At 70.9% G+C, this 53972-nt stretch carries 58 protein-coding genes and 6 pseudogenes (1 of these 64 running past the window's edge); 33 read left to right on the top strand and 31 right to left on the bottom strand.

The features are described from left to right. Window positions 1–101 precede the first annotated feature (101 nt). The 3 genes from ABZ128_RS27470 to ABZ128_RS27480 all read right to left on the bottom strand — a co-directional run bounded on the left by ABZ128_RS27470 (window position 102) and on the right by ABZ128_RS27480 (window position 2850). Entirely contained in the window at window positions 102–899 is a 798-nt protein-coding gene (locus tag ABZ128_RS27470; RefSeq protein WP_356851584.1) for an aquaporin, read from the bottom strand. A 247-nt stretch (window positions 900–1146) separates the two neighbouring features. Continuing rightward, the gene (locus ABZ128_RS27475; protein WP_356851585.1) at window positions 1147–1569 is read right to left on the bottom strand and encodes a CBS domain-containing protein; all 423 of its coding nucleotides are present in this window, start codon (window positions 1567–1569) and stop codon (window positions 1147–1149) included. A gap of 66 nt (window positions 1570–1635) precedes the next feature. After that, window positions 1636–2850 (bottom strand): MFS transporter, encoded by a 1215-nt coding sequence (locus ABZ128_RS27480; protein ID WP_356851587.1) that lies wholly within the window; start codon window positions 2848–2850, stop codon window positions 1636–1638. A gap of 367 nt (window positions 2851–3217) precedes the next feature. Here ABZ128_RS27480 and ABZ128_RS27485 point away from each other — a divergent pair, with 367 nt between their 5' ends. From ABZ128_RS27485 to ABZ128_RS27525, 9 genes are all read left to right on the top strand, one after another. Continuing rightward, on the top strand, window positions 3218–3988 hold the full coding sequence (locus ABZ128_RS27485; protein WP_356851588.1) for a CAP domain-containing protein: 771 nt from the start codon (window positions 3218–3220) through the stop codon (window positions 3986–3988). 154 nt (window positions 3989–4142) lie between these two features. Then, window positions 4143–4700 (top strand): hypothetical protein, encoded by a 558-nt coding sequence (locus ABZ128_RS27490; protein WP_356851590.1) that lies wholly within the window; start codon window positions 4143–4145, stop codon window positions 4698–4700. A 488-nt stretch (window positions 4701–5188) separates the two neighbouring features. Then, entirely contained in the window at window positions 5189–5962 is a 774-nt protein-coding gene (locus tag ABZ128_RS27495; protein ID WP_356851592.1) for a thioredoxin family protein, read from the top strand. After that, window positions 5959–6618 carry a TlpA disulfide reductase family protein gene (locus tag ABZ128_RS27500; RefSeq protein WP_356851594.1) on the top strand — a complete coding sequence of 220 codons (660 nt, stop codon included), beginning with the start codon at window positions 5959–5961 and terminating at the stop codon, window positions 6616–6618. The genes ABZ128_RS27495 and ABZ128_RS27500 overlap by 4 nt, the downstream gene beginning before the upstream one ends. Further along, a complete protein-coding gene (locus ABZ128_RS27505; protein ID WP_356851595.1) occupies window positions 6615–7397 on the top strand; it encodes a cytochrome c biogenesis protein CcdA in 783 nt (260 codons plus the stop codon). Before ABZ128_RS27500 ends, ABZ128_RS27505 begins: the two co-directional genes overlap by 4 nt. Before the next feature lie 94 nt (window positions 7398–7491). Further along, window positions 7492–8058 (top strand): hypothetical protein, encoded by a 567-nt coding sequence (locus ABZ128_RS27510; RefSeq protein ID WP_356851596.1) that lies wholly within the window; start codon window positions 7492–7494, stop codon window positions 8056–8058. 76 nt (window positions 8059–8134) lie between these two features. Further along, window positions 8135–8854: a response regulator transcription factor gene (locus ABZ128_RS27515; protein WP_356851598.1), complete on the top strand. Its 720-nt coding sequence runs from the start codon at window positions 8135–8137 to the stop codon at window positions 8852–8854. Next, window positions 8851–10287: a HAMP domain-containing sensor histidine kinase gene (locus ABZ128_RS27520; RefSeq protein WP_356851599.1), complete on the top strand. Its 1437-nt coding sequence runs from the start codon at window positions 8851–8853 to the stop codon at window positions 10285–10287. The genes ABZ128_RS27515 and ABZ128_RS27520 overlap by 4 nt, the downstream gene beginning before the upstream one ends. A gap of 237 nt (window positions 10288–10524) precedes the next feature. Then, entirely contained in the window at window positions 10525–11958 is a 1434-nt protein-coding gene (locus ABZ128_RS27525) for an MFS transporter (protein ID WP_356851601.1), read from the top strand. A 318-nt stretch (window positions 11959–12276) separates the two neighbouring features. Here ABZ128_RS27525 and ABZ128_RS27530 read toward each other — a convergent pair whose 3' ends face one another. Further along, complete coding sequence (locus tag ABZ128_RS27530) at window positions 12277–12576, bottom strand: hypothetical protein (RefSeq protein ID WP_356851602.1); 300 nt, start codon at window positions 12574–12576, stop codon at window positions 12277–12279. A 327-nt stretch (window positions 12577–12903) separates the two neighbouring features. On the opposite strand from ABZ128_RS27530, the gene ABZ128_RS27535 reads away from it, so the two are divergent. After that, a complete protein-coding gene (locus tag ABZ128_RS27535; protein ID WP_356851690.1) occupies window positions 12904–13443 on the top strand; it encodes a DUF6328 family protein in 540 nt (179 codons plus the stop codon). A gap of 199 nt (window positions 13444–13642) precedes the next feature. After that, window positions 13643–15052, top strand: coding sequence for an alpha/beta fold hydrolase (locus ABZ128_RS27540; RefSeq protein WP_356851603.1), 1410 nt, complete (start codon window positions 13643–13645; stop codon window positions 15050–15052). Between the two features lie 21 nt (window positions 15053–15073). Here ABZ128_RS27540 and ABZ128_RS27545 read toward each other — a convergent pair whose 3' ends face one another. Together ABZ128_RS27545 and ABZ128_RS27550 are read right to left on the bottom strand one after the other, a co-directional pair. Then, entirely contained in the window at window positions 15074–15841 is a 768-nt protein-coding gene (locus ABZ128_RS27545) for an NPP1 family protein (RefSeq protein WP_356851604.1), read from the bottom strand. A 247-nt stretch (window positions 15842–16088) separates the two neighbouring features. Continuing rightward, window positions 16089–16661: a TetR family transcriptional regulator gene (locus ABZ128_RS27550; RefSeq protein WP_356851606.1), complete on the bottom strand. Its 573-nt coding sequence runs from the start codon at window positions 16659–16661 to the stop codon at window positions 16089–16091. A gap of 141 nt (window positions 16662–16802) precedes the next feature. Here ABZ128_RS27550 and ABZ128_RS27555 point away from each other — a divergent pair, with 141 nt between their 5' ends. The 3 genes from ABZ128_RS27555 (at window position 16803) to ABZ128_RS27565 (ending at window position 21674) form a co-directional block, all read left to right on the top strand. Then, window positions 16803–17594 (top strand): SDR family NAD(P)-dependent oxidoreductase, encoded by a 792-nt coding sequence (locus tag ABZ128_RS27555; protein ID WP_356851607.1) that lies wholly within the window; start codon window positions 16803–16805, stop codon window positions 17592–17594. A gap of 176 nt (window positions 17595–17770) precedes the next feature. Beyond that, a complete protein-coding gene (locus tag ABZ128_RS27560) occupies window positions 17771–20221 on the top strand; it encodes a CehA/McbA family metallohydrolase (protein ID WP_356851609.1) in 2451 nt (816 codons plus the stop codon). A gap of 166 nt (window positions 20222–20387) precedes the next feature. Beyond that, a complete protein-coding gene (locus ABZ128_RS27565; RefSeq protein ID WP_356851610.1) occupies window positions 20388–21674 on the top strand; it encodes a DUF4241 domain-containing protein in 1287 nt (428 codons plus the stop codon). 44 nt (window positions 21675–21718) lie between these two features. On the opposite strand, the gene ABZ128_RS27570 is transcribed toward ABZ128_RS27565, so the two are convergent. Continuing rightward, entirely contained in the window at window positions 21719–22042 is a 324-nt protein-coding gene (locus tag ABZ128_RS27570; RefSeq protein ID WP_356851612.1) for a hypothetical protein, read from the bottom strand. A gap of 295 nt (window positions 22043–22337) precedes the next feature. Here ABZ128_RS27570 and ABZ128_RS27575 point away from each other — a divergent pair, with 295 nt between their 5' ends. Next, complete coding sequence (locus ABZ128_RS27575) at window positions 22338–22775, top strand: hypothetical protein (RefSeq protein WP_356851613.1); 438 nt, start codon at window positions 22338–22340, stop codon at window positions 22773–22775. Window positions 22776–22932: 157 nt separating this feature from the next. After that, window positions 22933–23907: a GNAT family N-acetyltransferase gene (locus tag ABZ128_RS27580; protein ID WP_356851614.1), complete on the top strand. Its 975-nt coding sequence runs from the start codon at window positions 22933–22935 to the stop codon at window positions 23905–23907. Window positions 23908–23918: 11 nt separating this feature from the next. Here the strand turns inward: ABZ128_RS27580 and ABZ128_RS27585 are convergent, their stop codons facing one another. After that, window positions 23919–24716: an alpha/beta hydrolase gene (locus ABZ128_RS27585; RefSeq protein WP_356851616.1), complete on the bottom strand. Its 798-nt coding sequence runs from the start codon at window positions 24714–24716 to the stop codon at window positions 23919–23921. A 293-nt stretch (window positions 24717–25009) separates the two neighbouring features. Between ABZ128_RS27585 and ABZ128_RS27590 the strand changes: the two genes are divergently transcribed. After that, a complete protein-coding gene (locus tag ABZ128_RS27590; RefSeq protein ID WP_356851618.1) occupies window positions 25010–25444 on the top strand; it encodes a hypothetical protein in 435 nt (144 codons plus the stop codon). 43 nt (window positions 25445–25487) lie between these two features. Here the strand turns inward: ABZ128_RS27590 and ABZ128_RS27595 are convergent, their stop codons facing one another. The 3 genes from ABZ128_RS27595 to ABZ128_RS27605 form a co-directional block, all read right to left on the bottom strand. Next, window positions 25488–26141, bottom strand: a complete 654-nt coding sequence (locus ABZ128_RS27595; RefSeq protein WP_356851619.1) for a CE1759 family FMN reductase — start codon at window positions 26139–26141, stop codon at window positions 25488–25490. Then, complete coding sequence (locus ABZ128_RS27600) at window positions 26138–27238, bottom strand: LLM class flavin-dependent oxidoreductase (protein WP_356851620.1); 1101 nt, start codon at window positions 27236–27238, stop codon at window positions 26138–26140. The genes ABZ128_RS27595 and ABZ128_RS27600 overlap by 4 nt, the downstream gene beginning before the upstream one ends. Before the next feature lie 205 nt (window positions 27239–27443). Continuing rightward, the gene (locus ABZ128_RS27605) at window positions 27444–27830 is read right to left on the bottom strand and encodes a hypothetical protein (RefSeq protein ID WP_356851621.1); all 387 of its coding nucleotides are present in this window, start codon (window positions 27828–27830) and stop codon (window positions 27444–27446) included. A gap of 336 nt (window positions 27831–28166) precedes the next feature. Here ABZ128_RS27605 and ABZ128_RS27610 point away from each other — a divergent pair, with 336 nt between their 5' ends. Continuing rightward, entirely contained in the window at window positions 28167–28358 is a 192-nt protein-coding gene (locus ABZ128_RS27610) for a hypothetical protein (RefSeq protein WP_356851623.1), read from the top strand. A gap of 73 nt (window positions 28359–28431) precedes the next feature. Here the strand turns inward: ABZ128_RS27610 and ABZ128_RS27615 are convergent, their stop codons facing one another. After that, the gene (locus tag ABZ128_RS27615) at window positions 28432–29484 is read right to left on the bottom strand and encodes a serine hydrolase domain-containing protein (protein ID WP_356851624.1); all 1053 of its coding nucleotides are present in this window, start codon (window positions 29482–29484) and stop codon (window positions 28432–28434) included. 427 nt (window positions 29485–29911) lie between these two features. Between ABZ128_RS27615 and ABZ128_RS27620 the strand changes: the two genes are divergently transcribed. Beyond that, a complete protein-coding gene (locus tag ABZ128_RS27620) occupies window positions 29912–30961 on the top strand; it encodes a glucose 1-dehydrogenase (RefSeq protein ID WP_356851625.1) in 1050 nt (349 codons plus the stop codon). Between the two features lie 117 nt (window positions 30962–31078). Then, window positions 31079–31480, top strand: a complete 402-nt coding sequence (locus ABZ128_RS27625) for a cofilin family protein (RefSeq protein ID WP_356851627.1) — start codon at window positions 31079–31081, stop codon at window positions 31478–31480. Between the two features lie 132 nt (window positions 31481–31612). On the opposite strand, the gene ABZ128_RS27630 is transcribed toward ABZ128_RS27625, so the two are convergent. The 3 genes from ABZ128_RS27630 to ABZ128_RS27640 all read right to left on the bottom strand — a co-directional run bounded on the left by ABZ128_RS27630 (window position 31613) and on the right by ABZ128_RS27640 (window position 33616). After that, window positions 31613–32062, bottom strand: a complete 450-nt coding sequence (locus tag ABZ128_RS27630) for an SRPBCC family protein (RefSeq protein ID WP_356851629.1) — start codon at window positions 32060–32062, stop codon at window positions 31613–31615. A 249-nt stretch (window positions 32063–32311) separates the two neighbouring features. Beyond that, window positions 32312–33262, bottom strand: a complete 951-nt coding sequence (locus tag ABZ128_RS27635; RefSeq protein ID WP_356851631.1) for a MerR family transcriptional regulator — start codon at window positions 33260–33262, stop codon at window positions 32312–32314. Window positions 33263–33379: 117 nt separating this feature from the next. Next, on the bottom strand, window positions 33380–33616 hold the full coding sequence (locus ABZ128_RS27640) for a DUF6479 family protein (RefSeq protein WP_356851633.1): 237 nt from the start codon (window positions 33614–33616) through the stop codon (window positions 33380–33382). Window positions 33617–33691: 75 nt separating this feature from the next. Here ABZ128_RS27640 and ABZ128_RS27645 point away from each other — a divergent pair, with 75 nt between their 5' ends. Continuing rightward, window positions 33692–34042, top strand: coding sequence for a VOC family protein (locus ABZ128_RS27645; RefSeq protein WP_356851691.1), 351 nt, complete (start codon window positions 33692–33694; stop codon window positions 34040–34042). Here the strand turns inward: ABZ128_RS27645 and ABZ128_RS27650 are convergent. After that, window positions 34020–34868 carry a MurR/RpiR family transcriptional regulator gene (locus ABZ128_RS27650; protein WP_356851634.1) on the bottom strand — a complete coding sequence of 283 codons (849 nt, stop codon included), beginning with the start codon at window positions 34866–34868 and terminating at the stop codon, window positions 34020–34022. The genes ABZ128_RS27645 and ABZ128_RS27650 overlap by 23 nt on opposite strands. 923 nt (window positions 34869–35791) lie before the next feature. Here ABZ128_RS27650 and ABZ128_RS27655 point away from each other — a divergent pair. After that, window positions 35792–35929, top strand: coding sequence for a hypothetical protein (locus ABZ128_RS27655; protein ID WP_356851636.1), 138 nt, complete (start codon window positions 35792–35794; stop codon window positions 35927–35929). A 300-nt stretch (window positions 35930–36229) separates the two neighbouring features. On the opposite strand, the gene ABZ128_RS27660 is transcribed toward ABZ128_RS27655, so the two are convergent. The 4 genes and pseudogenes from ABZ128_RS27660 to ABZ128_RS27675 form a co-directional block, all read right to left on the bottom strand. Then, window positions 36230–37552: a hypothetical protein gene (locus ABZ128_RS27660; protein WP_356851637.1), complete on the bottom strand. Its 1323-nt coding sequence runs from the start codon at window positions 37550–37552 to the stop codon at window positions 36230–36232. A 256-nt stretch (window positions 37553–37808) separates the two neighbouring features. Further along, on the bottom strand, window positions 37809–37931 hold the full coding sequence (locus ABZ128_RS27665; protein WP_356851639.1) for a hypothetical protein: 123 nt from the start codon (window positions 37929–37931) through the stop codon (window positions 37809–37811). A gap of 184 nt (window positions 37932–38115) precedes the next feature. Then, complete coding sequence (locus ABZ128_RS27670; protein ID WP_356851640.1) at window positions 38116–38538, bottom strand: hypothetical protein; 423 nt, start codon at window positions 38536–38538, stop codon at window positions 38116–38118. A gap of 461 nt (window positions 38539–38999) precedes the next feature. Beyond that, a pseudogene (locus ABZ128_RS27675) lies at window positions 39000–39142 on the bottom strand (IS481 family transposase); the annotation flags it as partial. Between the two features lie 98 nt (window positions 39143–39240). On the opposite strand from ABZ128_RS27675, the pseudogene ABZ128_RS27680 reads away from it, so the two are divergent. Together ABZ128_RS27680 and ABZ128_RS27685 are read left to right on the top strand one after the other, a co-directional pair. After that, window positions 39241–39414 (top strand): annotated as a pseudogene (locus ABZ128_RS27680) (6-phospho-beta-glucosidase); the annotation flags it as partial. Between the two features lie 133 nt (window positions 39415–39547). Next, window positions 39548–40537, top strand: a complete 990-nt coding sequence (locus tag ABZ128_RS27685; RefSeq protein ID WP_356851642.1) for a helix-turn-helix domain-containing protein — start codon at window positions 39548–39550, stop codon at window positions 40535–40537. 75 nt (window positions 40538–40612) lie between these two features. Here ABZ128_RS27685 and ABZ128_RS27690 read toward each other — a convergent pair whose 3' ends face one another. The 8 genes and pseudogenes from ABZ128_RS27690 to ABZ128_RS27725 form a co-directional block, all read right to left on the bottom strand. After that, complete coding sequence (locus ABZ128_RS27690) at window positions 40613–41191, bottom strand: CHAP domain-containing protein (RefSeq protein ID WP_356851644.1); 579 nt, start codon at window positions 41189–41191, stop codon at window positions 40613–40615. Window positions 41192–41770: 579 nt separating this feature from the next. Further along, window positions 41771–42040 (bottom strand): hypothetical protein, encoded by a 270-nt coding sequence (locus ABZ128_RS27695; RefSeq protein WP_356851646.1) that lies wholly within the window; start codon window positions 42038–42040, stop codon window positions 41771–41773. Window positions 42041–42063: 23 nt separating this feature from the next. Further along, on the bottom strand, window positions 42064–42297 hold the full coding sequence (locus tag ABZ128_RS27700) for a hypothetical protein (RefSeq protein WP_356851647.1): 234 nt from the start codon (window positions 42295–42297) through the stop codon (window positions 42064–42066). 834 nt (window positions 42298–43131) lie between these two features. Continuing rightward, entirely contained in the window at window positions 43132–43386 is a 255-nt protein-coding gene (locus ABZ128_RS27705; protein WP_356851649.1) for a hypothetical protein, read from the bottom strand. Next, window positions 43383–43688: a DUF6247 family protein gene (locus tag ABZ128_RS27710; RefSeq protein WP_356851650.1), complete on the bottom strand. Its 306-nt coding sequence runs from the start codon at window positions 43686–43688 to the stop codon at window positions 43383–43385. Before ABZ128_RS27710 ends, ABZ128_RS27705 begins: the two co-directional genes overlap by 4 nt. Before the next feature lie 280 nt (window positions 43689–43968). Further along, window positions 43969–44649, bottom strand: a complete 681-nt coding sequence (locus ABZ128_RS27715; protein ID WP_356851652.1) for a DUF2716 domain-containing protein — start codon at window positions 44647–44649, stop codon at window positions 43969–43971. After that, window positions 44619–45230, bottom strand: a complete 612-nt coding sequence (locus ABZ128_RS27720; RefSeq protein ID WP_356851654.1) for an RICIN domain-containing protein — start codon at window positions 45228–45230, stop codon at window positions 44619–44621. Before ABZ128_RS27720 ends, ABZ128_RS27715 begins: the two co-directional genes overlap by 31 nt. A 218-nt stretch (window positions 45231–45448) precedes the next feature. Beyond that, a pseudogene (locus ABZ128_RS27725) lies at window positions 45449–45550 on the bottom strand (transposase); the annotation flags it as partial. Window positions 45551–45565: 15 nt separating this feature from the next. On the opposite strand from ABZ128_RS27725, the pseudogene ABZ128_RS27730 reads away from it, so the two are divergent. Further along, window positions 45566–45827, top strand: a pseudogene (locus tag ABZ128_RS27730) (helix-turn-helix domain-containing protein); the annotation flags it as partial. Window positions 45828–45910: 83 nt separating this feature from the next. Continuing rightward, window positions 45911–46123 (top strand): annotated as a pseudogene (locus tag ABZ128_RS27735) (integrase core domain-containing protein); the annotation flags it as partial. A 114-nt stretch (window positions 46124–46237) separates the two neighbouring features. Here ABZ128_RS27735 and ABZ128_RS27740 read toward each other — a convergent pair. Next, a complete protein-coding gene (locus ABZ128_RS27740) occupies window positions 46238–46762 on the bottom strand; it encodes a peptidylprolyl isomerase (RefSeq protein ID WP_356851692.1) in 525 nt (174 codons plus the stop codon). Between the two features lie 330 nt (window positions 46763–47092). Between ABZ128_RS27740 and ABZ128_RS27745 the strand changes: the two are divergent. The 7 genes and pseudogenes from ABZ128_RS27745 to ABZ128_RS27775 all read left to right on the top strand — a co-directional run. Then, window positions 47093–47384, top strand: a pseudogene (locus tag ABZ128_RS27745) (helicase associated domain-containing protein); the annotation flags it as partial. A gap of 181 nt (window positions 47385–47565) precedes the next feature. Then, window positions 47566–48768, top strand: coding sequence for an FAD-dependent oxidoreductase (locus ABZ128_RS27750; protein WP_356851655.1), 1203 nt, complete (start codon window positions 47566–47568; stop codon window positions 48766–48768). Window positions 48769–48885: 117 nt separating this feature from the next. Then, window positions 48886–49632 (top strand): hypothetical protein, encoded by a 747-nt coding sequence (locus ABZ128_RS27755; RefSeq protein ID WP_356851657.1) that lies wholly within the window; start codon window positions 48886–48888, stop codon window positions 49630–49632. Window positions 49633–49642: 10 nt separating this feature from the next. Continuing rightward, complete coding sequence (locus ABZ128_RS27760) at window positions 49643–50599, top strand: sigma-70 family RNA polymerase sigma factor (RefSeq protein ID WP_356851658.1); 957 nt, start codon at window positions 49643–49645, stop codon at window positions 50597–50599. A 164-nt stretch (window positions 50600–50763) separates the two neighbouring features. Next, on the top strand, window positions 50764–51048 hold the full coding sequence (locus tag ABZ128_RS27765; protein WP_356851660.1) for a hypothetical protein: 285 nt from the start codon (window positions 50764–50766) through the stop codon (window positions 51046–51048). Window positions 51049–51680: 632 nt separating this feature from the next. Continuing rightward, entirely contained in the window at window positions 51681–52079 is a 399-nt protein-coding gene (locus ABZ128_RS27770) for a hypothetical protein (RefSeq protein ID WP_356851662.1), read from the top strand. Between the two features lie 131 nt (window positions 52080–52210). Further along, window positions 52211–52609 (top strand): hypothetical protein, encoded by a 399-nt coding sequence (locus ABZ128_RS27775; RefSeq protein ID WP_356851664.1) that lies wholly within the window; start codon window positions 52211–52213, stop codon window positions 52607–52609. 423 nt (window positions 52610–53032) lie between these two features. Here the strand turns inward: ABZ128_RS27775 and ABZ128_RS27780 are convergent, their stop codons facing one another. Together ABZ128_RS27780 and ABZ128_RS27785 are read right to left on the bottom strand one after the other, a co-directional pair. Next, window positions 53033–53176, bottom strand: a complete 144-nt coding sequence (locus ABZ128_RS27780) for a hypothetical protein (protein WP_356851665.1) — start codon at window positions 53174–53176, stop codon at window positions 53033–53035. A gap of 359 nt (window positions 53177–53535) precedes the next feature. Then, a protein-coding gene (locus tag ABZ128_RS27785; RefSeq protein ID WP_356851667.1) for a DUF4240 domain-containing protein crosses the window boundary here: on the bottom strand, window positions 53536–53972 show its 3' portion. The gene runs 130 nt beyond the window's last position; the window shows 437 of its 567 coding nt (coding positions 131–567); the start codon falls outside the window, past its right edge — the gene reads right to left on this strand; its stop codon occupies window positions 53536–53538.

Below are 53972 nucleotides of genomic sequence, written 5' to 3' on the forward strand. Positions count from 1 at the left end.
TATGCAGCCATTCGCTACACGAAATGGGGTGTGTGCGCGGCCACAATCAACGCGAACCGAAGGAAACCGGCGCCTCGAACGCCGCTTTCCGCACCACCCCGTCAGCCAGGGCGAGCGAACCGGCGGCTCCGCAGGAGCAGGTGGTGGACGGCGGCTCCCAGGACGGCGCCGGCTACGGGGGCCGCGACGTAGATCCACAGGTTGGCGGTGGTCCCGGACAGCAGTGCGGGGCCGAACTGGCGGGCAGGATTGGCCGCGCCGCCGCTGAGCGGGCCCAGGACGGCCACGATCGCACCGATGAGCACCGCCAGCGCCCAGGGAAACCACCGCTCATGGGCGGGGCGTACGAGGAAGAAGCCGATCAGCAGGGTGATCACGACCAGGGAGCCGCCCTCGGTGGCGAAGACGGCCCAGCCGCTCCATGACGGCCCCGCAGCCACCGCGCCGTAGTCGACGCGCGCGACCGCCGGGCCCCAGGCCAGGCGGGCGAGGGCCGTCCCGGCGATCGACCCGCTGAGCTGGGAAGCCGCGTACACGGCCAGGCCTCGACCGGGAAAGGCCTTCAGCAGCCACAGCGCGAGCGTGACGGCGGGATTCATGTGCGCACCCGATCGCCGCCCCCAGGGGGAGCAGATCAGCCCGCCCACCAGCGCTCCGGCCAGCACGCCCACCAGGAGGAGGGCCAGGCGAACGTTGCCGATGGCGAGCGGGGAGGCCGGGTGGAGTAACCAGCGGATGGCCGTGACGATGGTGAACATCAGGATCGTGGTCAGGGCGAATTCGTGGAGGGGACTGCTGCGGCCTTCCGGCCCGGCAGCTTCCCCTGCCAGGGCCCCCGGTTCCCCCCGGGGAGCGGGTTCTTCCCCGGCGGGGGCCCTGCCCATCTCGCCTCCGCTCATGGTGCCTCCTGTCGCTCTGTCGCTGGGACCTCTTCGGCTCGGGGAGAGCGCGACGGAGAGCGTGTCGAGGCAGCGTGCGGGATCTGCGGGCCGAGACGGGCGCGTACACGCCGAAGGCATCACCCGAACACCGGTGAATCCGGCAGGAGGGGTGTGTGGTCGTTCCGTCGGCCGCGCCGCCGGGAAGCGCGCGAGGAACGGCGGAAGGAACGGCGGAACCGACGGCCTCGCCCTCCCCCGGCGACCCTCAGGTGTCGGGCTCTGCGGCAGCGATGGCTGCGAGAGCCGACCCCGGATCGCGTTCCACTTCGAGGTCGCCCAGGGTGACGACGCCGACGAGTTCGCCGTCCTCGGTCTGTACGGGCAGGCGCCGTAGCGCGTGTCGACGCATGAGGGCGACGGCTTGGTCGACGTCGTCACCGGGCTTGATGGTGATCGGTTCCGTGCTGCAGATCGACTGCACTGTCGTATCGGCAGGATCCCGGTTCTCGGCCATGGCGCGAATGACGAGGTCCCGGTCGGTCAGGATGCCGCACAACCGACCCCCGTCGACGACCAGGACGTCCCCGATGTCGGCGTCCCGCATCACCCGCGCGGCCTCGACCAGTGAGGTCAGCTTCTCGACGGTCACCGGCTTGCCGGTCATCACCTCGTGGACTCGTCGGGCCATGGCTCCTCCCGCTGCTGTGGAGCGGCTGCTGGGCTGCGCCTACCCTTCCCGGCCGGCTGTACGCCATCAGCTCCCGGGCGTCCGTCGGAGGTGGGCGGGGCGGCGGAGCAGATAGACGGCCGCGGTCGAGACCAGGACGGTCATGCAGGCGAGGAACACCATTCCCGCGCCCTCCAGGCCGAGGGGGCCCGCGAGGACGCCCACGCCGATCACCGGTACCGAGATGCCCGCGTAGGCCACCACGAACAGCATCGAGATGACCGCCGCGCGCCGGTCGGCCGGAGATGCTCCGGCCACCGCGGAGAGCGCCCCGCGGAACGCGAGTCCCTGACCGCTGCCGCCCACCAGTGCACTGAGGACCACCAGCGGCAGCAGGTTCCAGTACAGGGCGCCCGCGAGCAGCAGCAGCCCGGCGAGGAGCGAGGCGCAGCCCAGCGGTAGGGACCGGGCTACGCCGATACGCCCCACGGCCAGTTGTCCGGCGGTCGACGCGAAGAAGGCGAGCGCAACGATCAGTCCGCTCACGGCCCGGTTGTGCACCCCCAGGGACTGCACGAGGAAGGCCGGGCTGACCGACGTAAACACGCCGAAGAGGGCGAATCCCACGAAGGAGGCGGTTGCCGCGGGCACGAACACCTGCCGGACCGATGCGGGCAGAGCGGGCCGCTGCGGCCGTACCGTCCTGAGCGCCTGCCGCTCGCGCACGGTCTCGGGCAGGCGCAGCAGGACGGCGGTTGAGCCGGCCACCAGGACGAGGTGGGTGGCGAACGGCAGGTGCAGCGGCCAGGGCGCGTACTGCGCGAGCACGCCGGCGAGCAGCGGACCGCAGCCGAGCCCGCCCATGTTGGCGGCCGTCGCCACGAAGGTGGCGCGGGAGGTGGCGCGGGAGGTGCCGCCCGGCGGCGCCAGTTCGATGACGTACGCGGTGGCGGCCCCGGTGAACAGGCCCGCGGACAGGCCCGAGAGTAGTCGGCCCGCGTACAGCCAGCCCAGTCCGGTGGCGCACAGGAAGCAGACCGCGCTCGCCGCCGCGAGTGCGAGGCCCGTGAGCAGCACGGGCCGCCTTCCCACGATGTCGGAGGCGTTGCCCGCCAGGAGCAGGACCGCCATGACCCCGAAGGCGTACACGGCGTACACGACCGTCACCTGGAGTTCGGAGAATCCGAACTTCTCCTGGAACAGGCCGTAGAGGGGGGTGGGCAGGGTGGTGCCTGCCATGCACACGGCGAACACCACCCCGCTGAGGAAGCACTGTCGCCAACGTCCGCGATCACCGTCCATGCCGCCGACCGTAGCCGTAACCGTGCCCGGCATCGGGGACGCGCGGCGTTGGCCGGCCTACTGCCACGGCTGCGGCCGGCGCGCTGCTGACCGGCCGCGTCGCGGTACTGCGGCACGCAGGTCCCGAGCCGACCGAACCCGGGCATTGCGGACACCCGAGCGGAGCGGGCCGAGCGGTGTCTGAGGTGGTCCTGCGGGCTTCCTTAAGGGAGTCTGAAGAACTCCTCCAGGGCGTCGAATTCGCTGGTCAGCGACCTAAGCTCGGAGCAACTCCCCTGCATTCCCCGTCTTGTGAGGTGTTTCCGGCATGAGCCGCAGCCGAACTCCCGTTGTCCCCTCCCGCATCGAGGCACGGCGGAGGAAGACGGTGCGTACGCGCATCGTGCTGTCGGTCACCGCCGCAGCCGCGGCGGTGGCGGTCGGGGTCGCGGTGGCCGACTCCGACGGTGACGGCCACCGGGACGCGCGGGCCGACGGCGCCGCGGGTGCCCTGTCCAAGTCGGCAGGGGCGGGTACCGACGGCCCGGCGGGTACGGCGACCCCTGCGCCGGCCTCCCCCGACGCCTCGGCCACCGCGAGCCCGAGCCCCTCCGTGACCGCCGGTACGGGTCCGGCCGGATCCCCCACCCCTGCGGAACCCTCGGCGGCCGGGAGCAGCACTCCCGCGAAGCCGGAGCCGCAGACGCCCGACCAGCCCACGCGCAAGCCCACCGGGAAGGGGGGCGGCGGGTCCGGGGGCCCGGGCACCGCCGACAGCAGCACCGAAGCGGCGGTCCTGGCCCTCGTCAACAAGGAGCGGGCCTCGGCCGGGTGCGGCCCGCTGGCTTCGGACTCCGCGCTGACCGCGGCCGCGCGGGCATACAGCGACACCATGGCCCGCAGCGGCGTCATGTCCCACACCGGTCCCGACGGTTCCACCATGACCACCCGCGTCGAGGCCGCCGGGTACGGCTGGTCCCGTCTGGGCGAGAACATAGCCCGCGGCCAGGCCGACGCCGAAGCGGTCATGCAGTCCTGGATGAACAGCCCCGGACACCGGGCCAACATTCTCAACTGCGCCTTCAAGGAGATCGGCATCGGCGTCCACAAGGGTGACGGCGGCCCGTGGTGGACGCAGGACTTCGGCACCCCGAGGTAGGCGGCCCTGGCATGCGCACCTGAACCCCGAGCGCACGGGCTGCCACCCGCTGCCGCGCGGCTCCACGTCCTCCGACCCGTACGCGGGTGCGGAGGACGTCGGCGTTCACCGGCCCGGATGACGGGTCGCCCTGGGCGTCGGCCACTATGGGGCGGTGCCTCGGATTCCGCGTTACCTGCTCATATGGCTGTCGTGCACGGCCGCCAGCGTGACCGCCGTGCTCGCCACGGTCCAGTTCGTGGTCGGCACGACCCGGCACACTCCCCCGGTCGCCCGGTCCGCCCCGATGGTCATCGAGACGCCGCCGGCGTGGCAGGCGAGCGAGAGCCCCTCACCGAGCGCGCCGTCCCCGTCCGTGTCCGCGAGCACCTCTCCCACGGCGGCGCAGCCGTCGGCCACCGCCGCCCCCACCCCCGCCAAGGCGGCGTCCGGCAGCCCCCGGACTGCCGCGCCGAAGACCGCCGTGGACTGCGAGGAGGGCGGAGCGGGCCTGCACACCGTTCCCTCGCAGGGCGGCAAGGCCACGGTCCGGTACGGGAGTCGGGGCGTGTGCCTGATCTCCGCGATCCCGAACCGCGGCTTCAGTGCCACCACCGCGCAGACCGCGGACGACACCCTCACGGTCACCTTCACCAGCGACGGCCACCGCTCGGTCATCACGGCGACCGTCGATCCGGCGGCGAAGGCCAGCGTCCGCGAGACGTCGCTGTGAGGTCCCGGGGCTGCTCTGAGCTCCGGAGGCCGCTCCGAGGCCCGAGTTCGCCCTGAGTTGCCCTGAGTTCGCCCTGAGTTCGCCCTGAGATCCTGAGGCCGCTCCGAGGTCCACGGTCGTCCCGAGGACCGGCCGTCCCGGGACCGGCCGCGCCCGCTCGGCGTCCCGCAGCCGTCGTGCCCGCTCGGCGTTCCGGGCGATCCGTGCCCGTCCCGCCCGATGGTCCTTTCCGCCCCCTTCACCTCCCTCTGTTCCCTCGTGGACCGTCTTCCGGCGAAGCGGAAGGTGAGCTGTTCCTTAGGGCAACCTCAAGATCACGCCGAGACGGTTCCGGAGGCCCCGGGCGGTCCTATGCTCGCGTCAGCCGAACGGCCTTCGGCGCCAGGGTGTGACAACCCCTGGCGAACCGCCGCGCCGCCGGTTTCACCGTGCCGGGAGGCGTCTTCGCCGTTCCCGCAGTCCGCACAGAGCCCAGGAGTGCATCCGCCATGAGTTCTCGCATGCTCCGACCCGTCCGCGCCGACCACCGTACGGCGCCGTCCCGCTTCACTGCGCCCGCGGGGATGCGGCTGCCGCTGGTCGCCGCGGCGGTGGTCGCGGCAGGGCTGACCGCCGCCTGCGGGCCCGCCACCCAGTCGGTCGGAGCCGCCGTGCCGTCCACCGCAGAACGGTCCGCGCAGGCCCTGCCCTCCGCTGCGTCGTCCGTCGCCGCATCAGCCGAGGCGTCACCGTCCGCCTCCGCCTCTGCCTCCGCCTCCGCGTCCGCGTCCGCCCAGGCCGGTTCCCCGACGGCCAAGGCCGGCTCCGCCGCCGCCACGCGGACGCCCGCGAAGCCGACCCGTACGTCGTCCGCAGCCGACCCGGCCGCCGTACCCGGTCCCGGCTACGACAGTTCGGCCGACGCGCAGAAGCAGGTCGACGCGGCGCTGCGCGCGGCCAAGAGCGACGGCCGGATGGTGCTGCTCGACTTCGGGGCGAACTGGTGCGGCAATTGCAAGGCCGCCGACAAGGTGTTCGCCCAGCCGCAGACCGCTTCCGCCCTCGGGGCCTCGTACCACCTGGTCAAGATCGACATCGGCGGCAACAGCTCCGCGAACTCCGCGCTGCTGCGCAAGTACAGCCCCTCGGGCGGCACCTACACGATGCCCGTGCTGGTCGTCGTCTCCCCGTCCGGCACGATACGCACCGACACCCATGTCACGGGCAATCCGTCCCTGACCTCGGACGGCATCAACGCCTTCCTGCGCCAGTGGGCATCGTGAGACCACCGGCACCCCGGCGCCCGGCCCGCGCGTGGGCGTCCGCGATCGCCCTGGCCGCTGCCGGGGCCGTGGCGGTGGCCGGCTGCCTCTACGCCGCCGGCGTGGGCGCGGGTACGGATTCCGACGCCGGCGCCGGAACTCCGGAAGGCCATACGGCGGCGGCCCGGACGGCCGCGGTACGGGCCGCAGGCGAGGCCGAGGTCCTGGACGCCGCCGCCCGGCCCGACGCACCCGAGCTGGCCGGTGACGACCTGGACGGGCAGCCGGTGAGCCTGGCCGCGCTGCGGGGCCAGGTCGTCGTGATCAACGTGTGGGGCTCCTGGTGCGGCCCCTGCCGGGCGGAGGCCGACGAGCTTGCGCGGCTCAGCGCGGAGACCCGGCCCGCGGGAGTGCGGTTCCTCGGGATCAACACCCGGGACCGCGACCGCGCGGCCGCCCGGTCCTTCGTCCGCTCCCACGCTCTGGACTTCCCCAGCATCCACGACCCCGACGGGCGACTGCTGCTGCGCTTCCCGGCCGCCCTGCTCAACCCGCAGGCAATCCCCTCGACGCTCGTGATCGACCGGCGCGGACGCGTCGCCGCCGCCATCGGAGGCGCCGTCACCGGTGACCAGTTGCGGCCGCTGCTCACGCGCGTGGCCGAGGAGACGCCATGACGACGGCCGCGCACTGGGCGGTCGCCGCCGCGGACGCCCCGTCCCTGGTGTCCGGGACGCTCCTCGTCGCGGCCCCCGTGGCCTTCGCCGCCGGTCTCGTCTCCTTCCTCTCGCCGTGCGTACTGCCGCTCGTGCCCGGCTACCTCAGCTATGTGACCAGCCTGTCGGTCGCCGACCTGACCGATGCGCGCGGCGGGCACAGGGGCCGCATGGCGGCCGGTGCGCTGCTGTTCGTCCTGGGCTTCACGGCGGTGCTGGTCTCCGGAGGCGCCCTGTTCGGTTTCTTCGGCCGTACCCTGATGGCCCACCAGGAGACGGTCACCCGTGTGCTCGGCGCCGTCACCGTGCTCATGGGGCTGTCCTTCATGGGGTTCCTGCCGGGCTTCGCGCAGCGGGAGTTCCGCAGTCATCGGCGGCCCGCACTCGGGCTGGCCGGGGCGCCGTTGCTGGGGGCGGTGTTCGCGGTCGGCTGGACCCCGTGCATCGGGCCGACCCTGGCGGCCGTCCAGGCGCTCGCCTGGAGCGAGGCGAGTGCGACGCGAGGGGCCCTGCTGATGGCCTCCTACTGCTTCGGGCTGGGCATGCCATTCGTCCTGGCCGCGCTGGCCTTCCGCCGGGCCCTGGGCACCTTCGGCCTGGTCAAGCGCCACTACCCGTGGGTTCTGCGGACCGGCGGTGGTCTGCTCGTACTCGTCGGAGTGCTGCTGGCCGCCGGTGTGTGGAACGACCTGGTGTACCGGCTGCAGTTGTGGAGCGCCGACTTCACCACGGCCCTCTAGGGACGGGACCGCCGTACTCCCCGAAGCTCACCAAACGCCCCCATATCGCGTATCCCGTATCGCCAATCCCCTGATCCACGACGCAGAGGCACCCATGAACCCTTTCCCGTACCCGAGGCGGGCCCGGACGGCCCGCACCGTCGCCGCGCTCGTCTGCGTGGCCGCCCTCGCGGCATGCGGCCCGCCGACCGCGGAGAGCCCGGCGGCCCCCGCCCGCACGGCGCGGTTCACCGAGAACGGGGTCACCGTGACGCTCTCCGTGTCCGACTGGCACGCCTCGTCGGGCACCCTCACCGCCGTCTTCACCCCCGAACGCGCGGGCTTCCACCTCTACAGCACCGAGCTGCCGCCCACCGGTGTCGAGGGCGTGGGCAGACCTACCTCCGTGGCCGTCTCCGGGGCCCTGAAGGCGCAGGGCAGGCTGGCGGCCGCCGCGCCGGTACGGTCCCTCGCCGTACCCGGTGTCGACGCCCCGGTCCCGGTCTACCCGGACGGCCCGGTCACGACGACGCTGCCGGTCCGCGCCGACGGCAACGGCGAGGCCACGGTGCTGCTCGGCTATGCCAGCTGCAGCGCCCAGGACGGTTGCACCATCCCCGTCTCCGACCGTCCCGTACGCCTGCGCGTCACCGGCCACGGTCCGACCTTTGACGCCTCCTGAGCGGAGGACGCGGCGGCGGGCCGGTCCCGGGTCCGCCGCCTGCCGGCTCCGCCGGCCGAGCCCCTAAGGTGTCCCCATGCCGAGCGTCCTGGTCGTGGAAGACGACCCCAGCATCCGCCAGTCACTGATCGAGGTCCTGGCCGAGCACGGGTATGCCGTCCGCAGCACGGGCGACGGGTTCGGCGCCCTGCGCGAGATCACCCAGACACCCGTCGACGCCGTGGTGCTCGACCTCGGCCTGCCCGATCTGGACGGAGGGGACGCACTCCGCATGATCCGGGGCATATCCTCCGTCCCCGTGCTGGTGGCCACCGCCCGGGACGACGAGGCCGAGATCATCAACGTCCTCAACGCGGGCGCCGACGACTACCTGGTCAAACCCTTCTCCGGGGGACAGCTCATCGCACGCCTCTCCGCCGTACTGCGGCGGACCGGCCGGCTTCCCGCCGCCGGCCCGGCGGGCGCTCCCCCGGCCCCCGCCGCCGATCCGCTCCGCCCCACGCTGGTGGGCGAGCTGGCGGTGGACCCGGGCGCCCGCACGGCCCACCTGGCCGGGCGGGAGCTGCGCCTGACCCGCCGGGAGTTCGACCTGCTGGCCTTCCTCGCCCACCACAGCGGCCACGTCGTCTCCAAACGGCAGCTGTTGAGCGAGGTCTGGCGCGAGCCCTACGTGGACGACCAGACCGTCGACGTGCACCTGTCGTCCTTGCGGCGCAAGCTGGGCGAACGCGCGGCGGCCCCGCGCTACCTGTTCACCGTCCGCGGCGTCGGCATCAAGCTGGTGGCACCGCGTTGAGACGCTCACTGGCCGGAGTGGCGCTCGCCGTGACCTCCATGGTCGCCCTCTCCTTCCTCATACCGCTGGCCGCCCTGGTGATGTCGCTCGTCAAGGAGCAGGCCGTCACCGCGGCCGAACAGCGCGCCGCCGCCCTGGCGCCGGTCCTGACCCTGACCACGGACCCGTCCGCGTTGCGTGAGTCGACCGCCAGCCTGGACGCGGCCGATCGTCTGGTCGTCCATCTGCCGGACTCGCGCCCCCTCGGCAACTCCAAGGCCCCCAAAGCCCTGCTCGAACGGGCCGAGCGCAAGCGGGAGTCCATCTCCCAGGAGATCCCGGCCGGGTGGATATGCCTGCAGCCGGTGGTGCTGCCCGGCGACCGGGTGGCCGTCGTCGAGAACTTCGTCCCCGAGGAGGAACTGACGCACGGCGTCAAGGAGTCCTGGGCGGTGATGCTGTTCCTCGCCGTGGGGCTGATCGGCGGTTCCGTGCTGGTCGCCGACCGCCTCGGCGCGAAGGTCGTCCGGTCCTCGAAGCGTCTCGCGCAGGCCTCCCGCACCCTGGGCCAGGGCGACCTGGACACCCGGGTGGAGCCGATGGGCCCCGCGGAACTGCGCGACGCGGGCCTCGCCTTCAACGCGATGGCACAGCGGATGACCGAGCTGCTCGCCGTGGAACGCGAACTCGTCGCCGACCTGTCCCACCGGCTGCGCACCCCTCTGACCGCCCTGCACCTGGCCTCGGAACGCATGGTCGGCACCCCCGAGTCGGCCAGGGTCGAGGCGGCGGTCGGTGAGCTGGAGGCGGAACTCCAGGCCATCATCGCCGCGGCGCGCACGCCGCTCGCCGTGGGTCCGATGGGCCAGGGCCTGTTGGGCGGGAGCGTACTGGGCGGGGATCCGTCCGCGGCTTCGCCCGCCGTCGTCGCGGCGGCGGCCGGCCCCCGCTGCGAGGCGGCCGACGTGGTCCGTCGCCGCACCACCTTCTGGTCGGTCCTGGCGGAGCAGCAGAACCGGTCCTGTTCTCTCGGCCTGACCCAGGAGCGTACGACGGTCGCGCTGTCCGAGGACGACATCGCCGCCGTGGTGGACGCCCTCATCGGGAACGTCTTCCGCCACACGGCGCCGGGGACGCCGTTCGCCGTCCACCTCGTACGCACGGCCCAGGCCGTGGAGCTCGTGGTGGAGGACGGCGGCCCGGGCATCCCCGACCCGGACCGGGCGCTGGCCCGCGGGAGCAGCAGCGGTTCCACCGGGCTGGGGCTCGACATCGCCCAACGGGCTGCGACCGCCACGGGCGGTTCGATGCGGGTCTCCCACAGCCCGCTGGGAGGAGCGCACATCGCCGTGATGTTCGGGCTGGCCCCGACGGCCCCTTCCGGACGCCGGTCACGCATGTCGCGGCGGCGGCCGGCCTGGCCGCGGGGACGACGGGGCCTGCGCCGGAACTGAACCACGGCCGTAAGGGTCAGCGGACCCCTGGGGACCACCGATCGACGGCCCGGGCCTTCGGTCGGGGCGCCGGGCCCCCCGGCGGCGCGGCCGGTGGCCTTCCTGGCGGGCCGGTGGCCTTCCTGGCGACGCGGCCACCGGGCTGCGCACCGTGGCGGGCCGCTCCACAATCGGATGAGGGGCATGCGTGGAGCCTTTCCGCGGTGTCCGACGGCGTCAGCTGAGAGGAACGCCCTCATGCCCGCTGAATCTACGGCGGCGGCGCGGAAGGGAGCCTTCGTCGCGGTCGCCGTCGCGCTGTTCTGCATTCAGCTCGACTTCTTCGCCCTCAACCTCGCCGTTCCCGGCATCGCGGCGGAGTTCGGCGCCACTGTTTCGGCCGCGCAGTGGACCCTGTCCGCGTACATGCTGGCCCTCGGTTGCTTCTTCATCATCGGCGGTCGCGTGGGGGACGTTTTCGGGCGGCGAGGCACCCTGCTGGCCGGGAGCACCCTGTTCACGGCAGGATCCCTGGGCTGCGCGCTGGCTTCCGGCCTCGGGGTGCTGGTGGTGGCCCGGATCGCGCAGGGCGTGGGAGCGGCGTTCGTCTTCCCGGTGTCCGTGTCAGTGATCACCAACGCCTTTCCCGAACAGATGCGCGCAAGGGCCCTGGGCGCCGTATTCGGCGTCGCCAACATCGGGACCGCGCTCGGGCCCTTCGTCGGCGGAGGGTTCACCGACGGGCCCGGCTGGCGCTGGATCTTCTGGCTGATGGCGCCGCTGAGCCTGGTTTCGTTGCTCGCAGCTCTCGCGTACGTCCCCGACTCGCGCGACATGTCGGCGCCGCGCGAGCTCGACCTCCTCGGCTGCACCCTCATCGTCTGTTCGCTGGCCGGCCTCACGGTGGCCGTGGAGCGCGCGGACGCCTGGGGCTGGGCGGGCGCTCCCACCCTGGTCTGCTTCGCGGTGGCCGTGGTGACCGGAGGGATGTTCCTGGTACGGGAGCGGCTGGCCCGGCACCCGCTGATCGACCTGCGGCTGTTCCGTAACGTCCCGTATGTCCTGGTGACCGGGATGGGATCGCTCTCGAACATGTGCTACAGCGTCACCGTCTTCCTCGCCACCCTCTACCTCCAGGGCGTACGGGGGCTCTCACCACTCCAGGCGGGCACGGCCTTCCTGGCGCCGGCCCTGCTGGTGGCACTCAGCGGGCCGCTCGGGGCACGGCTGGGCCGACGCATGCCACCGACCGCGGTGATGGCGCTGGCCGGGGCGGTGGCCGGCACGGGGATGTACGCGCTGACGCAGGTCACCGCCTGGTGGCTGTACGTGCCGGTGTTCGCGTGGTGCGGCCTGGGCCTGGGGTTGGGCTGGACGTTCTCCAGCGTGGCGACCCAGCAGGTCGTCGCTCCGGCCAGGGCGGGCGAAGCATCGGGGGTACTCCTGACGTTCCTGGTCACGCTGGGCGCGATCGCCCTGGCCGGCACGGCGGCGGCGATCTCGGCGATGACGCCGCAGAGGCCGCCCGAGGAGGCTTACGACGCGATCCTGCGATGCGGCGGGGTGGCGGTCCTCGCCACGGCGGTGGTCGTCATGGCCGTACGCCACCGGCTCGCGGCAGCCGGCACGACCCCGCCCCTGTCGATCCGGGCCCGCGGTGTTGCCGGGCGGGGACGGGGCCGGCGGCCTTGACGGCGAGCCCGGTGCGCCCGGCCCCTGCGGGAGCGACCGCGGGCGCATCGTCCCGAGCCGCATGACACCTGTCATACGGCATCCATGACCCGCGACGCTGCCTCCGTCAGGCCTCTTCCGAGCAGACTGGTGGTCAACTCACCGACCGCGGGGGCACGATGAACACCAGTCGGCGTGCGCCGTGTGAACCCGGGTGGTGTGGCGCTCCGGTCGGCCCGAGCCGATATGGGCACCCGTGAGCGCGCGGCGCAGCCGGACCAGCTCCTTTGAGGTCCGGCTGGATCCGCAGCTGCTCGCCGACGTGCGTGACGGTACGACTCAGCAGTGAAGCTGAGTCTCGCAGTTCTTCAGCACGTTGTACTTGCGCCGGAACTCATCGGACATGGCCCGATACACCCGTGCATCGGCGACACGACCGGCCTTCTGTGCGCGGTCCGCCAGGTTCTTGTAGATCACGTAGTTCTGCCACAGCTCGGCGAGCGACTCCTGATGGTCAGACGCCGTGACCGCCGTCCCGGCAGCCGGAGCTTGGGGCGCTGCGCTCGCCGGTACGGCTCCGAGGAGAACACCTCCCGCCACGAGCACGGGCACAGCGAGCTTCGGTACGAGCCTGAACATGTGATCTCCCCATTCGTCTTGCATCTGTGGGCCGCTGGTACCGCACCGTATCCCCAGGCCGGCAGCGGAGACGGCTTCGCCCTGCACTGCGTGCATTGGGCCGCGGTTTCAGATTGCACAGGGACGTGAGAAGGCGTGACGGGTCGGTGCCGACGCGTCGTGCGGGCCCGGCTGATCAGGGGGTGCCTCGCAGAGGCGTGCGCGGGGCCGTCCTCGTGTACTCCATCCGGGCGGTCGGCTGGCGCCCGCCCGCAGCTGTGGGTGAAGTGGGAGGAAGCAGCAGCGCGGCGCAGCGAAGGACGCCTCCTGAGGAGGGCACCCATGACCATGACCGAGCATCCGTTGCCGGGTGGGCGGCCACCCGTCGAAGAGGGGGTCGCGACGCTTGAGGACCACGGCCCGCCCGAGAGCCCCCGGGACCGCGTCAACCGCCGGTGGCACGAGATCCTGCAGGAGACGAGGGTCGCGCAGACCGGCGTCCAGATCCTCCTCGGCTTCTTGCTCAGCCTTGCCTTCACCCCCGCCTTCAAGGACCTGGGACCGGGGGACCGTGCGCTGTACGTGCTGACGACGGTGCTGGGCGCCTCCTCGGCCGCGGCGCTCATAGCCCCCGTCTCGATCCACCGGTTCGTCTCCGGCCTGCGTCTCAAACGCGAGGTCGTCGAAGCCGCGGGCCGGCTGATGGTGTGCGGCATGGTCATGATGGCGCTGACCATCGGCTGCACCCTGCTCCTGGTGCTCCATGTCGTCCTTCGGGGCCTCATCGCCGAGCTGGTCGTGGGGGTCGTCATGCTGTGGTTCGGCGCGTGCTGGCTGGTCCTGCCCCTGCGGCTGCGTCGCAGGGCCCGTCAGCGGCCCCTCCTGTGAGTGCGGCGCACCGCCCGTGGCCGGCCGGGGCTGCCGAGCCCCCTGCGGACCGTCCCCGCACCCCTGCGCGGCACGCTGCCGGCGGAGTACGGGGGCGCACAGCTCGTGCTGACGCCGGACACGCCGTGAGCGCCATTCGGGGGAACAGCGGGTGTCGCGCACAGGAAGACCGCAGGTTCGGCTCCTACGTTCGGCTGCCATGACGTACGCACCGAGCGAACCCGCCTCCGGCCCCACCCGTCGTACGACGCTCGCCGGGCTCGTCGGCGGTGCCGTGCTGGCCGCCGGATGCACGCGGTCGGGGGCTTCGCCCGCCAACGCGCCCGCGCGTGCTCCCTCGAAGTCGGCCTCCGCCCCCGCGGGCGGAGCCACGCCCGGCGTGATGACCCTCTTCAAGGATCCGGCCTTCAATTTCAACGCGCTCTTGGCGCTCGGCGGGACCGCATTCGGCGCCGCCGAGGTGGGCGAGGTGCTCACCGCCGTGAACGCGATCAACAAGGCCGGCCTCTCGGCCCAGACGTACACCGACACCTTCGCGCGACTCGGCGATCAGCTCATGGGGCCGCCCCAGGGCCTGGCGCCCGACCGGGAGACCACGCGCTTGCGTGCCCTGCGGGCCGCGCAGTACTACGGTCAGGCACTGTTCTTCGTCCTGGGCTCCGACGACCCGGCCAGGGAGGAGCAGCTGTACAGGGCCGGGCGCGGTGCCTGGGACAAGTTCTGCGGACTGTGCGACCCGCCGCCGGTGACGGCGAAGGTCCCGTACGGGAAGACGCCGCTGCCGGTGTGGCTGTTCCGGCCGGACACCTCGGGCGAGCGGCGCCCCACCGTGATCCTCACGAACGGCAGCGACGGGCAGGACGTCGACATGTGGACGTACGGCGTCTCGGCCGCCCTGGCGCGGGGCTGGAACGCCCTGGTGTACGACGGTCCGGGACAGGGGCAGTTGCTCTTCGTCGACCGAGTGGTCTTCACACCGCGTTGGGAAACCGTCGTGACGCCGCTCGTCGACTGGCTGGTCGCCCGCCCGGACGTGGACACGGACAGGATCGCCTTGACCGGGCTGAGCATGGGCGGGTACCTGGCGCCCCGGGCCGCGGCCTTCGAGAACAGGATCGCCGCTCTGGTGGCGATGCCCGGCTGCTTGTCGCCATGGCTCGGCTTCCCTCCCGAACTGCGGGAGATCGTCACCCCCGACAAGGAGAAGACGAACGCCGTCTGGAACAAGGAGGTCGTTCCCGAGCTGCCTCCGGACGCGGCCGCGACGATCAGGAAGCGTATCGAGCCCTTCTCCGTCCCGGCGATGCTCGACGCCCGCAAGGGCAAGACGTTCACCGACTTCTGGACCCCCGCCAGCCTCATCGAATCGATGGACATCACGGACGTCGTCGGCCGCATCAGGGTGCCCACGCTGGTCCTCGACTACGACGACGAGCAGTTCTATCCCGGCCAGCCGCGTCGGATGTTCGACAAGCTGAAGGCTCCCCACAGGGACCTGCTGAAGCTCACCGCGGCCACCGGCGCGCAGCTGCACTGCTCACCGATGGCCCCGCAGCAGCACTGCGGCGTCGTCTTCGACTGGCTGCAGGAGCAGCTCCCCGGTAGCTGACGCGGCGACTCCGGGGTGCGGCTACTGGTACGGGTCGAAGGGGATGCCGGCCGGTTTGGCCTCGGCCAGGTGTGACGGGAAGGAGGCTTCCTTGAGGCCGAAGTGTGCGCTGCCGAAGTCGGCCTGGCTGAGCTTGTCACGCAGGTCCGCGGGGTAGCCGTTCCAGCCGACGAGGGCGGGGAACTGCCAGGTCTGCTTGTGGTTCTCCGGGGGCTCGTCGTTGGTGTTGGCGGCGCGGAAGCAGTGCGTACCGAGCCCGTCCTTGTGGTAGACGATCTTGGGGTGGGTTCCGTCCCAGCGGATCTGGTCGCGGGTGTGGACGACGAAGTCCCCGTGGGCGGAGGTGGCGACGTACTTCGCCTCGTTGTTCTGGATCCACACCACCACGTGTTCCCAGTCGTGGCGGTGGCCGCCGAGGCTGATGCCGGGGATGGCCTGGTCCTTCTCGAAGTACAGGGCGTAGATCACGGCACACCAGCCGTTGTTGCACTTCGCCCGGGAGTAGCCGTTGGTGTTGTCGAGGTCCGAGGCGTCCCGGCAGTTGCCGTTGAGGGCCCCGGTGGGCTTGAGGCCGCCGTTCAGCTCTCCGTTCGGGCCTATGGCGGGCGTGGGGTAGCAGCCGTCGGTGTCGTAGTCGTAGGCCGGCTGGAAGGCGAGTTCCATCGGGTCGGCGTGGGAGGGCAGGGAAGGAGGCGGAGCCGCGAACGCGACCTGTGGGATGCCGACGACGAGCGTGAGGGCGGCACCGACGACTACGAGCGATCTCCGGATGTGACGCTTCGTCCGCACAGCGGGCCTCCGAGCGCGTGGGGGCGGGGACATACGGCACCATGGCTACCGCCGGGTAGCAGGCTCAGAGCATCATTCGTCAAACGGGTCGGTACGGCAAGGGATTGGACGAGTAACGTGCGCGGCGACAACGGGAGTTGAGCCGCGGGACCGGGGACCGCCGCCGGACCGCACGGCAGACCGACGTCACGGAGGCCGGACAGCGGACCGGGCCGTCGGCCGCCCGCACGCTGCCCGGGTCCGAGGTCTAGGACGACTGCGCCGGCGTGAAGTTCGTGAGGATCAGCAGGGTGTCGACGAGGTCCTCGGCGGGGGCGCCGGTGGCCAGACGGCGCAGTTGCTGGCCGAAGACCAGGGCGACGGCCACGCCCGCCAGGCGCTCGGGGTCCGGCATGCCGAGGTGCGTCAGGACCCGGGTGGCCAGCAGGTCGTAGGCGGCGAAACACTCGGCCGCGGCGGTGCGCAGCCGTTCATCGCGGCCGGCCTGGACGTACAGCTCGAACGGCGCGATGTGGCGGCTGTCGAAGGCGTTGCCGCCCGCGACGCGCGTCACCACCTCGGCCGCCTGCCCGATGTCGAACTGCTCGTCGGAGCACGCGTCGGCGAGTGCCGTGAAGTGCCGGGTCTCCTCGGCCACGAAGTGCAGCAGGCTCTCGCGCAGCAGCTCGTGCTGGGTGGCGAAATGGTAGGTGACGGAACCGAGGGAGACTCCGGCTTCCTTGGCGATCCGCCGGTTGGTGAGGGCGGCGATGCCGTCTTGCCCGATGATCCGCAGTACGGCGTCGATGATGCTCTGGCGGGTCTCGGAAGCATGGGGCATGTCGACATTGTGCCCCATCCGGCTGCCCTGACCGGCGCTGTGGTGCACGGGAGTTGGGGCGCCCAGGGTGTGGACACGGCGCGGGGTGATCTCTACTGTTCGTTCGAACGAACAGTAGAGGGCGGCTACACAGGAGTCATCGTGGACATATCCGGATCGAACGTTCTGCTCACCGGGGCCACCGGAGGCATCGGCGCCGCCCTCGCGGCGCGCCTGACGGAGCAGGGGGCCCGCCTCACCGTCACCGGGCGCCGGGAGGAGGCCCTCAAGGCCACCGCGGTCCTCTGCGGAGCACGCACGGTCGTCGCCGACCTGGCCGTCCGGTCCGACGTCGTCCGCCTCGCCGAAACCTGCACCGAAACGGACGTCCTCGTCGCGAACGCCGCCCTCCCCGCCAGCGGTGACCTCCTGGACTACAGCGAGGAGCAGCTCGACCGCGCCCTCGACGTCAACCTGCGCGCGCCCGTCCTGCTGTCGCGGCTCCTCGCCGCGCACATGGCGGCCCGCGGCCGCGGGCACATCGTGCTGGTCGGTTCGATCTCCGGCAAGGCGGCGACCAAGTCGACCTCCCTCTACAACGCCACGAAGTTCGGGCTGCGCGGATTCGCCTTCGCCCTGCGCCAGGAGCTCAAGGGCACGGGCGTGGGGGTGTCCCTCGTGCAGCCCGGTTTCGTCCGCGACGCGGGGATGTTCGCGGCCACGGGTGCCGCTCTGCCGAGCGGCATCAGGACCGTATCGCCCGGTCAGGTGGCCGACGGCGTCCTACGGGCCGTTCGCCGCGATCGCTGCGAGATCAATGTCGCACCGCTGGAGCTGCGGCTGCTCAGCGCCATTGCGGGGCAGTTCCCCGGGTTCGCCGAACGGGTCCAGGCGCGGGCGGACGTCGACGGCTCCGTGCGACAGATCGTCGACGCCCAGCGCGCCCACCGGTAGGCGCCGGGGCGGCCCGGCCGGCGGTCCCGCGCCGCCGGGCGGGACCGCCGCTCCCTCGCCGCCGCAGGCGGTCCTCCCCTCCTCCCCCACTCCGGGGCGCGCGTACCCGCACGCACCCGTACGCCCGTGCACCCGTACGTCTTCCCTGCCACCTCATGTGAACGGAGAGCACGACTGTGCCGAGCCACCACGAACCGACCACCGTCGCCGGCCCGGGCGTCGAGCGCAGGTCCCTGCTCCGATTAGGGGCCCTGCTGGCCGCCGGCGGAGCAGCCGCCCTGGTTCCCGCGCCGATCGCGCACGCCGCGACCAGGGGCCAGGGCACCGGCACGATGACGACCACCTACCCGGGCCGCTCCCCGTACGGCAACGACCAGTGGGCGTACGTCCCCTTCGACGTCCCCGCCGGAGTACAGCGGATCTCCGTTGCCACCACCCACGACATCGCCGCGGGCGTCCTGGACCTCGGCATTTTCGGTCCGTCCGGTTTCCGCGGCTGGTCGGGCGGCGAACGGGCCGGGTTCACCCTCTCCGCGGTGGACGCCACCCCCGGCTACGTGCCCGGGCCCGTCGAGCCCGGCGGCTGGTCCGTGATCCTGGGGCCGATGGTGGCTGCCAGCGGAGGCATGGCCTGGCAGGTCGACGTCACCCTGCACTTCGGAGACCCGCTGCCGCGGACCCCGTACGACATCCTGCCGGGCGCCGTGGCGGGACGCGGGCCCGGCTGGTACCGGGGCGACCTGCACCTGCACAGCGTGCACTCCGACGGGAAGCGCACGGTGGACGAGATCGTCGCCGCCGCCCGCCAAGAAGGGCTGCACTTCATCGCCACGTCCGACCACAACACCAGTTCCACCGGGGTGACCTGGCACGGCAACGTCCCGACCGACCTGCTCGTCATCAACGCCGAGGAGGTCACCACGCGCCACGGGCACTGGCTGGCCGTCGGTCTGCCCCAGGGCGAGTGGGTGGACTGGCGCTACGGCCCCGCGGACCAGGGAGCGTTCGACAGCCATGCCCGGCGCGTGCACAGCCTCGGCGGGCTGGCGATCGCCGCCCACCCGCTCACTCCGGCAGCGGGATCCTTCTGGGAGTTCGGCCTCGACCGGGTGGACGCGCTGGAGGTGTGGAACGGGCCGTGGACCCTGGACGACGCCGCCAACATCGCCGCCTGGCACGTCATGCTCTGCCTCGGCAAGCGGGTCGCCGCGGTCGGCAACAGCGACGCCCACAGCCCGGCGGACGCGGTGGGCCGGCCCCACAACGTGGTCCACGCCACGAGCCTGTCCACGTCCGCCGTGCTGGACGCGCTGCGCCTGGGCCGGTCGTACGCCGTCGAATCCTCGGCCGTGACCGTCGGCTTCACCGCCCGCACCGGCTCCGCGGTCGCGGGCCCCGGCGAGGAACTGCCCCTGTCCTTCTTCGACACCGTCGACGTGACGCTGGACGTGAAGGGCGCGCCGGACAGCATCGCCACGCTGTACACCGAGTGGGGCATCATGGCCGCGACCTGCATCGACGGCAGCGGCACGGGCCAACTGCGCTGGCGCGGCTGGGGCAAGGCCTCCCTGTTCGCGCGGGCCGAGGTACGACGGCCCAAGCCGGCCTCCACGACTCTGGACCAACTCGTCGCCATCACCAACCCGGTGTGGTTCTACTCGGCTCAGCTGCCCCCGTACGACGTCGAGCGGCGCGCACTGTTCCACACCGAGCGCCGTCCCGACGGGACGTGGAGCAGCATGCGTCCGCTGCCCGGTGCCGCCGGTGCCGCTTCGTTCGCAGGGATCCAGAGCGCCGCGGCCGGCATGGCGGACGGCTCGGTGGTGATCTTGGGGATCGCGCCCGACAACGGTCTGTGGCTGACCACCGTACGGGGCTCGGCCACCCTCCAGCCCTGGCAGCGCGTGGCGGGTCCGGACGGCTCGGCCGAGTTCACCGTCCGGGAGGCGGACGTGGCCGCCTTCCCCGACGGCACGTGCCAGATCGCGGTGACGGCCATGGACGGCACCACCTTGCACCAACAGCGCCGCGCCGACGGGGGGCTGCCCGGATTCCGGGCCGTGCCGGGCTTCACGGCGAAGAGCGGCTGGGGAGCGACGAAGGTGTCGATCGCCGCCATGCCCGACGGGTCCGCCCAGCTGCTCAGTTACGGTACGGACGGTGCCATGTACCACTGCGTCCGCGGGCGGGACGGTGCGTGGACCGCATGGGGGCGCCTGGCCGGCTTCAACGGGGCTCCGTCGTTCTCCGGTCCGGCGCTGGCGATCACCGGCCTGCCCGATGGCTCCTCCCAGGTCCTCGCGATCGGGCTCGACGGGATGGTCTACCACCAGCAGCGGCGGCCCGACGGCTCTTGGACCGGTTTCCGGCCACTGCGGGGGGTCTCCACGGCCACCATGGGGGCCAGTGCCATCGGCATCACGGGGACGCCGGACGGCTCCGCGCAGGTCGTGGCGGTCGGGCTGGACGGGCGGATCTGGCACAACGTCAGGAAGCCGGACGCCTCCTGGACGCCGTTCGCGCAGATACCCGGCCCGAACGGGAGGGACCCCTTCCCCGCAGGCCAGGTCCGCATCACCGCCCTGCGCGACGGCAGCACGCACGTGACGGCCATCAGCGCGGGCTAGGAGCATGACCACCCGCCGCAGGGTTCACTCGGCGGAGGCCGTGCACGCCACCCGACCCCCTGAACCACCGGGCGGCACAGCCACCCCGCAGGGCCGTTGTCACAGGTGACGGCTACCTTTCGGTTCAGGGCACGGCTGAGGAGCCGGCACGGAACGGAGAGCGGCAATGGTCGTCGAGGTGGGGTACGCGCAGGCGTGGGACCTGGAGGCCCGTGCGTCCTGGCGGCCGATGTCCGCCGAGGAGGCGCGGGAGCGGGATGCCGCCGGGCTTCCGTACGTCGTGGTGTACCGGATGGAGGGCCGCGAGGCTCCGCTGGAGGTCCGGCTCGTCTCCTGGCAGGACCACTACGTCGGCCTCTGGGTGTACGACGCGCAGGGCCGCCGTACCTACGACCTGGACATGCGGCTGCTGGACGACCCGGCGAGACTGCTGCGCCGCTACTCCGTCGGCTGGTTCTACACCGGCCCTGACATGGCGGAGTTCGCCAAGGAGTGCCCGAAGATCACCGTGGACCTTTTCCCGGACGGGAGGGGCCGTCGGAAGGAGGAGCGCCGTGGCGAGCTCGGGGGCTCGTACGTCACCACCCCGACCCTTCGCGAGGACGAGCGCTGGATGGACCGGCCCGCGTTCGGGGAGTGGCCGTTGCTCTCGGCCCAGTTCCACGGGCTCACGGAGCCGCCGGCCTTCGAGGTGGCCGAGGTGGCCGGGGCGGCCGAACCCGGTGACGGCGATGCCCCCGCCACCTGCTGGCGTCCGCCGCGCCCCGCGCAGCCCGGGCCGATCAACGAGCTGTTCAGGCCCGGCGTGCGGGTGACCGACGGGTACCACCCCGAGATGACCGTCGTGGAGCCGCGCCGGGTCGGCACCTTGCGCGTGCCGAGCGGACTGCTGGCCGTCTCCGGGCCGGACATCGACCGCGGCGAGGGTCCGCACATCACGGTTCCCGTCCCGCCGGGAGAGTACGTACTTGAGGAGGCGCAGGTCCGCCACAGTTACCACTGCGAGTGGGAGGGCGACCGGGTCACGCGTACGGACACCACGGCCGTCCGCCTGCTCGTCAGCGAGACCCCTGCCGCGTCCTGGGAGATGGCCCGCAGACCGGGCGACGACCTCCGGCTGTTCATCGACCACCAGATATCCGGCTTCGCCACCGACGGTGCCACCGGCTGCTTCGCCGACGCGGGAGCGTGGGGGCCGCTCCTCGCGCTCTACGAGAAGGGGCTGATCCAGGGAGATCCCGACGCGGCCGAGGACATCAGCGACTCCATGTACATGCTGCGCACCCGGGACCAGGCCTCCGGCGCCGAGCTGGTGGCCTTCGCGACGACCGGGGACGGCACCTACCCCGTGTGGGTGGGCCGTTGCGCGGCCGGTGAGGTGGTCGGCGTCGTGGTGCTGGTGGAGGGGATGCCGACTCTGCTGCCGCAGAACGGGACCGCGGCGGAGGCCTGAGCTGCGCACGGAGGCGGGCAGACCCCTGGACGGCGCCACCCGCGTCACCGAGTCGGAGCGGAGGGCCCTTGGGTCCGCGCCTGGTACCACTCCGGGGGCATGACGGGGCGGCGGGCCCGCCGCCGCCCCACGGCTTCGACGGTCGCCATGGCGACGGCGATCCAGGACAGCACGGCCCCGAACGCCGCCCACCGGAGAGAAGGGACCGCCAACCACCACAAGGACACCGCCACCGCGAGCACGGTGATGCCGATGCGGGCACCTCCGGGAAGCCGGCGGGTCAGCTCGGCGGCAGCCCAGGCGGCGGCGAAGGGCGCCGCGATGGCGAGAGCCAGAACTACGAGCAGCATCGCAAGCAACAGGATCATGGCATGCCCCCTCACGTCTTGCCGACCGCTGTGGTGTCGGCCTGAGGCTGGATTCAGATCGATGCGCAGCCTTCGCAATCATGCTGGCACACCACTTGAACGTGTTCAAGTCCGCCGGAAGGGCATCCCCTCTGCCCAGGTGAGCCCAGAGCACCGCTATGTTGAACGCGTTCAATACAGCGCGGTGTCGGCCCACTCGGTCAGGACCGCCATGACAAGGGGGCAACAGGTGACGCTTCGTCCGTTTGAGACCGCGGTATTCGGCAGGAGGCCCAGATGGGCCCTACCGCTGGCCTTGACCCTGGCTGCAGGGGCCGGCCTGAACTCCTGCGCACTGTCCGAGGTCTATCTCGGCTGCGAGGGCAAACCGTTGCAGGAGGTGGCGGCAGCCGACGTGGTCGGAACCTACACCGGTCGCCCCAAGGGCGAGCTGACCCTGTCAGAGGACGGGACCCTGTCCGTCGCCGGCTGGATGGACGACCCCGCCTACAACTCGGTGAGCAACGTGACCACTTATCCCACGCTCCGGACAACGGGAAAGGGCACCTGGAAGCTGGAGCGGGACCCGTTCGACAAGGACTGGATGGAGGTTCATGTGAACCTCGAACTGCAGGACGGGGGGAGCAAGGGCATGCCGCTGCACGTCACGGGAACCAAGCAGCGGCCTCAGCTGCACAACGTGCTGGGGGATCCCGACGAGTGCGACGAGATGCTCCTGACGAAGGAATCCTAGGCGCACGCACCCAGCCGGATGTTCATTGGTCAGACAGACGGCCGCCCGGTCGTCCGGGAACGCGGTCGCTCGTTCCTTGAGGTACCGCCGGACCCGTCGCTTCGCCCGCGGCGCACGTCCGTGGTGCGATGGAACCGGGGCGGAAAGGAGAGCGATCATGCCCGCAGCGAAGCCAACGAGTGTCGCCGCCTCGGTGTCGGTCCGCCCGCTGGGTGAGCCGGATCTGGATCGGGCCGACGAGATCTTCAGGGTCGCTTTCGGGACCTTCCTCGGGTTTCCTGAGCCGGAGACGTTCTTCGGGACCGCCGACTATGTCCGCACCCGCTGGGCGGCAGATCCACACGCGGCCTTCGCAGCGACCGTCGAGGACGAGGTCGTCGGATCGAACTTCGCCGCCAACTGGGGCAGCGTCGGGTTCTTCGGCCCGCTGACCGTACGTCCGGAGCTCTGGGACCAGGGCATCGGCAGGCGCCTCATGGAGCCGGTGATGGCCTGCTTCGACACCTGGCAGAACCGCCACCTCGGCCTGTTCACCTTCTCGCACAGTCCCAAGCACCTTGAGCTCTACCGCCGGTACGGTTTCTGGCCCCGATTCCTTACGGCCGTCATGAAGAAACAGGTCACCGTCAGTACCGCAGTCCCCGGCCGGGTCTTGTACGGCGAGCTGACCGCCGCTGAGCGGCCCGACGCACTGAGCCTCGCTCACGCACTGACGGGGGCCGTGTACGAGGGCCTGAGCCTGGAGCGCGAGATCATGGCCACACAGGCGCAGGGGCTCGGTGACACCATCCTCCTGGAGGGCGCCGACTCCGGTCTCGACGGTCTGGCTGTCTGCCACTGCGGAGCGGGCTCGGAGGCCGGTGAGGACGTGTGCTTCGTCAAATTCGGCGCCGTACGCCCTGGCCCGGGCGCCGCGGACCGGTTCGAACGACTGCTGGATGCGTGCGAGCAGCTGGCCACCGAGAAGGGGCTGGGGCAGCTGGACGCCGGAATGAACCTGGCCCGCCAGGATGCCTACCAGCGCATGATCGACCGCGGTTTCCGTACCTGGCTGCAAGGCGTGACCATGCACAAACCCAACGAACCTGGTTACAGCCACCCGGACGCCTACGTGATCGACGACTGGCGCTGAGATCGTGCAGGTCAGGCCGCCCCGTGAGCGGCGCGGCCGCGGGGCGCCGCCAGGGCGGCGGCCGTGGCACGGGCGAAGGCTTCCGGGTTGTCCAGCATGATGTTGTGGCCGCAGTCCGGGACCGCCACCACGTCGACCCCCGCCGCGGTGAGTGCTTCGGTGCCCGGCAGCGGTCCGTCCGCCTCGGGCAGCAGGTACGTGCGGGGGATCTCCAGGTCCAGCAGGAGTTCGCGCATGGTCGGAACGCTGCCGCGCGTCAGGTGGACCGCACTGCGGTGCAGGGCCTCCCGGCCGGCCAGCCGCATGGTGGCCCACCAGTGGTCGCCGGACCGGTCGCGGACCTCCTCCCAGCCGCCCGTCAGGAACTCCTGCTCCGAGTAGGCGGCGATGCCACTGCTGCCACCGGAGCCGGGCCGGGGCGGGAGCGGGTCGAGGTTCGCGTCGACCAGGACCAGGCGCGAGACCAGCTGCGGGTGGCGGGCCGCCATGACGATGGCCACCGAGCCGCCCATACTGTGCGCGATCAGCTCCGCGTCCCGGACCCCCGCGCCGGTCAGGGCGTGCGCGAGGGCGTCGGCGTGCGCCTCCAGGGTGTAGTCGAAGCCGGTCGGCCGGTCGCTGAGGCCGTGCCCGAGCAGGTCGACCAGCAGGGAGCGACGGCCGGCCAGCAGGGGATGGACCGCGACCGCGGCGAAGTAGGCCGGCGAGGTGGCGCCCAGGCCGTGTACGTACACGCGGGAGGGGTCCTCCCCCGGCAGCTCCACCCAGCGGATCCGGTCACCCTCGGGCGTCACAACGGCATTGCGCACTGGTGTGTCCCCCCTGCGATCAAGCAATCAAGCGATCAAGGCCGATGGTGGTGAAGAGAAGAGCCTAGCCACCGGAATCCGGCGTACCGCGTCCAGGCGTGCGCCGGCTTGCGCGCTGGCCACCAGCCGTCGGCACGCGGCTCGGCCGACGCAGACCCGCCGGCTGGGCGTGCCGTGCGGCCATTCGGGCGAATTCCCCGCCGAGAACGTCGTGTTCCGGGGCGAGCCGTGGTCTGGTCGGAGAAGACGGGCTCGGAGAAGGGTGTGGAACGTTGCGATCGAGGCGTGCCGGAATGCTCCTGGGCGCAGCCGCCCTGGCAGTGCTGACCATCCCCGCCAACGCCCATGCCGCAGCGGTCGCTTGCGGCGGAGGGACGTCGACCGGCCGTGTGGCCGTCAACGGCTGCATCAGTGCTCAGCGCGGATCGGTCGGGGAGTTCCCCACTCGCGAGATCACGGCGTACATCAAGGCGCGCAACACCGGAACAAGAGGGCTGAACGTCTCGTACGAGGCGTTCTTCCGGGTGGTGAGCGGTGGCCACTGGGAGAAGGTGGGCAGCGGCCGCGCCTACGTACGGGCCGGCGAGGCCATCGGCCCCGTCGAAGTGGGTAGCACGACCCGCGTGTGCGGCCCCGGGGTGAAGGTCGAGGTCCGTGTGCACGCCCGGGCCGACGGCGCTGCATGGAGCGGATGGTCTCCCGCGTCCACGAAGCAATGCCAGACCTGAGCACCTGAACCGTCCCGGCCGGGCGGACTCCGTCAGGCTGCGGCTACTCGGCCCGCAGCGCCGCCAGTCGCTGTTCGAACGGGACCACCTCGAAGCCGTCCGCCGGGTCCACCGACGTGATCGCTCCGGTCAGCGAACGGGGAGCGATCGCGGCGGCAGTGTCGACGTCGGGGGCGGCGGCCCGGGGAGCAGGCGCCATGAATCGCGCCAGCTCCGCGCCCGCACGGGCGATCCGCCGCTCCAGCCCTTCCTCGCCCCAGTCCTCCGAGGCCGCGTACACCGCGGTCGGCAGGACGAGCGCGCGCAGGTACGTGAACAACGGGCGCAGGGCGTGTTCGGTGACCAGGGAGTGCCGGGCGGTGCCGCCGGTCGCGCCGAGGAGCACCGGCTTCCCGGTGAGGGCGTCCTTGTCGATGACGTCGAAGAACGACTTGAACAGACCGCTGTACGACGCCGCGAACACCGGCGTCACGGCGATCAGGCCGTCCGCGGCCGCCACCGCGTCGAGCGCGGTGGCCAGCCGGGCGGGCGGGAAGCCGGTGACGAAGTGCTGGGCGATCTCCGTCGCGAGGTCCCTCAGTTCGATCACCTCGGACTCGGCGTCCACGTGGCCGAGGGTGGCGGCCGCGAGGCGGTCGGCGAGCAGGCGGGTCGAGGAGGGTGAGCTCAGTCCCGCCGATACGACAACGAGCTTCATGCCTGCGTCTCCTCCTTCGGTGCCTGCTGGGCCGCCGCCACGCGGGCCGCGTGCGTCGGGGCGTCCGGCACGCCGACCGGGCGCAGGTTGGCGAACTCCTTGCGCAGCACCGGGACGACCTCCTCGCCGAGCAGGTCGAGCTGCTCCAGGACGGTCTTGAGAGGAAGGCCCGCGTGGTCCATCAGGAAGAGTTGGCGCTGGTAGTCGCCGGCGTATTCCCGGAAGGACAGGGTCCGCTCGATGACCTGCTGCGGCGAGCCGACGGTCAGCGGTGTCTGGGAGGTGAACTCCTCCAGGGACGGGCCGTGGCCGTACACCGGTGCGTTGTCGAAGTACGGTCGGAACTCGCGTACCGCGTCCTGCGAGTTCTTGCGCATGAACACCTGGCCGCCGAGTCCGACGATGGCCTGCTCCGGGGTGCCGTGACCGTAGTGGGCGTAGCGCTGCCGGTAGAGGTTCACCATCTGCTTGGTGTGGGAGGCCGGCCAGAAGATGTTGTTGTGGAAGAAGCCGTCGCCGTAGTACGCGGCCTGCTCGGCGATCTCCGGCGAGCGGATGGAGCCGTGCCACACGAAGGGGGCGACGCCGTCCAGCGGGCGCGGGGTCGAGGTGAAGGACTGCAGCGGCGTGCGGTGCTTGCCCTTCCAGCTGACGACGTCCTCGTCCCACAGGCGGCGCAGCAGTGCGTAGTTCTCGATGGCGAGGTCGATGCCGTCGCGGATGTCCTTGCCGAACCAGGGGTACACCGGACCGGTGTTGCCGCGGCCCATCATCACGTCGACGCGGCCGTCCGCGATGTGCTGAAGCATCGCGAAGTCCTCGGCGATCTTCACCGGGTCGTTGGTGGTGATCAGGGTCGTCGACGTGGAGAGGATCAGGTTCTCGGTGCGCGCGGCGATGTAGCCGAGCATGGTCGTCGGCGAGGAAGGAACGAACGGCGGGTTGTGGTGCTCGCCGGTGGCGAAGACGTCGAGGCCCACCTCCTCGGCCTTCTGCGCGATGGCGAGCATCGCCTTGATCCGCTCGCGCTCACCCGGCGTGCGTCCGGTCGTCGGATCGGCCGTGACGTCACCGACGGTGAAGATCCCGAACTGCATGGCTACCCTTCCCAAGATTGTTTATGGTTCAACTATACATGGGAACCGGGGACGCGATCGAGGTATTCCGGAGGCATTCCGGGTGGCCTCCCCGTCGGGAACCAAGCCGTACGGGAGCGGCAGGGCGGCCACCCCGAGCTCGGGGGAACGGTCCTGGTCCAGGGCCTCGCGGCGGGTCCGGAGCAGCCCGCTCCCCCGGCGGGGTTCAGCCGGTGATGGTGACGCAGGGCAGACCCACGCTGGCACCCCCGCGGAAGCCTTCCGCGCAGAGCCGGGTGCCCGCGGGGAAGTGCCGTTGCGGGTAGGCCTGGTCCCGGTAGGTCCTGAACTTGGCGACGTCCTCGACCTTCGTGTTGGCACTCCAGCCGTTGGTGGTCCACACGCGGGCGCTGATGCGGTTCGGCTGGTTGGTGTTGGTGACCGACACCTCCACCCTGCCCAGGTAGGTGCCGTCGTCGTACGTCTCGATGCAGACCGAGTTGTTGCACCACTTGCCGGAGGCCGCCGCGGGCGGGCCGGCGGCGATGACACACGCGAGAGCCGCAGCTGCCGTTCCGATGCCCGCAGCGATCTTCTTGGTGACGTAGTGCATGGCAAATGACCTCAAGCATTCTTCTGGCCCGGGGCGGGCACGGATCGTGTCGGTCCATGTCTCTCAAGGCCCCACCGATCTGCGACGTCACAACGGTGCGGCCCCGAGTAGCCAACGCCGGGCAAGATCATGAGTTACGCCCCTCCGCCCTGGGCGACGTGAACGGTCGTGACGCGCTCGCCCTGGTCGTGGCCCTGGGCCTGGGCGCCGGAATGCTCCTGCGGGCCGGCGGCCCCCTGAACGTCCAGGCCCCGACCTCGTCCCTGCTGTCCTTCGCCAGCACCTCACTGATGCCTACGCCGTCCGCCGCCTCTGGGAGACCGGAGCAGGGCGGCCGTGACGATCCTGCTCGCGCCGCTTGTCCCGGGCAGCGCCGGGATCGGCGCCCAGTACTGCGGCGGTGCCCCGATCCGCGGCCACGCCACCCGGGCCCGCGAAGCCGAACGCGCCATGCGCTTCAACCCCTGCGCCGCCGGAACCGCGATGCCGCTGTGGCCCTGCGCGCAGACCCTTCCAGCAGATCCTTGAGGACCTCGGCCCACACCCCGCTTTCTGATCCAGGCGTCCAGCGGGAAAGGCGTTTGGTGACCCGGCCCGGCCGTCATTTGGTCCATATGTCCAGCAGCTGTTGTGCCGCTCGAAAACTGTCGGGTGAGTCAGAGTTGCACACGACGGTGACTGCGGTGTTGCGGTCGGGGCTCACCTTGAAAGTGCTGTGGAATCCCTCCCAGTCGCCGCGGTGCACGAGGCTCTTGTCGGGAAGAAGCACGATTCCGGCCCCATAGCGACCGTTTTCGATGCCGCGCCGACGCAAGGTGTCGCCCGTGCTGACCGCGCCCCGCGTGACCCCGTCGAGCAGGTGCGAGCCGCCGATGCGGCCGGTGCGGTAATTGTCCGCCCAGCGGACGAGTTCACCGGGGGTGGTTTGGACGGCTCCGTCTCCGTACTGTTTCCACGGGGATGAGTTGGGGGTGGAGGAGCCGCCCTTCTCGTCGTAGGACAGCGCCTTGCCGGGAACTTCCGCTGCCGGGGAAACCGTCATGCGCAGGTTCAACGGGGTGAAGAACTCCTGCTGGATGAACGTCGCGAACGGCTTACCGGTGACCTTTTCGACGACATGGGCCAGAAGAACGTAATTGGAGTTGGAATAGGAGAAACGCTGACCGGGCGCCTGGTCCGGCTGGGAGGCGAGGATGGCAGTCATCGCGTCCTGCTGGCCGGCCGGGTCGGTCATCTTGACTCCCTTGGCCTCCAGCAGATCCCCGTAATCGGGAATGCCACTGGTGTGATGCATCAGGTCGGCCAGCGTGACGCGCCGTGTCCAGCCGGGCGCGTTGTCGAGATACTCTGACAGAGGGTCATTCAGTGCGAGGCGATGCTGCCCGGCCAGCAGGAGAATGGCGTCCGCAGTGAACTGCTTCGAATTGGAGGCCATGTCGAAGACCGTCTTCGAGGTAATGGCACGCCCGGTCGCCACATCGGCTTTCCCTCTGCCCGCCTCCCAGACGACGTTACCCCGCGTGCCGACCGCTGCCGCACAGCCCGGGCCGTCGGGGGAAGGCACCAGCTTCTGGAGAACTTCTGCGCTGCGTTTCTCGCGGTCGTCGCCGGTCGCGTATGCCTGCGGGTTCACGACGCCGGTCAGTACGACCACAACCATGGCACCCCCGGCGGTACACAAGGACACCATCCGATTCACGTAAACCCACCCACCTTCTTTCTTCACTGTCGAGAATCCTCCGCCGTCCGTGCTTCAGCCAATCGATCAAGGCCGACCGGCCGGCTGCGGGTTCGGCGGTCCTCGTCGGCGGTTGCCCGCAGGACATCCCGGCCACCTACAACAGCATGGAGGACGGATTCACCCGACGTGTCGGCCAGTCGGCCCAATCCATCGGCTGACCGGGGCATCGGCCACAGGGTTGGTCCTGCAACGGGGTAGGGGCTCCGCAGCAAAGACGCACGAGCCCGTTCTGCTGGTCGTGTTCGGCGCGGTCGCCGAGCCGGCGGCGTCGTGGCGGGGTCCCTCCGTCGATGCCGCGACTGCGTGCAGTCGGCCACAGCACAACTGCCGGGAGAAGCCGATGCGTGCCCTCACCGTCCATCCCGCAACCGCCCGAAGCCTTGAGGTGTGCGACGTTCCCGACCCGGTGCGCGGCGAGCACGAGCTGCTGGTCGACGGGCTGGCGGTCGGTGTCTGCGGTACGGACAAGGAGATCGTCGCCGGCGAGTACGGGTGGGCCCCTCCTGGCGAGGACCGGCTGGTCATCGGCCATGAGTCGCTGGGAAGGGTGCGCGAGGCCCCGGCGGGCAGCGGTTTCGAGGCCGGGGATCTCGTCGTGGGCGTGGTACGCCGCCCGGATCCCGAGCCCTGCGGGGCCTGCGCACGGGGTGAGTTCGACATGTGCCGCAACGGCCGCTACACCGAGCGGGGCATCAAGGAGCGTCACGGTTACGCCAGCCAGTCCTGGTCGGTGGAGTGCGACTACGCGGTCGGGGTGGATCCCGGCCTGGAGCGGGTAGGGGTGCTCCTGGAGCCGACCAGCGTGGTGGCCAAGGCGTGGGAGCAGGTGGTGCGGGTCGGTGGCCGGTCCTGGTTCGAGCCGCGGCGGGTGCTGGTCACCGGGGCAGGGCCGATCGGTCTGCTGGCCGCTCTGCTCGGCGTACAACGCGGTCTGGAGGTGCACGTCCTGGACCGGGTGACGTCCGGGCCGAAGCCCGGCCTGGTCGCCGACCTGGGGGCGACGTACCACAGCGAGGACGTGGACCAGGTCACCTCCGCCATCCAGCCTGATGTGGTGATCGAGGCGACCGGTGCGGGAGCCGTGGTCTTCGGCGCGATGGCGGGGACTGCGAAGTACGGGATCGTCTGCCTGACCGGCGTGTCACCCCAAGGACGGAAACTGTCGGTGGACGCGGGGACCATCAACCGCGAACTGGTGCTGGAGAACGATGTGGTGGTGGGGTCGGTCAACGCCAACCTGCGCCACTACCGCCACGCCGCCGACGCGCTGGCGCAAGCGGAACGATCCTGGCTGGAACGGTTGATCACCAGGCGGGTGCCGCTGGAGCGCGCGGGAGAGGCGTTCACCGCGCAGGAGGGCGACATCAAGGTCGTGATCGAACTGGCCTGACCGGCCGGCACCCGGGGCCGCGCCGAGGGTGTGTGCCGCGTTTTCAGGACAGCGCATCCTCAGCAGGCTCTGCACCGTTGTGCCGCGTGTGACGGCCCCGATCGAGAAGAGAGAACCGTGAGCAGCCCGGTCGGTCTTTCGGAGGCATGCCGTGATGCCCTCCACCACGTGAAGGAAACGCGGGAGGTCAACACCGTGATCCTCCGCTACGGGGACGCTCCGGGCGTCCTGGTGCCGGAGGTGGAGGCGAACCTGACGCATGACGAGCTGATCCAGGCGCTGCCCGCGGACGCGCCGCGTCTGGTGGTCCACGAGCTGTCCTTCGCCACCCACGAAGGCGCACGCCGCCACGAGCGGCTGCTGATCTGGTGGATGCCTCCTGCCGCCGGCGGACAGGAAGCGACGTACGCGGCCGGCTATGCCGCCTTGGAGGAGTTCCTCTCCGACGTGCACGTCCGCCTCAGGGCCACGGGGACGGACCAGCTGGACTACCAGCGGCTCGTCGCCCTGGCCGGCTGACACCTGGCCCTCGGCTGCCGACGGCCCGCGGGGCGGTGTGCGCGGGACGGCAGGCGGCCGCCACGCGGTGGGGTCCGCGCGGCGGCCGCCTGCCGTCCCGGCTGCCCGGGGAGGGCGAGTGGAAGAGGGGGGTCAGACCTGACCGCGCCATCCTCCGGTGGCGGCGCCCCGGTCCTCGATGAAGTGCTTGAACCGCTTCAGGTCTCCCTTGACCTGCCGGTCGACGAACCCGAGCTTGTCACCGATGCTCTCGGCCATTCCCTCGGGGTCGTAGTCCATCATGAGCGTGACCTGCGTGTGGGAGGGGTCGATGGGCTGGAAGGTGACCAGGCCGGACTGCTCGCTCTCACCTCCCACCGTCACCCAGGCGACCTTGGTGTCGGGGACCTGCTCGGTGATCTCCGCATCGAACTCGCGCTCGATACCGCCGATCTTCGTCACCCAGTGCGTGAGCGTGTCCGTGCGCTGCTCGATACGCTCCACACCGTCCATGAACTGCGGGAACGACTCGAACTGCGTCCACTGGTCATACGCCGTACGCACCGGCACGTTGACCTCGATCGACTCCTTGACCTGCGACACGACTTCTCTCCCTTGCGTTCGGGTGGTGACGCGGGAGCCGGCGGTCTCGGGCCCGCCCGGCTACCGCGGGGGCATCGAGATCCGTGCCCTCTCACCGCGCGTCTGCCCCGGCACCCGGTCGGCAACGCCCCGAACGGGTCCACTTCCCCGGCCAGGCAGACCCCGTACTCGCGGCACCGGAGCGCCCCTCCAGGCCGGCGCCGCGGGAGGGCGCGTGGGGCCCACCGGCCGGTCGGCCGGCCCCGCCCGCTAACCACGGTCCGGCCGGGGGCGGCGCAGGGCCTTGATGATCCAGGGCTGGAAGGGGAGGTGTCCGGGGACCACCTGCCAGTCGTTGACGGTCCAGACCAGGCGCCAGTAGCGCTCCACGAGCGGGTCGTACCCGTCCTCGAACTGCCGCGCCATCCACTCTCGTAGCTCGGGGCCGACCGGGCGGCCGAGCACGGCGGCGAAGCGGGCCACGACGCTGTCGACGACCGCGACGGCCTCGTCCCCCTCCGGATCGGTGCCTGCCTCCCTGGCGGAGGCAACCGCCTCCCTGGCGAAGCACACGAGCTCCGCCGCCGTCTCGGGAGCGGTGTCCGGCAGGGCGTCCTCGTCGGCCGGGGGAAGCGCCGCGTGCGCCATGCGCGCGCGGAAGCCGTCGTCGGCCATGAGTTCGGCGATCTCCAGCCAGGCAGCGAGCTGCGCGTCGGACGGGTCGTCGGGGAGGTCGGGGACGGCCGTGCGCAGGGCGGCGGCCGCGCTGCGGGCTGAGGGTGTGTCGGCGGTGAGGCCGGCGATGAAGTCCGCCACCAGGCGTCGTCGTTCATCGGACGTGAGGCGGGTGAGCTGGTGCACGAGAGACATCTCCTCGGGGCTGGAGCCGCGTCGGGCGAGGTAACGCAGGATGCTCCCGCGCAGGCGCAGGGCGCGGATCTGGACCTCGGTGGCGGCGGCATGCGCGGCGGCGACCTCGGCGACGCTGAGGGCGCCGCCGAGGATGCGGCGGATGGTGGCGAGATCGACGTCCAGCTCTCGCAGCACGCAGATGGTCTGGAGCCGTTCGAGGGCCGCGTTGTCGTAGCTGCGGTAGCCGGCCGGGGTGCGATGGGTCGGCGGCAGCAGTCCGATGTCCGAGTAGAACCGGATCGTTCGTACCGGCACACCGGTACGGGTCGACAGGCTGCCGATCGAGTGCAGGGACGTCGTGCCGTTCATGGCCCTCAGTCTCCGGTCTCCAGTGACTGGAGAGTCAAGCCGTGTACGCACCGCGCGGTGCCCCCGCCCACGTTGCAGTGAGTCCTGCGGTCAGCGGGACCAGCACACTCACGGGACTTACGGGCGCGGGTGCTGCCCGCCCTCCTGGGTGCGAGCACGCTCCTGGGGGGTCTGCCAGGAGTCCTCGCGGCGCTGCACCGCGGGGTTCTGCTCGGCCGGCCGAGCCGGGGCGCGGCGCCTGCGTCGACTGCCGTACCAGAAGGCTCCGATCAGGAGGACCACAAGGAGCACTCCGACGAGCATGAGGAGGAGCGAGGCCTGGGCTTCGGCCGCGAGGGTTTCCATGGGTGTCATGAGCGGCGCCTACCCGCGATCCGACGGCCTACCGGACGCCATACGGGTCGATGTCCGCGCCGCCGCCCAACCGATCTGGACCGGGCCTTGGAGTTCTACACGGAACGGCTCGGACTGGAGAAGCGTGTCGACTACCCGGGGCCGGACGGGCGCTTCCTGACGGTCGCGCCGAGCGATTCCGCGGTCGAGATCATCCTGTGGCCCGGTCACCCGGGTCAGGGGCCGACGGTCGACGGCGGCCCGGGCATGGTCGGGCCGGTCTTCCTTGAGTCCGACGACCTGACGCAGGAGTTCAAGGTTCTCCGGGACCGAGGCGTCACCTTCGAGGAGCCCGAGCCCATCCACTATCCGTTCGGCGTTCGTCGCCGGCCGATGCGTCGCCTCTGGTCGCCGTGGGCGGCCGTCAGTACGAGTGGTCGACCGTGACGTCGGCCGACAGCCGCAGCGCCGCTTCGGCCGGCGCCCCGCGCCGTCCCAGCAGGGTGAGGGTGAGGGCGTCGATCACGGTGAGGTGGGCCAGCCTGCTGGCGACGGTTTCGAGTCCGAACACCAGGTCCTGGCCGCCCGCGACCAGCGTGCAGTCGCTGGACTCGCTCAGCGGTGAGCGGGCGTAGCTCGTCAGGGCGACGACCCGGGCCCCGGCCCGCCGCGCGCCCCGGGCGGCGTCCACCGTGCTGCGCGTGGCGCCCGTATGGCTGATGGCCAGGCAGACTCCGTCGGACGTCAGCTGCGAGGCGGCCAGTTGGGCGGTCAGCGGGTCGGCCGGCGCGTCGACCGCGCAGCCCAGTGCGCGCAGCCGGTAGGCGGTGTCCAGCGCGACCGCGCCGGAGAGTCCCGCGCCGACCACGAGCACGCGGGTGGCCGCGTCGATCAGTCCGGCCGCCGTGCTCAGCCGCTCCGGGGTCACCGTCGTCGCCACCCCGTCCAGCGCCTCCCGAGCGGCGCGGACCGTGTCGGCCAGGGCGCGGGCGGCCGGGTCCCGGTCCCGCGAGGGGGCCTGGGCGGGTGCCTGCCGGGCGGCGGCGATCTTCAGCTCCTGGTACCCGCGGAACCCCAGCCGCTGGCAGGCCCGTACGACGGAGGACGGCGCGGTGCCGGCCAGGGCCGCGACATCGCTGACGCTGAGGTGCACCAACTCCGCACCCTTGTCGAGAACGACTTGTGCCACGCGTACCTCGGTGTCACGCAGCTCGGACAGGTGCGCCCGGATGTGAGCGGCGAGCCCGCCCCGCGCCACGGATCCGATTTCCATGGAGTTACCCTACCAGGGAAATTCATTCCACAGTCAGTCGTGGGGAGCGAACGTGCCCGCACACCTGCCGTCCATGACGGGCCCGGCCGCGGTGCCGGCCGTCGTCCTCGCGTCGGCGCCGTGGTGTCGATCGACACGGGACGGGTGTCCGCGGGTGTTTTGCTCCCGGTGTCTGCCTCGGTCTCGTCGCCACCCGACTCCTGTATCTGGGCCGCACACCGGCTCGTCGCCGGCCGGATCCCGTCCCGCGCAGCGGTGGGCGTCGCCTTCGGCTTCGGGCGGACGGCTGGTCTCCACGACTCCCGGCTACGGCCCCACAATGCGCGGTGGCGCGTGACACGGGTGCGGGGGGGTCGACTTCCGCGCTGGGGATGCCCAGTGTGGTGGCCGTCGATGAGTGGGGGGTGCCGGGCTCCGGTCGGGGGGTGCCGGGAGTTGACGGCGCTTCAGCTGTTCGCGGAAGTCGACGCCGCCGTCGGCGAGCGCGGCCGCCGATCGGACCGCGCGCCGGAAGGTCTGGCAGAGGACCCGGCCCCCACCAGTCCCCGCTGGCCGCCTTTCCGATCTCGCATTCCGTAGCGCGCGTGGCCGAGCCGAGCCGAAGTGTGCCGTCTGAAACCTCGGCTTGGTCCACCGCGTGCAGGACAAAACCACGGTCCTCGTCGCTGCGGTCGCCACGTTGGCGGTGAGCATCGCGCCGTCGAGCGCCACCGACATCGGTACGGCGCAGTTGTCGCGGACGCTGTATCTGACCGATTCGCCGTCGGCCGGCGCGTCCGCCCCCATGAGCCGGAGCATCTATCTGGCCGCAGGCTGGTACGACTGGTCCTCGTTCGTGGGCGGCGAGGCCCCAGACGGTCGCGAGCAGGCACATCTACCTGGCCGCAGGATGGTATTCCTGGAACTGCGCCATCCACTCCCCCGTGAACGGCCGGTACCAGGACACCTGCTCGCTCGACCACGGAGCCGGGCCCGCGTTCCTCGTTTCCGACCAGTTCAAGCTCTACGTCAGCGGCAGCTACACGGTCTACAGCCTTCTGTACGGCCCGTTCCCGGCCTAGCCCTGGCTCTTCGAACGAAGGCCCGCCCGTACCGGCGGGCCGCTTCGGCTGTTCGGGCCGGTGACACCGGGAACCTCACGCGGTTTCTCGCAGCTGAGCCGGGTGTGGGGCGAGCCGGCCTGCCCCTGCCCTGACTCAGCCCGTGGCGCTTCCCGCGTCAGGGGAAGGGAGCTGCGCTCTCCATCACGCCGAACCAGGCGATCACGAGAGGTCAGGGCACATCCTGTCACCGAGGACTCGGATGAGGCCGGTCACCGTCCTCGTGCCGTGAGCCACAGCCGGCCTGCCCTGCGCGGCCGGTCAAATCCAATGGACCGGAGCGGATGTCTGCGTCCAGTGCCAGTTGACAGGGCCCCACTCCTTCTTCAAGGCGGTGCGCTGGCGGGTGTACGCGCGAAGTGCGTCCTCGACCGCGGCCGCCAGGGTGGCGAGGTCGTCGGGCGCGGGGATGCGCAGGATGAGGTGTTGCTTCGTGTGGACAAGCAGCAGGTCGCCGTTGGGGGCGCAGGTTCCGAGGACGAAGTGGGTCAGCGGCTTGAAGGTCTTGTTCTCGGTGTCCAGCTTGGCACGGAGCACTCCCCCCTTGTTCCAGGCGTAGAGGCCGTAGCGGTTGAGGTGGAAGGCGTGGCCCCGGTTCGCGTCGGCGGCCAGGTTGAAGCAGTGGCCGGTGAAGGGGGAGTCGCGCCACTCGTGCAGGCCGTGGAGACGTCCGGTCATCTCGCCCTGTTCGTTGACGAGGGCGAAGACGAAGGGCTGGCCCCGGCTGCCCCCGCGGAACGTCTTGGCGTGGAACGGGACGACGAAGAGGCTGTCGGAAAGCGGTACCGGTCGGCCGAGGCGGGAGTCGTGCCAGTTCGAAAGGCGGTCCTCCCCCGCCACCAGTTCGGTGAGCGCGGGACGAGGCCGGTTGGTCATGCCGACAGGGGCGCCTTGATGGGTGGCGTGGGCGCGCAGGTCGATCTCGCTTTGATGGGCCGGTTCGGGGTCCAGAGAGGCCAGTATGTTGATCACCGGCTTGGCATCGGCGGTCAGCGCGCCGTCGGCGACGCCGATGAGGTTGGTCAGGACGTTGCCGTACCTCCACACGCCGTACTCGGCGACGGTGCACAGGAGGCGACCCGAGGGCGTGACACTGACGGAGCAGGCGAAGGGGTCGCCCTCGGCCGGCGTGAACTGCTTGAAAGGGCGCCCGTCCTTCGAGTCGTAGAGGGCCAAAACCCGGCTCAGATCGGGTGCGACGAGAGTGGTGTTGTTCGGCTTCGCGCTGATGGCGAGCATGCCGTCGGGCAGGACGCACAGGCTGATGTCGCCGCCGTCGGCAACGGCCGAATCCCCTCCATCCGCACCGCCGGTACGGAACAGTGCGGTGTCCAGGACCTCGGCATCCGAGGAGTACCGGGTGATGACCCGGTATCCGAAGTTTGCCTTTCGGGGGTCCCGTTCGTCGTCGGTGACTCCGTAGGTGTGGCGGTACACGCCGTACAGCGCGTACACCTCGCCGTTCGGGGCGCCGGCGACATCGAAGAAGTGCACACCCCAGCCCTTGGAGTAGAGCGGGGTCAAGTCGAGCTGGTGGTGGTCCACCAGCGTGCCGGGGAGGGCCAGCGGAAGAGTCTGGATCATGCATGTCATCCTGGCTCATGTCACTGACACCAGGCAGGGTGATGAGGCCGACGGGGCGGAACACTCGGCGCCGTCGGCGCGCGATTCGCCGGGCCAGAAGCACCGAAAGGACGGCGACATCGCCGAGGGCGATGCCAGAGGCGGTGCGGAACCGCTGAGTGCAAAGAGGTGATCAGCTCCACCTCCTCATCGCTTGGAGGGAACCGATGCCATGTCGGGGACGGCATGCTCGCACCCCGCCTTGGCTTCGGTGACCTCAATCGGCTTCTGACAGGATTTCAACTTCCGAAGAGGCGATGAAGACATGCACCTGCCCACGAGAACGTCGCGCCGCTCTCCAGCGCCCGCCCAGCTCAACGCCCCGCACGCCGGTGAACATGGCCCTTCCACCTCACATGGGGCCGACCCGCTGTCCATGGAGGCTGTCGATCTTCGGCGGCGGACGCCGGTACTTGGTGTTCGTGCCGTGTCTGCGCCGCCGACTGCCAGGCGGCCCGGACGGGTCGTGGGTTGGCATATGGGGGCAGCCTGCTCCGTGCAGCCAGCGGTCCCTCCATACCGGGTCAGCTGAACGGAACGTAGCTCTGACCATTGAGGAACAGGTACCCCTGGGCTCCGATCCCCCACCGGTACATCTGCGCCGATCCCCCCTCGGTGTAGGTCGTGAGCTGGTTCCCGTCGACCGTGAAACGGCCAGTGATGCTCGCGTTGCCGATGTCCATCCTGTACGAGCCGTCCGGGTAGAAGCTGTACACCGAAGACTTGAAGCCATCGGAACTGCCGCCGCTCCAACTTCCGATCAATGCGGCCGGGACGTCGGAGATCTGCTTCTGGTCGACGGAGGCGCCGCCGCCCGAGGCGCCGGGCCCGTTGTCACCGCCCGGTGTGCCACCCGTACCGCCGCCGCCCCTACTACAGGCGCCAAGGGCGAGCAGTGCGCAGAGCACCACCGCGGGTATTGCCGCTGTGCGTCGGGGCTTCCTCATGGCGCCTCCAAGCGCTGCGGTAAGCGTTCAACCCACCGTCGATCCAGCTGGAACCGAGCGCAAGGAGACGACAGAAAATAGCGCATAACGACCGCATCTGATCGTCTGAGCGCGGACTTGAGAGGGCGGCAGGTGATCGACACAACGACCGTCCTGGTGGTCGTCGACCAGCCGGCCCCATTCGGAGCTGCGCCGCTGGTCGCGTGGGAGGTGGGCTGCTCCGCCGCCTTGGCCGGCGATCCAGGTGTGCTGCGATTGAGCTGCTGCGGCAACATCGGCACCCCCGCGGTGTAAGGCTTGCCCCGGTCGCCCTCACGGTCTCGCTCTTGTCGTCACCTTGCCCGTCCACTCAGTGGCTGTGGGCCATGGCGGTCATCGTCCCCGCCTGTTTGGGGGATCCGCAGGCCACCTCGGTCCTCACCCACCGGGGTGGAGCTCTTGCGCTGGTCGGTGGTGGCCTGGCGGTTGCGGTCACCGGCCACCCTGCCCACAACGCGCCACCCGCCGCCGTCGGGACGTTCCCGAGTTTCTTGATGTCGACATGGATCAGCCCGCCCGGCTTTGATCGCTCATAGCGGCGGACGGCCCGGCCGGTGGGCCGGTCGGCCGGTCCAGCCAGGCCAGGCCAGGCCAGGCCAGGCCAGGCCAGGCCGCACCGCATACCGGCCTCGATGGAGGCCGAGGTCTGCCGGGTGCCGGGCCGTCACCTCCGTCAAGGCGGTCGAGCGGGCGGTGCTCCGGGCCGCTGCGAGCGGCTCCCGGGCCGACGCCGTCACGGCCTTCGCCCTGCACCCGCTGGTGGGCTCCGTCAGCGTGACGCGCCGGCTGCTCGACGGATATGCGGCCGTGCACCCGGGCCTGGCCCATCTGCGCTGACCCCGGACGGGGGCCCGGTCCCGCAGCCCCGTCCCTACGGCCGCGGCGATGCGGGCACGTACTGGTGGGATTTCCTCCAACGGGCCGACGAACCCGTTGCCCGATGCCGTCGCCGTGCACTACTCCTGTTCGGATGGACGAGACCGAGTTACAGCCCTCAGGCATACGCAGCGTCGACGCCTTCATGGCGGCCCTGCGGGCGCTCAAGGCCCGTTCCGGCCTGACCCTGCGGCAGTTGGAGAGCCGGGCGATGGCCCAGGGTGACGTACTGCCCCGCAGCACCGTCGCCGACCTGCTGCGCAGACGCACCCTGCCCCGCCGCGAGACGGTCGCCGCCTTCGTCCGCGCATGCGGGGAGGAGGCTGGATCGACGGAGTGGTTGCAGGCCTGGGAGCGCCTGGCGAGAGCGGACCCCGCCGCGGACGCCGGAGGTGACGGCGGCCGGGACCCCGGCGACGGAGGCGGCGCCGAGCAGCAGGTACGGCCTTCGGGAGCCGGGATCCCGGGAAGAGCCGTGCTGCTGGTGGTGGTGGCCGCCGTGGCCCTGACCGGAGCCGTCGCGGCGGGCGTTCTGCTGAACCGGGATCAGGCGACCCTGCGCCCGCCCACGACGGGTGCGACCGCGAGCCGGCCTCCCGGTCTCCTCTCCGTACCCTCCGCCGGGAGCTGGGCCCGCATCCGCCCTGCCCGGACTCCGGAGCTGTGCCTCACGGCGGGCAAGGAGCGCTCCGGGCGGTACGGATCCGAGGTCGCGGTCCAGCGCCCCTGCGCGGAGCCCGGCCCGCGCACGTTCCTGCAGCCCGTCGGAGACGACCTGGCCGCCATCAAGTGGGAGCATCCCACGAGCAAGGCAATGGGCTGTCTGACCGTCCTCGACAGCGGTCCGGCCAAGGGGTTGGTGGAGCCGCAGGACGACTGCGGTGCCGGCAGGGACGCACAGCTCTTCAGGATCGAACGTTTCGGCACGACGGCGGAGGGCTACCGGCTGAGGAGCGCCCGCACCGCAAACTGCCTGGGCGTCCTCGACGGTGAGACGGTCGCCGGAGCCGAGGTCGTCCCCCAGCCGTGCGGCGATCTGCCCGGCCAGCGCTTCCTGGTGGACCTCCTGCCAGTGACGTCGTGACACCGCCCGCTCCACGCGGGCCCGCCGGGCAGGCGGCCCGCCGCCCCGGGCAGGGCAGCGGGCCGCCGGCGTGGGTCAACGGGCCACCGGGGTGACGTAACCGCTGATCTTCTGGGTGCCGTTGACCTGGGTGCCCACCTTGTAGGACTTCCAGGTGTGGGAGCTCACACTGCCAGGGACGCCCTGGTTGCCGCCCACCACGGTGATCTTCTGGCCGGAGATGGCCACCACGATGGCCACGTGGTCGTTTCCGTAGCCGTCGGGGCCCAGGTTGTAAAGGATCGCGTCGCCGACCTTCGGAGTACCGTGCAGGGAACCGTACTTGGTGAAGCTGGAGGCGAGGTTGTCGAGCTGGTTCATCCTGCCGCCCACGCCGTTCTTCCACCACACCCAGCCGACGAAGTCGGCGCACCAGGCGTGCGCTTCGGTGTGGTGGGGGCCGCAGCTGCCCGTCTGCTTGGTGCCCCGGCCCCAGTAGCTTCCCTTGTTGTTGAGGCCGCAGGGGCCGGCGCCTATCTGCCCCTTGGCGGTGGCGGCGATGTTCGCCCCCAGTGAGGCGGCCTGGGCGTTGCCGACGCCCGTGACGGATAACGCGGTTCCGGCGAGCAGGGTGACTGCGGCGCCCCTGACCGCGAGGGAAGTGAGCTTGCGCATGGCTGACTCCATGGTCGAGAGCCGTGGTTCGCACGGCAGTTCGCTGGGATGGCAGAACTCTCGACGGGGTGGCGCGGCTCAGCCAAGCGAAACGCTGTCCGGGACTGTCCGGCCCTGTCCGGGCCGCTGTCCGTGCAGCTCAGCAGGGGTGCACCGGACATGCGTCGGCAGTGCGTGGGCCTGCCGCCGGCGTCCTGGCGGTGGGCGCGGCGGAGCGCACCGCCGGCCGTCGGGGCCGGGGCTCGCACGGGTTGACGCCGAACTGCCAGTCGTCCAGCACGGGTTGAGCGCGTCGGCGCAGGGCCGAAGACGGGATCCAACGCGGCAGCCGGAATCCCGCCGGGGCGTGCTCGGCGTCGCTCGCAGGCGCCGTCCGGCGGGTGCGTGGGCGTGCACCGGCGTCACCCCCGGGGGGTGACGCTGGCTCGGTCGGACGTCAGGGCGGGCTGATCCGGCATGATCCGGAAGGCACCGCCTAGACGACCGGCGTATACACCGCTGCCGCGCCCGCTTAAGAGGAGTGGATTCAGCGTCCATCGCTGCAGCAGCCCGATGGCGACCGAATGAGACAACGACTGCTTAGCCGACTGCCGAAGTCGGCCCCTGGCCGAACCTGGGAACGCCCTCCACCGTCACATTCAGGCGCAGCCGTTTGAGCTGCGGGCGAGCCACGGTGCCGGTGATCGCGCCGATCACGGCTTCGGTGGTGTCCCTGCGGCGGATCTCGTACCAGCCGCGCATGCCGGGCAGGTAGCGCTGGTTCGGGCCCTTGACGACGATGCCCTCGACTCCGGACACGTCCGTCCAGTCCTCCAGCCACTCCCGGGCTTTTGCAGGATCCATGGTCATGGGGCACAGCGTCCACGGTGCAGTCAGCTCGTGGACGTCGAAGACGTCTTCCAGGATCCGCCGCGCTCGGCGTAGGGCCGGGCAAGCAGCTCCACGCCGTCGCACTGCAGGACGTCGAACACGACGAAGAACGCCGGCAACACCGAGGCAAGCCCGCGTGCGCTCCTGCCGCGGGCAGCAACCCGGCGCTGCAACTCCTCGAAACTCAGGTGTCCGGTCTGCGGATCCCACACGAGGAACTCGCCGTCGAGGACCAAGCCGCCCAGCTGCCCGACGGCGGCGCCACCAGGTCAGGGAACCGGTCCTGGATCAGGGCTCCGCGCCGACTCTGGAGCAGGACCCGCCCACCCGGGCCAGCCGACGTGAAGATGAGCGCCCGGAACCCGTTGAACTTCCGCTCAAACCCAACAGACCCCGAGCACGCCCGGGGCGGGCACCGACTCTGCGGCCTGCGCCAGCATCGGCTCGACCGGCGGCCTGAACACCACCTCGCCACGCCTCCTCGCCTCGGCCGGGCCGCGGCCTGACGGGCGACCCGGACATGTACGACACAGGCCCATGACCTGGGGTGATGGTGGGTGAGGCACTAGCTCAGAAATCGACATGCAATAGGAGGGTTCAACCGAACCGAGGAGCGCACCATGACCTCCCCCGTCCCCGCCGACAGACCGCAGCCCGTCACCTGGGCTCCCAGCCAGACCGGCCCCTGCGCCCGATGCCACCAGGACAACTGCCCCAGCCCCGGCAACATCGACGACATCGTCATCACACCCCGACCACCCCCTCCGGCCCCGTCCTCAACTAAACCGGCCACAGCCCGGGCCGGAGCCGCACAACCTAAACGACGAAGCCACACCAGACGGGGACGGTCGCGCACAGTCGCGACCGTCCCCCCAGCGCGCCAAACCGCTGAAGCTCCAGCCGGTGGAAATCCGCGACAACTGCTGGACCGTATCGCCGAGGGCCGAGTGGGAAGGTTGGCTCGATGACCTCGATGACACCGAGCAGCCCGAGGACCTACACCGGGCCGCAGGCGAATTGCGGTTCCGCCCTGGTGATCACGGTGGGACTCTCGCACGCACGCAGCGCGGTCAGCCGAGCCAGACGATGTCGATAACGTACAGGCGGCCGCTGGGCCGGTTGATGAAGTAGACGGTTGTCAGCTGCCCGACAGAGGCGGACCGGATGTCCTCGCCTTCGGGGTCACGGCTGTCGAACGCCGGAAACGACCACGGGTCGCGGGAGGCAAGGTCCAGGACATCGCGGACCATCTCCACCGCATGCTCAGGAAGCCCGGTAAGCACTTTCGCGGCCTGCGGGGAGAGCCGGGCCGGCCACGCGCTCACGGGCGTGCGCCCAGAACGTCTTCCAGGCCGATGCCGTCGGAGTCGTCCAGCCCGGAGGCGATGAAGGCATCGACCGCCGAGGCGGCTGCCAGGCGCGCCTTCCAGGCGCGGACGACCTGGTGGAGGGGAGTGAGGCTGTAGCTGTGCCGGGCGTCTTCCAGTGCCTGTGTCCAGTCCCGCTCGAACGCCGGCACCCACTGCGGGGCCCGGGGGTCTTCCCGGACCCGGGCAAGGAGCTCCGCAGCCGCGGTGGGGGCGGGCGCCGGGGGTGGTGCGGGCGCGTGTTCGGGCTGCGCGCTCATGGGCTCCTCCAAGTGTGTTTCCCGACCACGGTACCGGGCCTGGGAGAGGCGCATGGGGGATCCTGGGGTGTCCCTCTTTGCTGCGGAGTTGGCAGCGGCGGAGACCAGGGCGCAGCGGGTCGGGGAATCAGGCTGCGGCAAGCTCGGGTGCGCTCTGGACCAGCTCACGCAACTGTTCTCGCCTGGGCGAGAAGCCCAAGCGGGCACGATCGACTGACATGCACGTCAGCTTTTGACGCGGACCAGCTTCATTGTCGCGACCTCGCTGAGGTTGACGGTCTTACCGTAGTCCGGGTCTGCCCCAGTGGCCTGGGCCTTGGCCTCGACGTCGCCTGCCTGGAAGGGCGTGCTCCCCGTGGGGGCCGCTCAAGGCGCTGCTGTGGTCTCGTGTCCGAGCGTTGAGCAAGGCCGCGGACCTGCGTCGCTCAGTCCCGGCGCCTGACCGGTTCCCCGAGCAGGTGCTCAGCTCTGCCTGGACGGCTGTGAGCAGCGAGGATCCCCAGACGGTCAGGGTCTGCTCCCAGGGATGCCCGAAGGTGCCCAGGCGCAGGTCATGAGTGAGGTGGAGGTAGTAGTCGCCGTTGGGGTAAGTGCCCGCGCGCACCGCCTCCGGGTCGCCGGCCTCCACCACCACCCGCGACCACAACCCGCAGCCGACGTCCGCCCGGCAGGACCAGACCCGCGCCCACCGCCACGCCGCGAGAAGCACCCGCAGCCCGCCTGCGGCCTGCCTGCGATCTCTCGCTTTCGTGTCAGTGGATGACCTGCACGTCGGCGAGCGAGCCCGCCCCTGGGCCCACTGACCGGCTGCCCGGGCAACGGCGCGTGCGGCACCCCACGGAAAATCTGCGCCAGGCTGCGCAGGCGCTTGCAATACCCCGGTGAAGGGGTGGCCGCCCGAGAGTGCCCTCGGGCGGCGCCTCGGTTGGGCTATCCGGCTGGCGGCCTTACGAAGCGCCACTGCTGGTTGAGAGCGGGTTGAGTGCCAGCTCCCAGGTTTGCCTGAACTACCTCGGCTGCGTGCTTCTGGCTGGCGTTCTTGACGTCCAGGACCATGCCGCTGTGGGACGCAACAATGGCGACACTGTTACCGATTTGGGGCACAACGCCGATTGAGCTGTTGACCAGCGGCCTCCTGCCCCTCGGCTGTACGAACGACCACACCTGATTACTGCCGCCCGAGCAGTTCGCCTGCACCACGGGGGCGCCGTGCTGACGGCTGCCCCAGGCGACGTCCAGGCACATGTTGGAGTGCCTGGCCTGGATCTTGAAACTTTGGCCGTCGCCTTGCGGCACAAGGCGCCACTGTTGGTTGTGTCCCCCTCCGCAGGTCGCTTGCAGGATCCGGGCAGCGTTGTCGTAGCTGGCCCAGGCCACGTCCAGGCACATGTCGGAGTGCCTGGCCCTGATCTGGAAAAAGCCTCGATCGACTGGAGTCGTCGGCGCCGCCGCTTCGGCCGTGCTCGGGCCGGGCAGGAGGCAGGCGGCCGCGAAACCGAAGCAGATCGCGGTTCGCGAGATCCTTCGCGCGGTGTGGGACATGGCGCTTTCACCTTCAGGTGGTTGGCGGCCGCCGCACCCGCCCTTCGTGGGGCGACGAACACTCAAGCGTGAACAGTTGAATGGAATGCGGTAAGCGCGCCCTGACCGGACTCGGATAGGGCCGTCTGCAGGGACCGGGTGTGGACCCGTTCTTGCTGTCGCCATGACCGCATGCACTTCTCAGGCTAGGCCGGGCTCTGGTCCACCGCGAACGGGCCGTCTCGCTCCCACTCCTTGACGTATCCGTAGACCGTGGTGTGGGGCGGGAAATCGTGCGGGAGGTAGCGCCAGGCAATACCGGTCCGGGCCACGTAGAGAACGGGCCTTGACCCCGGTTTGCAGAGCGTGAGGACATCGCCCTGCGGAGGGCTCACGAGGCAGGGGTGAGGCAGATCGCCCGGCGGCTCGGCCACCATCCCTCGATCGTTTTCCGGGAACTGCGCCGCGCGGCCACCCGCGGCGGCAGGCTCGATCGAGCATCGGGCTTACGTCGCGCAGTGGAAGGCCGAGCTGATGGCCCAACGTCCCAAGACGGCCAAGCTGGTCGGGAGCGACCCGCTCCGCGAGCACGTGCAAGCACGACTCGCCGGAGATGTCCCGCGTCCGGACACACGGGCAGGGCCTTCGCTGAGATCTGTAGGTCGCAGAGGCCCGGCAGAGCACGGGCGCCATCGGGTCCAGCGCGCGCCGAGTTGTTCAACGCGGCCTTCAAAAGGGAGACGCTCAAGGGTCGGAAGGCCTGGTCGAGCGAGCGCGAGGCGCGACTCGACGCCTTCCGCCGGCTGGCCCGGTACAACACCCGACGCCGGCACTCCCGCCTCGGTCAACGATCTCCGATCGCCTACGAAAACGCGCTGCCACCGACAACAACTACCCTGGCCGAAGCCGCATAGGCGTGTTCAATTGGGGTCAAGGCCCCCCAGACGCTTCACCCGGTCGGCGTAGTCCGCCTGGGGCGGCCACAGGCGCCAGGCACGCTCATCGAGGACGTGCCACGCCGCGGTGCGTCAATGCCGGCAGGACGGCCGGACGCGGAGCAGCTCAGTGCGCAGCACGGGTGTGCCGTCGACGGGTGCCGGGTCCTCCACGGTCGGCTCGATACCTCCGGCGGCGACTTTGTCGAGTGTCGTCAGGCCGTCGGCGCCGACCGTGCCGAACACCGTGTAGTTCGGTCGCAGCGCAGAGTCGCCGTACACGACGAAGAACTGTGAACCGTTCGTGTCCGGACCGGCGTTGGCCATCGCCAGCAGGCCGCGCCCGTAGAGACGGCGCGCGCCGGTCGGATCGGTCGGTGCCGGCGGCAGGTCCACCGGCAGCTCGTCCTTGTACTTGTACCCGGGGCCGCCCTCACCGGTACCGGTCGGGTCGCCACACTGCAGGACCTTCAGCGTCGGATACGCCGTCAGACGGTGGCACACCGTGCGGTCGTAGAACCCATGCCGTGCCAGGTGCAGGAAACTCTGGACCGTGCACGGCGCCTTGGCCCGGTCCAAGTGCAGCGTGAGCGGGCCCTGGCTGGTCGGAACAGCCATATCAACCGTGCCACGACTGGGGGTGCGCCGCGGGTCGGGCGGCAGCGGAACAGAGCGCGCCGGCGGCTCGTCTGGGGTCTGTGTGTACTGGCAAGGGCCGTGTGTGGTGCGCGGGGGAGCTCCGTCGGCAGCGGTGGCGACACTCCCCCCGGCCACGACTAACGCCACGGCCGCGAATGTGCTGATCAGTGCTCGGTTCATCTCGCACGCCCTCCCGATGATCGCCAGATCTTGGAGCGGTCGCAGTCTAGGGCGTGGTTTGGTCCGCGGGAATGGTTTACGGCAGGAGGGCGGCGCGGCCGACCCCGAGATCCTCGCCCGGCGGCGACGGCAGCCGAGTCGGTGCTGCTGCACTTCTGCAGCCCGCGCGACGCCGCCACCATCGCAGCCTTCCTGCGCACCCGGGTCAACCGGCCCGACAGCCGGTGTGGCTGGAGTCCTCCAGGCCCTCATCCGGTGGCGGGTCAACGGGATCACCGGCCTGTACGGCGTCCCGTACGACACCGAGACCGAGGGCGGCGTAACGAAGGACTTCCCTCTCGGGCGGTGGGTGCACCAGCAACGCAAAGCCCTGCGCACCGGGGAGCCCGAGGAGCGGCGCAAGGAGCTGCCGGACGCGCCCGCGCCCGGGACGCATGCACTGAGGGACTTCCGGGCTTCGTCGACCATGCGACCGGCCCGGCGAACCGGCCTCGCAGCGCCCACTGCCGCTCGGTGATCCACGTCACATCCGATTCCTGTCAGGAATCGGGTCGCTGTCCCGCTCAAGTCACCGAAGACAAGCGAACCGACAGGAGCGAGACATGAAGCACCGCATCGTCGTCCTTGGCGCCGGCTACGCCTGGGTTTACGTGGCCGGGACCCTGGCCCGTCGGCTGTCGCCGGCGGACGCCGAGATCACCGTCGTCAACGCCGAGCCGGACTTCGTTCAGCGGCTGCGCTTGCACCAGCTCGCGGCCGGCCAGGAGATCGAGGCTCCGAGGCTCGCCGACGTCTTCGCGCGCACAGGGGTACAGCTGCGCCTGGCCCGTGTCACGACCGTCGACCCCGAGCGCCGGGTCGTCGCAGTGGCCGACGCAGGCGGTGGCGGCGCGCTCGGCTACGACACGCTTCTCTACGCGCTCGGCAGCCACGGCGCCGGACACCGCGTCCCCGGCGCGGCCGAATACGACTTCGACGTCGCCACCCGGCCCTCCGCGCTGCGCCTGCGCGAGCGCCTGGACAGCCTGAGCAGGCGGGACGAAGGCGGAAACGTGCTGGTCGTCGGCGACGGGTTGACCGGCATCGAGACCGCCACCGAGATCGCCGAATCCCGGCCCGGCCTGTCGGTGACGCTGGTCGCCCGCGGCGAGCTGGGTGCCCCGCTCTCCGCCGGAGCCCGCAGCCACCTGCGCCGGGCTTGCGACCGCCTCGGCATCACCGTCCTGGAGCACACCGGCGTCACAGCCGTCGAAGCCACGCGCATACTGTGCGCCGACGGCACCGCCCTGGCGTCCGACGCGACCGTGTGGACGGCCGGGTTCGCGGTCAGTCCCATCGCCGCCGCGAGCGGGCTGGAGGTCGCCGACAACGGTCGGATCGTCGTCGACCGCACCATGCGGTCGGTCTCGCACCCGAACGTGTACGCCGCCGGCGACAGCGCCTACGCCATCGGCGACAACGGCCGGCCGTTGCCGATGTCCTGCGCCTCGGCCGGCTACACCGGCCGACAGGCCACGGACGCGATCGTGGGACGCCTGACCGGCCGCAAGACCGCCCACACCAAGCTGGAGTACGTCGGCAACCACATCAGCCTCGGGCGGCGGGACGGGATCCTGCAGATGGTCGACGACCAGGGTCAGGCGAAGCCCAAGTACATGGGCGGCCGGAAGGCCGCACGGATCAAGGCGGGCATCGTCAGGATGTCCCTGTGGGCCAGCGAGCATCCGACCTTCGGCCTCCCCAAGCGCAAGCACCGCCTGGCCGCTGCGCCGGACGCGTCTCCTGCCCAGAAGGCGAACGCGTAACCGCGTCCCCCGCCTACCTGGTCCATATGGTGATCCACCCGGGCCCCGGCCGCTCCGGCATCGGACCTGCGACTTCCGCTCCCCCGGCGATGAACTCCCTCCTCCCAAGGAGAAGCCATGTCCACTCATGCCGCGCCCGCAGCCGGCGCGTCGCCCTGGCCGACCGTGGCCAGAGCGGTCGCCTTGCTCACGGTGACCATCAGCCTGCTGCTCACCGCCTTTGCCTGGCCGTCGGTGCGCTCGTCGGTACATGGCGTGCCGATCGCCGTCGCCGGGCCCGCTGCCACCCTCAAGCGAATCACTCCCGTACTCGACCAACGGCTTCGCGACGGCTTCGAGATCACCGAGGCCGCCGACACCGCCGACACCGAACAGGTGGTCATCACCGCGTCCGCCGGGAGCACCGCCGTCGCCCAGGGCCTGAACGGCATCGCGACCGGCCTCAGCCAGACCGACGGATCCCGCACCGCTGTCGCCGCCCGCGACCTCATACCGCTGCCGGCCGATGACCGCCTGGCCATCGCGGCCACCTCCCTGACCATCATCGGTCTCGTGTCACTGCTCGGGTACGTCGGCTTCGGCCTCGGCGCCGCCACCCACCAACTGCTACCGCCCGGGGCCGGTGGCCAGCTGCTGCGCTTCACCGCCTTCTTCAAGGGCCGCGGCGCCACCCCCTCCGCCACCGTCCTGGCGATGTGGCTCACCCTGGGCCTGGCACTGTGCCTGGCCGGCAAGCTCCGCCACCGTCCCACCGCCACGGTCGCAGACCCCGCCGCGACGCCGGCCATGCCCGCGACGGTCCGGCCCCCACAGCACCTGCCGAGTGCCGGACGTGCCCGCACCACGGGAAACGGAGCGTCTTAGGGTGGCCCGCATGGACAGCGCTGCCACTGATCGCTTCGACGTCAGCCGGTTCGAGGCCGGCCGCAGCCGGCTGGCCTCGCTGGCGTACCGGCTGCTGGGCTCCGCCACCGACGCGGAAGACGCGGTCCAGGACGCGTTCTTGCACTGGCAAGCCGCGGACCGGCAGCGGATCAGGGAGCCGGAGGCGTGGCTGACCAAGGTCGTCACCAACCTGTGCCTGGACCGGCTCCGCTCGGCACAGGCCCGCCGTGAACGGACCGCCGGTGCCTGGCTGCCCGAACCACTTCTCGACGGCGACGTGTTGCTCGGCCCGGCCGACACCTTCGAGCAGCGTGAATCGGTCTCGCTGGCCGTACTGATGCTCATGGAGCGCCTGTCCCCCATGGAACGGGCCGTCTACGTTCTGCGCGAAGCATTTGCGTATGGCCACGCAGAGATCGCCGAGATCCTCGACATCACCGAGTCCGCGAGCCAGCAGCACCTCCACCGGGCCCGGCACCGCGTCACCTCCGCGCGCCGCGGCGGCGGCGATGTCGACCCGGCATCCGCCCGCCGGATCGTCGAGGAATTCCTCGCCGCCGCCTCCTCGGGCCGCACCGAACAGCTGGTGGCGCTGCTCACCGACGACGCGACTGCGTTCTCCGACGGCGCGGGCGGCCTGGCCGAGAAGCTGCTGCGGTACGACACTCCGCGGCGCATCGCCGCGGTCGTACGGGCCGGCTTCAAACCCACCCCCGCGAAGCGGCGACTGGCCGGCGGCACGCCGGCCGTCCACTACGCGTCCGTCAACGGCGCCCCCGCCATTCTCTTCGTGCTCGGCGACCAGGTCATCGGCGCCGTGACGTTCGATGTCGCAGGCGGCAAGATCGCGACCGTGCGTGGCATCGCCGCTCCCACCCGCCTCGTCCGCCTCACCAAGGCCTGGCGGCAGCAGGTCCCGGACACGCCGCTCATCGCCAAGTGGTGATACGACGACGACCGCGGCGGCCAGGCGCAGCGCCCGTGTTTCATAGGGGTCGCGCATGAGCGCTCCCTCCGTGCCCGCCCAGGCCGCGCCCGACGAACGCCGGTGGCGCTCCATCGACTCGTGGTTCGCCGACGAAGGCGGTTCCCGGGTGCAGGGTGATCCCCGTGGTTGTGTGGACGCTCATGGCCATCGCCTCCAGAGCCGCGCGGAAGGCGAGTGCGGTGGCCGCCGACGGCCTGGACCGCTCGATCACCCCCACTTCCCCCAGCATCGCCTACGGAGCCGTTCCGGGCGCCGTCAGCCGGCCCACCGACGCCCCGAACTCCCCGGCCGTCAAGGCGGCCAGTGCATCGGCGTCCGCATCGGTGGACCAGCCGGACAACTGGTCCTCCCCCTCGGCTCGTCGGCCGGAACCAGGTGCGGGTCATCGAGCCGGAACCGGGACGTGAGCCGCCCGGCCTCGACCCCTCCGTGCCGCCGGCCGGGGCAGAGAAGTCGGCATGCCGTCGGCGCCAGCGCGCCACCGCGGCCTCACCCATCCGAGCCATCCGTCACCTCCGCCGGCAGCACCCGTTCCCGGCCCGGGACAACCGGGTCTAGGGCGGCGAGCGGAGCGCGGCAGCGCGCACGAGCGACGCGCACCGCCCACCAGCCGAAGCAACTCCATAAACACAAGGCGCGGCCCGACCATCAGGCTGCGACGGCGACATGTCGAAGATCCCGATGAGCGAGGGCGGCTGGCAGGTACGGGCGTGGATGCCCTTCTCAGCCGACCCCTGGATCGCAGAGGGTGCTGCGGCCAACCCCTCCCTCTCCGCCCCCCCCCGCATGCACGCACTCCTCGGCCGCCCTCCGGACGGCCACCTCTCGCCCTTGCCCGGGAGGAGTACGGAATGTCCGTCCGGTGTGCCGTTGCCCGGCAATCGAAGGCCAGGAGTGATGATGTGCGGCGTGTGTCCGTCTTCGTCGGCTTTCGGACTGAGGCAGCCGGGCGAACCGGACATACGACCCGAAACCGTGACCGGAGTCGGGTGGTTGGTTCCATGGCGTCCTACGTGGCGTCCTCCGGAAAGGAAAGCTCGTGAAGTCGATCGTCCGCACCATCTCGGTCATCATGCTCGCCCTCGGCACCGCCGCATTCACCACCGGCGCCGCAGCCGCCGCGTCCACCTCGGACGACGCCCCCGTCGTCATTCAATGCAACAACCCGACGAATGTCTCCCTCGTCGATGCCTCCGGCGGAGATTCACTCGTCAGCCAGTTGATCGAGGTCCTCGGCGGTACGAACGACGGCAACAATGCTTCCGCGGTCGATACGGGTTCTGGGGGCACCGCCCTCGGAGGCGACGCCGCCCAGTCGGCGAGCCACAACCGCTGCGGCGAGAGCTCGGACGTCGATGCAAGCACGCGCATCGACAACAGCCAGCGCATCGACAACAGCCGCAGCCTCTCGCTCGACAACAGCCCCAGCCTGCTCTGAACCGCTCCGAACACGGCCGCTGTCCGTCATACGCAACCCTTGCCAAGGCCGGTGACGGCAGCGGCCGCTCCCCCGTAGTCAGTTGGTTGGTTCCATGGCGTCGAACGCGGCGTCCTCCGGAAAGGAAGCTCGTGAAGTCGATCGTCCGTACGATCTCGGTCATCATGCTCGCCCTCGGCACCGCCGCATTCACCACCGGCGCCGCAGCCGCCGCGTCCACCTCGGACGACGCCCCCGTCGTCATTCAATGCAACAACCCCACGAGCGTCTCCCTCGTCGATGCCTCCGGCGGAAACTCTCTGGTGAGGCAGTTGGTCGGCGTCCTCGCCGGCACGAACGGAGGCAACAACGCTTCCGGAGTCATCACAGGTCAGGGAGGCGTCGCCGCCGCCGGCGACGCCGCGCAGTCGGCCGACAACAACCGCTGCGGCTCAAGCTCCGACCTCGACACGAGTACGCGCATCGACAACAGTCAGCGCGTCGACAACAGGCGCATCGTCGATATCGAAAACAGCCCCAGCCTGCTCTGAACTGCCTCAAGCGCGCCCATCGTCCCCTCCAACTCCCGCAGTCCTCTCCTTCCAGGTTGCCTCCGCCCGTCTCCTCGCATTCAGGGCCACGGCCTCCCCTCTGGTCGCGGTCTCACGTGCTCCGCAAGCGTCCCGTGCTCCGCAACGCCCGGCACCATCGGTGTCGTGCCCGAGAAACCAATCGGCCTCCGTGCGGCGCACGGGTCCGCCGGCCGTCACCCTGCCGTCGCAGCCAGTCCCCACCTGGGTCGTGGGCCGGCGCCTCAGTGCAGCCGTCTCCTGCTCGTCGACGGTGGCGGTGGCGCCGGCGGCTTCCATGGCTGCGAGGTGGCGGTCGATGAGGCGGGGGGCAGAAGGCGTCTCCCGCCAGGGACGGGAAAGTCCACGGAGAGGGCACCGCTTGGCGGCGCCCCGCGGCAGGGATCAGGTAGCGGGCAGCATGCGGGCCACGGCAAGCAGCCGCTGTGCAGTGCGCTCCCCTACCCCGAACCGCTCGGCGACCTCGGTGGTGGTCAGCTGTCCCTGGCGGAGCAGGGCGGTGATCTCCTCGACGCGCGGGTCGGGCACCGCCCGTCGGGTCTCTCGTACTGGCCGGGTCCAGACTGCCGTATGTCCGGGTGCTGTGGCAGAGCGGCCGTTCGGGGCCGGACCGGGACTCCTGCGGGTCAGTGGCCGTGCGGGGATGGGCGGACCGGCTGGGGTGTGCACCCGGGGGGAAGGCGGCCGGGCCGGGTGGCGCCCGGGGCGGGTCCTCCGGTCTGGTGCGCGGCGAGGTCAGCACCATGGGGCGACCGTCGCGTCCTTCCGCACCCCACGGGGGCCGCAGCCGGCCGGAGTCCTTGATGCGCACCAGGCGTTGCTCGGCGGGCCGGGTGGCGCTCGTCCCCAGCCGTAAACAACAAGAAGCTCGGACAGTGCCCCTTGTTTTAGCGGGTTGAGCCGAAGACCAGGGCGGCCAGGCGCGGAAGCCGACGACTCATCTCGCTGTCGTCGTCGAAGTCGAAATCCTCACCCATATCAACCGCCTGCTCGTTCTCTGGATTCGCCGTGTGGAAGCCACGCCAGGCTTCGTAGAAGGCGTCTGCATCGCCCGTAATTCGTTCGAACGCCCCGCTGGCCGCATAGTTCACGTCTTCGTAGAACAGGACCTCGTCGTGGACTCCGGCAGCCTGAACCACATCGGGATGTCCGGCGAGGCTGTCGGGGTCGGCGGCCGCCCGCTCGTACCACTGGCGCCCCAGGGCGATCACACCAGCGCGGAAGTCCATGAAGCTGTCGTCGGAGCACCCGCCCCCGATGAGGTACGCAGCCGCCCACACATCCCAGCGATACAGGGCGTCGTGCACCTCGTCGAAGCGTTCGG

The organism is Streptomyces sp. NPDC006326 (assembly GCF_040612915.1).
GTDB lineage: Bacteria > Actinomycetota > Actinomycetes > Streptomycetales > Streptomycetaceae > Streptomyces.

Bases quoted from the DNA above. Each gene is read 5' to 3' on its own strand.
- ABZ128_RS27470 (WP_356851584.1), bottom strand. From the start codon at position 899: ATGAGCGGAGGCGAGATGGGCAGGGCCCCCGCCGGGGAAGAACCCGCT.
- ABZ128_RS27475 (WP_356851585.1), bottom strand. From the start codon at position 1,569: ATGGCCCGACGAGTCCACGAGGTGATGACCGGCAAGCCGGTGACCGTC.
- ABZ128_RS27480 (WP_356851587.1), bottom strand. From the start codon at position 2,850: ATGGACGGTGATCGCGGACGTTGGCGACAGTGCTTCCTCAGCGGGGTG.
- ABZ128_RS27495 (WP_356851592.1), top strand. From the start codon at position 5,189: ATGAGTTCTCGCATGCTCCGACCCGTCCGCGCCGACCACCGTACGGCG.
- ABZ128_RS27505 (WP_356851595.1), top strand. From the start codon at position 6,615: ATGACGACGGCCGCGCACTGGGCGGTCGCCGCCGCGGACGCCCCGTCC.
- ABZ128_RS27510 (WP_356851596.1), top strand. From the start codon at position 7,492: ATGAACCCTTTCCCGTACCCGAGGCGGGCCCGGACGGCCCGCACCGTC.
- ABZ128_RS27515 (WP_356851598.1), top strand. From the start codon at position 8,135: ATGCCGAGCGTCCTGGTCGTGGAAGACGACCCCAGCATCCGCCAGTCA.
- ABZ128_RS27525 (WP_356851601.1), top strand. From the start codon at position 10,525: ATGCCCGCTGAATCTACGGCGGCGGCGCGGAAGGGAGCCTTCGTCGCG.
- ABZ128_RS27530 (WP_356851602.1), bottom strand. From the start codon at position 12,576: ATGTTCAGGCTCGTACCGAAGCTCGCTGTGCCCGTGCTCGTGGCGGGA.
- ABZ128_RS27535 (WP_356851690.1), top strand. From the start codon at position 12,904: ATGACCGAGCATCCGTTGCCGGGTGGGCGGCCACCCGTCGAAGAGGGG.
- ABZ128_RS27540 (WP_356851603.1), top strand. From the start codon at position 13,643: ATGACGTACGCACCGAGCGAACCCGCCTCCGGCCCCACCCGTCGTACG.
- ABZ128_RS27550 (WP_356851606.1), bottom strand. From the start codon at position 16,661: ATGCCCCATGCTTCCGAGACCCGCCAGAGCATCATCGACGCCGTACTG.
- ABZ128_RS27565 (WP_356851610.1), top strand. From the start codon at position 20,388: ATGGTCGTCGAGGTGGGGTACGCGCAGGCGTGGGACCTGGAGGCCCGT.
- ABZ128_RS27570 (WP_356851612.1), bottom strand. From the start codon at position 22,042: ATGATCCTGTTGCTTGCGATGCTGCTCGTAGTTCTGGCTCTCGCCATC.
- ABZ128_RS27580 (WP_356851614.1), top strand. From the start codon at position 22,933: ATGCCCGCAGCGAAGCCAACGAGTGTCGCCGCCTCGGTGTCGGTCCGC.
- ABZ128_RS27590 (WP_356851618.1), top strand. From the start codon at position 25,010: ATGCTCCTGGGCGCAGCCGCCCTGGCAGTGCTGACCATCCCCGCCAAC.
- ABZ128_RS27595 (WP_356851619.1), bottom strand. From the start codon at position 26,141: ATGAAGCTCGTTGTCGTATCGGCGGGACTGAGCTCACCCTCCTCGACC.
- ABZ128_RS27600 (WP_356851620.1), bottom strand. From the start codon at position 27,238: ATGCAGTTCGGGATCTTCACCGTCGGTGACGTCACGGCCGATCCGACG.
- ABZ128_RS27605 (WP_356851621.1), bottom strand. From the start codon at position 27,830: ATGCACTACGTCACCAAGAAGATCGCTGCGGGCATCGGAACGGCAGCT.
- ABZ128_RS27620 (WP_356851625.1), top strand. From the start codon at position 29,912: ATGCGTGCCCTCACCGTCCATCCCGCAACCGCCCGAAGCCTTGAGGTG.
- ABZ128_RS27635 (WP_356851631.1), bottom strand. From the start codon at position 33,262: ATGAACGGCACGACGTCCCTGCACTCGATCGGCAGCCTGTCGACCCGT.
- ABZ128_RS27640 (WP_356851633.1), bottom strand. From the start codon at position 33,616: ATGACACCCATGGAAACCCTCGCGGCCGAAGCCCAGGCCTCGCTCCTC.
- ABZ128_RS27650 (WP_356851634.1), bottom strand. From the start codon at position 34,868: ATGGAAATCGGATCCGTGGCGCGGGGCGGGCTCGCCGCTCACATCCGG.
- ABZ128_RS27660 (WP_356851637.1), bottom strand. From the start codon at position 37,552: ATGATCCAGACTCTTCCGCTGGCCCTCCCCGGCACGCTGGTGGACCAC.
- ABZ128_RS27665 (WP_356851639.1), bottom strand. From the start codon at position 37,931: ATGTTCACCGGCGTGCGGGGCGTTGAGCTGGGCGGGCGCTGGAGAGCG.
- ABZ128_RS27670 (WP_356851640.1), bottom strand. From the start codon at position 38,538: ATGAGGAAGCCCCGACGCACAGCGGCAATACCCGCGGTGGTGCTCTGC.
- ABZ128_RS27685 (WP_356851642.1), top strand. From the start codon at position 39,548: ATGGACGAGACCGAGTTACAGCCCTCAGGCATACGCAGCGTCGACGCC.
- ABZ128_RS27690 (WP_356851644.1), bottom strand. From the start codon at position 41,191: ATGCGCAAGCTCACTTCCCTCGCGGTCAGGGGCGCCGCAGTCACCCTG.
- ABZ128_RS27695 (WP_356851646.1), bottom strand. From the start codon at position 42,040: ATGACCATGGATCCTGCAAAAGCCCGGGAGTGGCTGGAGGACTGGACG.
- ABZ128_RS27710 (WP_356851650.1), bottom strand. From the start codon at position 43,688: ATGAGCGCGCAGCCCGAACACGCGCCCGCACCACCCCCGGCGCCCGCC.
- ABZ128_RS27720 (WP_356851654.1), bottom strand. From the start codon at position 45,230: ATGTCCCACACCGCGCGAAGGATCTCGCGAACCGCGATCTGCTTCGGT.
- ABZ128_RS27740 (WP_356851692.1), bottom strand. From the start codon at position 46,762: ATGGCTGTTCCGACCAGCCAGGGCCCGCTCACGCTGCACTTGGACCGG.
- ABZ128_RS27750 (WP_356851655.1), top strand. From the start codon at position 47,566: ATGAAGCACCGCATCGTCGTCCTTGGCGCCGGCTACGCCTGGGTTTAC.
- ABZ128_RS27755 (WP_356851657.1), top strand. From the start codon at position 48,886: ATGTCCACTCATGCCGCGCCCGCAGCCGGCGCGTCGCCCTGGCCGACC.
- ABZ128_RS27760 (WP_356851658.1), top strand. From the start codon at position 49,643: ATGGACAGCGCTGCCACTGATCGCTTCGACGTCAGCCGGTTCGAGGCC.